Annotated in this window: 49 protein-coding genes; 18 read left to right on the plus strand and 31 right to left on the minus strand. The window is 69.7% G+C overall.

All coding sequences use genetic code 11. The features are described from left to right. From QNJ30_14695 to QNJ30_14760, 14 genes are all read right to left on the minus strand, one after another. Window positions 1-1,236 (minus strand): beta-eliminating lyase-related protein (locus QNJ30_14695; GenBank protein ID MDJ0944712.1); only part of this gene is annotated, 1,236 nt, incomplete at its 3' end. Between the two features lie 531 nt (window positions 1,237-1,767). Further along, a complete protein-coding gene (locus QNJ30_14700; protein MDJ0944713.1) occupies window positions 1,768-2,178 on the minus strand; it encodes a RidA family protein in 411 nt (136 codons plus the stop codon). A 115-nt stretch (window positions 2,179-2,293) separates the two neighbouring features. Beyond that, window positions 2,294-2,980: an ABC transporter ATP-binding protein gene (locus QNJ30_14705; GenBank protein ID MDJ0944714.1), complete on the minus strand. Its 687-nt coding sequence runs from the start codon at window positions 2,978-2,980 to the stop codon at window positions 2,294-2,296. Further along, window positions 2,974-3,726, minus strand: a complete 753-nt coding sequence (locus tag QNJ30_14710; protein ID MDJ0944715.1) for an ABC transporter ATP-binding protein — start codon at window positions 3,724-3,726, stop codon at window positions 2,974-2,976. Before QNJ30_14710 ends, QNJ30_14705 begins: the two co-directional genes overlap by 7 nt. Beyond that, window positions 3,719-4,708 carry a branched-chain amino acid ABC transporter permease gene (locus QNJ30_14715; protein MDJ0944716.1) on the minus strand — a complete coding sequence of 330 codons (990 nt, stop codon included), beginning with the start codon at window positions 4,706-4,708 and terminating at the stop codon, window positions 3,719-3,721. Before QNJ30_14715 ends, QNJ30_14710 begins: the two co-directional genes overlap by 8 nt. Further along, a complete protein-coding gene (locus QNJ30_14720; GenBank protein MDJ0944717.1) occupies window positions 4,701-5,621 on the minus strand; it encodes a branched-chain amino acid ABC transporter permease in 921 nt (306 codons plus the stop codon). The genes QNJ30_14715 and QNJ30_14720 overlap by 8 nt, the downstream gene beginning before the upstream one ends. A gap of 52 nt (window positions 5,622-5,673) precedes the next feature. After that, on the minus strand, window positions 5,674-6,819 hold the full coding sequence (locus QNJ30_14725; protein ID MDJ0944718.1) for an ABC transporter substrate-binding protein: 1,146 nt from the start codon (window positions 6,817-6,819) through the stop codon (window positions 5,674-5,676). A 188-nt stretch (window positions 6,820-7,007) separates the two neighbouring features. After that, entirely contained in the window at window positions 7,008-8,639 is a 1,632-nt protein-coding gene (locus QNJ30_14730) for an AMP-binding protein (GenBank protein ID MDJ0944719.1), read from the minus strand. Between the two features lies 1 nt (window position 8,640). Then, window positions 8,641-9,819: an acyl-CoA dehydrogenase family protein gene (locus QNJ30_14735; protein ID MDJ0944720.1), complete on the minus strand. Its 1,179-nt coding sequence runs from the start codon at window positions 9,817-9,819 to the stop codon at window positions 8,641-8,643. 164 nt (window positions 9,820-9,983) lie between these two features. Continuing rightward, window positions 9,984-10,796: an enoyl-CoA hydratase family protein gene (locus QNJ30_14740; GenBank protein ID MDJ0944721.1), complete on the minus strand. Its 813-nt coding sequence runs from the start codon at window positions 10,794-10,796 to the stop codon at window positions 9,984-9,986. A 3-nt stretch (window positions 10,797-10,799) separates the two neighbouring features. Then, a complete protein-coding gene (locus QNJ30_14745) occupies window positions 10,800-11,276 on the minus strand; it encodes a MarR family transcriptional regulator (GenBank protein MDJ0944722.1) in 477 nt (158 codons plus the stop codon). After that, window positions 11,276-12,043 carry an SDR family NAD(P)-dependent oxidoreductase gene (locus QNJ30_14750; protein ID MDJ0944723.1) on the minus strand — a complete coding sequence of 256 codons (768 nt, stop codon included), beginning with the start codon at window positions 12,041-12,043 and terminating at the stop codon, window positions 11,276-11,278. The genes QNJ30_14745 and QNJ30_14750 overlap by 1 nt, the downstream gene beginning before the upstream one ends. After that, entirely contained in the window at window positions 12,040-14,337 is a 2,298-nt protein-coding gene (locus QNJ30_14755; protein MDJ0944724.1) for a bifunctional salicylyl-CoA 5-hydroxylase/oxidoreductase, read from the minus strand. Before QNJ30_14755 ends, QNJ30_14750 begins: the two co-directional genes overlap by 4 nt. Before the next feature lie 137 nt (window positions 14,338-14,474). Continuing rightward, window positions 14,475-15,770 (minus strand): tyrosinase family protein, encoded by a 1,296-nt coding sequence (locus QNJ30_14760; GenBank protein MDJ0944725.1) that lies wholly within the window; start codon window positions 15,768-15,770, stop codon window positions 14,475-14,477. Between the two features lie 117 nt (window positions 15,771-15,887). Between QNJ30_14760 and QNJ30_14765 the strand changes: the two genes are divergently transcribed. Then, entirely contained in the window at window positions 15,888-16,235 is a 348-nt protein-coding gene (locus tag QNJ30_14765; protein MDJ0944726.1) for a hypothetical protein, read from the plus strand. Window positions 16,236-16,333: 98 nt separating this feature from the next. Here the strand turns inward: QNJ30_14765 and QNJ30_14770 are convergent, their stop codons facing one another. From QNJ30_14770 to QNJ30_14810, 9 genes are all read right to left on the minus strand, one after another. Next, the gene (locus QNJ30_14770; GenBank protein MDJ0944727.1) at window positions 16,334-17,224 is read right to left on the minus strand and encodes a zinc metalloprotease; all 891 of its coding nucleotides are present in this window, start codon (window positions 17,222-17,224) and stop codon (window positions 16,334-16,336) included. A gap of 452 nt (window positions 17,225-17,676) precedes the next feature. After that, window positions 17,677-19,857 (minus strand): 3-hydroxybutyrate oligomer hydrolase family protein, encoded by a 2,181-nt coding sequence (locus QNJ30_14775; GenBank protein ID MDJ0944728.1) that lies wholly within the window; start codon window positions 19,855-19,857, stop codon window positions 17,677-17,679. A 123-nt stretch (window positions 19,858-19,980) separates the two neighbouring features. After that, window positions 19,981-20,793: an SDR family oxidoreductase gene (locus QNJ30_14780; GenBank protein MDJ0944729.1), complete on the minus strand. Its 813-nt coding sequence runs from the start codon at window positions 20,791-20,793 to the stop codon at window positions 19,981-19,983. Between the two features lie 16 nt (window positions 20,794-20,809). Beyond that, window positions 20,810-21,436: an ATP-binding cassette domain-containing protein gene (locus tag QNJ30_14785; protein ID MDJ0944730.1), complete on the minus strand. Its 627-nt coding sequence runs from the start codon at window positions 21,434-21,436 to the stop codon at window positions 20,810-20,812. Continuing rightward, complete coding sequence (locus QNJ30_14790) at window positions 21,433-22,128, minus strand: ABC transporter ATP-binding protein (GenBank protein ID MDJ0944731.1); 696 nt, start codon at window positions 22,126-22,128, stop codon at window positions 21,433-21,435. Before QNJ30_14790 ends, QNJ30_14785 begins: the two co-directional genes overlap by 4 nt. Then, entirely contained in the window at window positions 22,128-22,871 is a 744-nt protein-coding gene (locus QNJ30_14795) for an ABC transporter ATP-binding protein (protein MDJ0944732.1), read from the minus strand. The genes QNJ30_14790 and QNJ30_14795 overlap by 1 nt, the downstream gene beginning before the upstream one ends. Continuing rightward, the gene (locus QNJ30_14800; GenBank protein ID MDJ0944733.1) at window positions 22,868-23,884 is read right to left on the minus strand and encodes a branched-chain amino acid ABC transporter permease; all 1,017 of its coding nucleotides are present in this window, start codon (window positions 23,882-23,884) and stop codon (window positions 22,868-22,870) included. Before QNJ30_14800 ends, QNJ30_14795 begins: the two co-directional genes overlap by 4 nt. A gap of 4 nt (window positions 23,885-23,888) precedes the next feature. Then, on the minus strand, window positions 23,889-24,818 hold the full coding sequence (locus QNJ30_14805; GenBank protein MDJ0944734.1) for a branched-chain amino acid ABC transporter permease: 930 nt from the start codon (window positions 24,816-24,818) through the stop codon (window positions 23,889-23,891). Between the two features lie 131 nt (window positions 24,819-24,949). Next, window positions 24,950-26,209: an ABC transporter substrate-binding protein gene (locus QNJ30_14810; protein MDJ0944735.1), complete on the minus strand. Its 1,260-nt coding sequence runs from the start codon at window positions 26,207-26,209 to the stop codon at window positions 24,950-24,952. Window positions 26,210-26,481: 272 nt separating this feature from the next. Here QNJ30_14810 and QNJ30_14815 point away from each other — a divergent pair, with 272 nt between their 5' ends. Next, window positions 26,482-27,345, plus strand: coding sequence for a MurR/RpiR family transcriptional regulator (locus tag QNJ30_14815; protein MDJ0944736.1), 864 nt, complete (start codon window positions 26,482-26,484; stop codon window positions 27,343-27,345). A 186-nt stretch (window positions 27,346-27,531) separates the two neighbouring features. Here QNJ30_14815 and QNJ30_14820 read toward each other — a convergent pair whose 3' ends face one another. Further along, window positions 27,532-28,572 (minus strand): histone deacetylase family protein, encoded by a 1,041-nt coding sequence (locus QNJ30_14820; GenBank protein ID MDJ0944737.1) that lies wholly within the window; start codon window positions 28,570-28,572, stop codon window positions 27,532-27,534. A 324-nt stretch (window positions 28,573-28,896) separates the two neighbouring features. Between QNJ30_14820 and QNJ30_14825 the strand changes: the two genes are divergently transcribed. From QNJ30_14825 to QNJ30_14835, 3 genes are all read left to right on the plus strand, one after another. Further along, window positions 28,897-29,721 (plus strand): hypothetical protein, encoded by an 825-nt coding sequence (locus QNJ30_14825; protein ID MDJ0944738.1) that lies wholly within the window; start codon window positions 28,897-28,899, stop codon window positions 29,719-29,721. 272 nt (window positions 29,722-29,993) lie between these two features. Continuing rightward, a complete protein-coding gene (locus QNJ30_14830; GenBank protein ID MDJ0944739.1) occupies window positions 29,994-30,839 on the plus strand; it encodes a PfkB family carbohydrate kinase in 846 nt (281 codons plus the stop codon). Beyond that, entirely contained in the window at window positions 30,836-31,753 is a 918-nt protein-coding gene (locus QNJ30_14835) for a pseudouridine-5'-phosphate glycosidase (protein ID MDJ0944740.1), read from the plus strand. Before QNJ30_14830 ends, QNJ30_14835 begins: the two co-directional genes overlap by 4 nt. 354 nt (window positions 31,754-32,107) lie before the next feature. Here QNJ30_14835 and QNJ30_14840 read toward each other — a convergent pair whose 3' ends face one another. Next, the gene (locus QNJ30_14840) at window positions 32,108-33,130 is read right to left on the minus strand and encodes an AraC family transcriptional regulator (GenBank protein ID MDJ0944741.1); all 1,023 of its coding nucleotides are present in this window, start codon (window positions 33,128-33,130) and stop codon (window positions 32,108-32,110) included. A gap of 222 nt (window positions 33,131-33,352) precedes the next feature. Here QNJ30_14840 and peaA point away from each other — a divergent pair, with 222 nt between their 5' ends. From peaA to QNJ30_14870, 6 genes are all read left to right on the plus strand, one after another. Then, window positions 33,353-34,948 (plus strand): quinohemoprotein amine dehydrogenase subunit alpha, encoded by a 1,596-nt coding sequence (peaA, locus tag QNJ30_14845; protein MDJ0944742.1) that lies wholly within the window; start codon window positions 33,353-33,355, stop codon window positions 34,946-34,948. Between the two features lie 11 nt (window positions 34,949-34,959). After that, the gene (peaB, locus tag QNJ30_14850) at window positions 34,960-36,393 is read left to right on the plus strand and encodes a quinohemoprotein amine dehydrogenase maturation protein (protein ID MDJ0944743.1); all 1,434 of its coding nucleotides are present in this window, start codon (window positions 34,960-34,962) and stop codon (window positions 36,391-36,393) included. Next, window positions 36,390-36,731 (plus strand): quinohemoprotein amine dehydrogenase subunit gamma, encoded by a 342-nt coding sequence (gene qhpC, locus QNJ30_14855; protein ID MDJ0944744.1) that lies wholly within the window; start codon window positions 36,390-36,392, stop codon window positions 36,729-36,731. The genes peaB and qhpC overlap by 4 nt, the downstream gene beginning before the upstream one ends. Window positions 36,732-36,752: 21 nt before the next feature. Next, entirely contained in the window at window positions 36,753-37,850 is a 1,098-nt protein-coding gene (gene peaD / locus QNJ30_14860) for a quinohemoprotein amine dehydrogenase subunit beta (protein ID MDJ0944745.1), read from the plus strand. Between the two features lie 217 nt (window positions 37,851-38,067). Continuing rightward, window positions 38,068-39,843 carry an ABC transporter ATP-binding protein gene (locus tag QNJ30_14865; GenBank protein ID MDJ0944746.1) on the plus strand — a complete coding sequence of 592 codons (1,776 nt, stop codon included), beginning with the start codon at window positions 38,068-38,070 and terminating at the stop codon, window positions 39,841-39,843. Continuing rightward, window positions 39,840-40,529, plus strand: a complete 690-nt coding sequence (locus tag QNJ30_14870) for a S8 family serine peptidase (GenBank protein MDJ0944747.1) — start codon at window positions 39,840-39,842, stop codon at window positions 40,527-40,529. Before QNJ30_14865 ends, QNJ30_14870 begins: the two co-directional genes overlap by 4 nt. 230 nt (window positions 40,530-40,759) lie before the next feature. On the opposite strand, the gene QNJ30_14875 is transcribed toward QNJ30_14870, so the two are convergent. The 3 genes from QNJ30_14875 to mdoH all read right to left on the minus strand — a co-directional run bounded on the left by QNJ30_14875 (window position 40,760) and on the right by mdoH (window position 45,532). Next, complete coding sequence (locus QNJ30_14875; GenBank protein MDJ0944748.1) at window positions 40,760-42,199, minus strand: FAD-dependent monooxygenase; 1,440 nt, start codon at window positions 42,197-42,199, stop codon at window positions 40,760-40,762. A gap of 163 nt (window positions 42,200-42,362) precedes the next feature. Continuing rightward, a complete protein-coding gene (locus QNJ30_14880) occupies window positions 42,363-43,637 on the minus strand; it encodes an OpgC domain-containing protein (GenBank protein ID MDJ0944749.1) in 1,275 nt (424 codons plus the stop codon). Continuing rightward, window positions 43,634-45,532, minus strand: a complete 1,899-nt coding sequence (gene mdoH / locus QNJ30_14885; protein MDJ0944750.1) for a glucans biosynthesis glucosyltransferase MdoH — start codon at window positions 45,530-45,532, stop codon at window positions 43,634-43,636. The genes QNJ30_14880 and mdoH overlap by 4 nt, the downstream gene beginning before the upstream one ends. A 495-nt stretch (window positions 45,533-46,027) precedes the next feature. Between mdoH and QNJ30_14890 the strand changes: the two genes are divergently transcribed. Genes QNJ30_14890 through QNJ30_14915 form a run of 6 tightly spaced genes read left to right on the plus strand, consistent with a single transcriptional unit; the run spans window position 46,028 to window position 51,528 of the window. Further along, window positions 46,028-47,428, plus strand: a complete 1,401-nt coding sequence (locus QNJ30_14890; GenBank protein ID MDJ0944751.1) for a YceI family protein — start codon at window positions 46,028-46,030, stop codon at window positions 47,426-47,428. A 60-nt stretch (window positions 47,429-47,488) separates the two neighbouring features. Beyond that, window positions 47,489-48,241 carry an FkbM family methyltransferase gene (locus tag QNJ30_14895; protein ID MDJ0944752.1) on the plus strand — a complete coding sequence of 251 codons (753 nt, stop codon included), beginning with the start codon at window positions 47,489-47,491 and terminating at the stop codon, window positions 48,239-48,241. 6 nt (window positions 48,242-48,247) lie between these two features. Next, window positions 48,248-49,237, plus strand: a complete 990-nt coding sequence (locus QNJ30_14900; GenBank protein MDJ0944753.1) for a dehydrogenase — start codon at window positions 48,248-48,250, stop codon at window positions 49,235-49,237. 3 nt (window positions 49,238-49,240) lie between these two features. Further along, a complete protein-coding gene (locus QNJ30_14905; protein MDJ0944754.1) occupies window positions 49,241-49,639 on the plus strand; it encodes a 6-carboxytetrahydropterin synthase in 399 nt (132 codons plus the stop codon). 21 nt (window positions 49,640-49,660) lie between these two features. After that, window positions 49,661-50,722, plus strand: a complete 1,062-nt coding sequence (locus tag QNJ30_14910; protein MDJ0944755.1) for a glycosyltransferase family 4 protein — start codon at window positions 49,661-49,663, stop codon at window positions 50,720-50,722. Continuing rightward, the gene (locus QNJ30_14915) at window positions 50,719-51,528 is read left to right on the plus strand and encodes a class I SAM-dependent methyltransferase (GenBank protein ID MDJ0944756.1); all 810 of its coding nucleotides are present in this window, start codon (window positions 50,719-50,721) and stop codon (window positions 51,526-51,528) included. Before QNJ30_14910 ends, QNJ30_14915 begins: the two co-directional genes overlap by 4 nt. A gap of 183 nt (window positions 51,529-51,711) precedes the next feature. Here QNJ30_14915 and QNJ30_14920 read toward each other — a convergent pair whose 3' ends face one another. Further along, complete coding sequence (locus QNJ30_14920; GenBank protein ID MDJ0944757.1) at window positions 51,712-52,644, minus strand: RibD family protein; 933 nt, start codon at window positions 52,642-52,644, stop codon at window positions 51,712-51,714. A gap of 230 nt (window positions 52,645-52,874) precedes the next feature. Here QNJ30_14920 and ribA point away from each other — a divergent pair, with 230 nt between their 5' ends. Next, a complete protein-coding gene (gene ribA / locus QNJ30_14925; GenBank protein ID MDJ0944758.1) occupies window positions 52,875-53,927 on the plus strand; it encodes a GTP cyclohydrolase II in 1,053 nt (350 codons plus the stop codon). 233 nt (window positions 53,928-54,160) lie between these two features. Here the strand turns inward: ribA and QNJ30_14930 are convergent, their stop codons facing one another. After that, complete coding sequence (locus QNJ30_14930) at window positions 54,161-54,964, minus strand: creatininase family protein (GenBank protein ID MDJ0944759.1); 804 nt, start codon at window positions 54,962-54,964, stop codon at window positions 54,161-54,163. Between the two features lie 205 nt (window positions 54,965-55,169). Further along, window positions 55,170-56,594 (minus strand): mannose-1-phosphate guanylyltransferase/mannose-6-phosphate isomerase, encoded by a 1,425-nt coding sequence (locus QNJ30_14935; protein MDJ0944760.1) that lies wholly within the window; start codon window positions 56,592-56,594, stop codon window positions 55,170-55,172. Window positions 56,595-56,624 lie beyond the last annotated feature (30 nt).

Raw genomic sequence — 56,624 nt, forward strand, 5'->3', positions numbered from 1 at the left:
CACGAAGCCGTAGTGGTGCGACTTGTGGCAGTTCCGGTCGACGATCACGATGTCGCCCGGCTTGCACAGGGCCTGGACGACGATCTTGTTCGCCGTCGAGGTGCCGTTGGTCACGAAGTAGCTGTGCTCCGACCCGAAGGCGCGCGCCGTCAACTCATGCGCCTCCTTGATGGTGCTCTTCGGCTCCAGGAGGCTGTCCAGCCCGCCGGCCGTCGTCGAGGTCTCGGCGAGGAACAGGTTGGTGCCGTAGAAGTGGCCCATGTCCCGGATCCAGTGGGACTTGAAGATCGACTTGCCGCGGGCGATCGGCAGGGCGTGGAAGGTGCCGATCGGGCGCCGGCTGAACTTCTGCAAATTCGAGAAGTGGGGCGTCTTGTAGCGCTCGCCGACCCCTTCGAGGATGCTGAGATGCAGCTCGTTCAGTTCCTCGACGTCGTAGAATATCCGGCGGATATGCGCCGCGGTCGCTTGGGCGGCCAAGGCTTCCACGCGCCGGTCCGTCATCAGGAAGATGTCCAGCTCCGGCCGGATGTTGTAGATCGAATCGGCGAGCGCGGTGCCGTAGCTCTCCGGTGCGAGCGTGTCGGGATCGTGCTCGACGAAACGATCGATTCGGTCGCGCAGCGTTTGGAAGTCGAAGCGCGACTCGAAGGGGAAGTAGTCGTAGATCACGACCGACTGGGCGTTGTGGTTCATGATCACGCCGGCGATGGCGTCCTCGAAGCTCGGCACCCAGACCATCTCGTAGATGAAGGGGTCCTCCGGCCGACGAAGCTTCTTCATTTCGTCGCGGATCCGCTGTTGCTGTTGCGGATTGATGTTGTCGTCGACCACCATGACCTCGAAATAGGGCCGCGAGAACTCACGCTGCTCGTAGTATTCCGGCAGGCCCGCCACATCGTCCTGGACGTCCTCGGTGAGGTTCCAGGCCGCCGTGCCCCGGCGGTAGCTGCCGGTCATCAGGTTGCGGGTGATGCGATCCACCGCCTGCGCGAAGGCCGCGAAGTCGCCCTCCTTGAAGAGATTGACGATGTCGGTGTAGAGGGCCGCGCCGGGGTAGGCCCAGAAGGTCTCGAAGGCCTCTCGAAGGGCCAGCAGGTCCTTGACCCTGTCCTCCAGCTCCTTGGTGTCGCGGCCGCTCGCCTTCGCATGGCTCAACCTCACGGCCGCGTTGTTCAGATCGTTCCAGCTGTCCAAGCGGTTTGTCGCGACATTGAAGAAGTCCAGAACCGACATGCCGGCTTTGCTCTTGGCAGGCGCTTTGCGAGCGACGGTTTGAGGCCTTCTCTGAGCGCTTACTTTCGTTGCCACGATTGTTCTCCCTATGGGCCTAGTGGTGAGGGGCTTGTTTCGTTCGAAGAGGACCGGCCTGTGCGGCGCCGGGATACAACGGCGGAAATGCCCGTCGGCGATCCGGGTCCTGCAGGCGTCTTCGCGATCGACGGGGTGTTCGAGGTCTGCCGACGCCGACCCTGCCATCGAAGTCCGAGCCCGCTCGGCAATCCCTTCAACTGGAGGAACGCTACGGCAGCCCGACCGCCGTTAATTGCCAACAGGTGCCAGATACGAGGCGAAGCGTGGCAAGCGTCCACGGCCGGCCTTCGCGATCGAAATGCGGCGGGCTGCGTGCCATTCGGCGACTGCGCTCTGCAGGATCATCTGGCTCTCGGCGCCGGATGCCGATCCGCCCCTGGCAGCCCGGTCGAAATCAGCGCGACGAAGCCCTGATAAGGCGGGATTCAGATATGAGGTCGATCCGACCTCGTATCATCGTGTTCCGGCGTCCTTGGGCAGGACCGCTGTGGCCTCGATCTCGACCTTCGCCTGGTCTTCGACCAGGGCGCCGACCTGGACCAGGGTCATGGCCGGGTAGTGGCGGCCCATGACCCGCCGGTAGGCGGCACCGAGCTCCTTGAGGCAGCCCAGGTACTCCCGCTTGTCGAGGACGTACCAGGTCAGGCGGACGACGTGCTCCGGCCCGGCGCCGGCCTCGGATATGATCTCGACGATGTTCCTGAGCGCCTGCTCGGCCTGGCCGACGAAGTCCTTGGCCTCGAAGACCTGGTCGCCGGTCCAGCCGACCTGGCCGCCGACGTGGATGCTCGGCCCCTCGGCCAGGATGCCGTTGGCATAGCCGCTGGCCGGCTTCCAGTGTGCGGGATGAAGCAATCGATGCATGGGCGTTCGCTCCTGGCTCAGGCGCCCGGAAGGAAGGGGCGGAGGGTTGAAAGGGCGTATGCGGGCAGGCCTCGTGCCTTGCCGCTGACGCCGTCGGTCTCGAAGGCAGCCACGTTCAGACTCCCAAATAGCGGTTCTGCAGGCCGACGTCGGCCAGCAGCGCCGCAGGAGCGCCGTGCCAGACGCTGCGGCCCTTCTCCAGAATGACACAGCGGTCGGCCAGGGGCGCCAGCTCCTTCAGGTTCTTGTCGACGATCAGGGTCGAAAGGCCCTGGGCCTTGAGGCCGGCGATGACCGCCCAAATCTCCTGGCGGATGATCGGCGCCAGGCCTTCGGTCGCCTCGTCGAGGATCAGAAGCTTCGGGTTGGTCATCAGGGCGCGGCCGATGGCGAGCATCTGCTGCTCGCCGCCGGAGAGCGTGCGGGCCGACTGCTCGGCGCGCTCCTTCAAGCGGGGAAAGAGCGCGTAGACCGTCTCCAGGTTCCAGCCGCCGCCCCGCGCCGTCGCCACCAGGTTCTCCCAGACGCTGAGGTTGGCGAAGCAGCGCCGGCCCTCGGGCACCAGGCCGATCCCCAGGCGCGCCACGCGAAAGCCGGGCAGCCCCGCCAGGCGCCGCCCTTCGAAGACGACCTCGCCCCGGCGCGGCGGGGTCAGGCCGCAGATCGAACGCAGGGTGGTGGTCTTGCCCATGCCGTTGCGGCCCAGCAGCGCCACCATCTCGCCCTCGCCAAGCGCCAGCTCGACCCCGAAGAGCGCCTGGGAGGGACCGTAGAAGGTCTCGAGTCCGCTGACCCTCAGCATGCCTCGGCCCCCAGGTAGGCCTCGCGCACGACCGGCGAGGCGCGCACCTCCTCGACCGTGCCGGAGGCGACGATCCGGCCGTAGACCAGCACCGAGATCCGGTCGGCGAGGGCGAAGACCGCATCCATGTCATGCTCGACCAGGAGGATCGCGGTTTCTTGTTTCAACTCTTGCAGGAAGCCGGCCAGGCGCTTGGAGCCCTCCGGTCCCAGCCCGGCCATGGGCTCGTCGAGAAGGAGCAGCGCCGGCCGCATGGCCAGGGCGATGGCGACCTCAAGCTGCCGGCGTTCGCCGTGGGACAGAGCCTCGGCCGCGACCTCGGCACGGTCCGCCAGCCCGACCCGGGTCAGCGCCGCCATGGCTTGCTCGACCAGGGCAGCCTCGTCGCGCACCCGGGACCAGAAGCGGAAGCTCGACCCGCTGCGCGCCTGCACGGCGAGCAGCACGTTGCGCAGGACCGAGAACTCCACCGCCAGGGAGGAGATCTGGAAGGTCCGGCCCAGGCCCAGCAACGCCCGCCGCGCCACCGAGAGGCCGGTGATGTCCTGACCGCGGAACCTGATCCGGCCGGCATCGGGGCGCAGGGTGCCGGCGATCTGGCCGATCAGGGTCGACTTGCCGGCGCCGTTCGGGCCGATCAACGCGTGGATCTGGCCGGGCGCGACGGCGAGGGAGACCTCGTCGGTCGCGCGCAGGGCGCCGAAGGCTTTCTGCAAGGCCTGGAGCTCGAGAAGCGGCTCAGTCATGGCGGGCCTTTCCGGCCGCCAGGCCGATCAGTCCGCCGCGCGCGAAGAGCACGACCGCCAGGAGGATCAATCCCAGGAAGAGCTGCCAGCGATCAGTGAAGCCGCCGATCAGGGTCTCCAACAGGATGAAGAGCGCCGCCCCGGCGACCGGGCCGAAGAGCCGGCCGACCCCGCCCAGGATGACGAAGATCATGATCTCCCCCGAACGGTGCCAGGACAGCATGGAGGGGCCGACGAAGCCGTTGAGGTCGGCGAAGAGCGCCCCGGCCAGGCCGGTGATCATGGCCGAGACCACGAAGCCGGTCAGCTTGATCGGATAGGGCGCGATGCCGACCGTGGCCAGGCGCAGTTCGTTCTGCCGGGCGCACTGCAGGGCCGCGCCGAAGCGCGAGCCGACCAGGCGGGCGCTGGCGAAGAGCGCCAGCATCAAGAGCGCGAAGCAGACCAGAAAGAGCACCAGCGGCCGGCCGCTGTCGACCACCGGCAGGACGTTGCGCACGTAGATCGGCAGGCCGTCTTCGCCGCCGTAGGTCGGCAGGGAGATCGCCAGGTAGTAGATCATCTGGGCGAAGGCCAGGGTGATCATGATGAAGTAGACGCCGGAGGTGCGCAGCGAGACGGCGCCGATCGCCGCCGCCGCCAGCCCGGCCAGCAGCATGGCCAGGGGCCAGATCACCAGCATCTGGTCCGTGCCGCCGATCTCGACGGGCCAGGTGAGGAAGGCCGAGCCGTCGAAGGCGTGTGTCGCCGCGATGCCGGCGACGTAGCCGCCGAGGCCGAAGAAGGCCGCGTGGCCGAAGCTGATCATGCCACCGTAGCCCAGAGCCAAGTTCAGGCCGACTCCGGCCAGGGCCAGGATCGCGACCCGCGTGGCCAAGGAGACGTAGAAGGGCTCGTCCAGGGCGGAGGCGATCAGCGGCGCCGCCAGCAGCAGGGCCGCGATCGCCGCGTTGACCAGGGTCTCCCGGCTCAGGTCAGGCATGGACCGGGAACAGGCCTCTGGGCCGCCAGATCAGCACCAGAGCCATCAGCAGGTAGATCGCCATGGAGGCCAGGGCGGAGCCGACCGCCGTCGCCTCGGCGCTCGGCAGAAAGAGCGCGAAGGCCTGCGGCAGGAAGACCCGGCCCAGGGTGTCGACCAGCCCGACCAAGACCGCGCCGATCAAGGCGCCCTTGATCGAGCCGATGCCGCCGACGACGATGACCACGAAGGCCAGGATCAGGACCGGCTCGCCCATGCCGACCTCGACCGATTGCAGGGCGCCGACCAGGGCCCCGGCGATGCCGGCCATGGCGGCGCCCAGGGCGAAGACCACGGTGTAGAGCGTCTTGATATCGACCCCCAGCGCCCCGATCATCTCGCGGTCGCTCTCGCCGGCGCGGATGCGCATGCCCAGCCGGGTCCGCGCGATCAGCAGGTAGAGCCCGAGCGCCAGCAGCGTGCCGACCACGATGATCGCCAGGCGATAGACCGGATAGCCAGCGCCCCCGGGCAGGGTGACCGCGCCCGACAGGGCCTCGGGAATGTCGAGGTAGAGCGGCCGGTCGCCGAAGACCCAGCGGGTCCCCTCGCTGAAGATCAGGATCAGCGCGAAGGTCGCCAGAACCTGGTCCAGGTGGTCTCGGTCGTAAAGCCGCCGGATCACGACCATTTCCACCACCGCGCCCGCCGCCGCGGCCGCGACCAGCCCGGCCCCCAGCCCGAGCCAGAAGGACCCGGTCGCCTGCACGACCCAAGCGCAGACGAAGGCGCCGGTCATGTAGAGCGCGCCGTGGGCCAGGTTGATCAGGCCCATCACGCCGAAAACCAGGGTCAGCCCGGCCGCCATGAGGAACAGCATGACGCCGAACTGCACCCCGTTGAGGATCTGCTCGATGAGAAAGGCGGCCGACACGGGCTGGCTGTCCTGAAGGTCGGGGCCGCACCGCGTTGCGGCCCTCTACGGCTTACAATTTGCAGTCTTCGACGTAGGCGTTGGAGCGGTCGGCCAGACCGAGGCCGACGATGCGGTTGGTCAAGACCTCGCCCTCTATGACCACTTCGCGGACGTAGATGTCCTGGACCGGATGCTGGTTGCTGTCGAAGCGGAACTTGCCGCGCACGGAGGCGAACTCGGCGGCCTTGAGCGCGGCCCGGAAGGCGTCCTTGTCGCCGATGCCGCCGGCCGTGTCGAGGGCGGCCAGGATCAGGTTGGCGGCGTCGTAGCCCTGGGAGGCGTAGAGCGAGGGCAGCCGGCCGTACTCCTCCTGGAAGGCCGCGACGAAGGCCTTGTTGGCGCGATTGTCCAGGTCCTTGGACCACTGCGAGGTGTTCTTGACGCCCAGCGCGGCTTCGCCGACCGCCTTGAGGATGCCCTGGTCGAAAGAGAAGGCCGGGCCGAAGACCGGCGCGTCCAGCCCGGACTGGGCGTACTGCTTCATGAAGGCGATCCCCATCCCGCCGGGCAGGAAGAAGAAGACCGAGTCCGGCTTGGCCTCGCGGATCTGGGCGATCTCGGCGGCGTAGTCCTTCTGCCCCAGCTTGGTGTAGGTCTCACCGGCGAGATCGCCGGTGTAGAAGCGCTTGAAGCCGGTCAGTGCGTCCTTCCCGGCCGGATAGTTGGGCGCCAGGATGTAGGGCTTTTTGAAACCCTGGGCCTGGACGTAGCCGCCCATCGCCTCGTGCAGGTTGTCGTTCTGCCAGGCGACGTTGAAGTAGTTCTCGTGGCAGCCCTTGCCGGCCAGGGCCGAGGGCCCGGCGTTGGGCGAGATGTAGAACACGCCTTGGCGCACCGCTCCCGGCACCACGGCCATGGCCAGGTTCGACCAGATGATGCCGGTCAGGATGTCGACCTTGTCGCGCTGGACGAACTTGTCGGCGATCTGCTTGGCCAGGTCCGGCTTGCGGGCGTCGTCCTCGACCAGGACCTCCAGGTCCTTGCGGCCGGAACGCTTGACCGCCAGCAGGAAGCCGTCCCGGACGTCGATCCCCAGGCTGGAGCCGCCGCCCGAGAGCGTCGTGATCATGCCGACCTTCACCGGTTCCGCCGCCGCGGCGCTGACCGCGCCGGCGACCGCCAGAGCAGAACAGATACCTTTCAGAATGTTGCGCATCTAAAAGCCTCCTTGCTTGTGTTTCTTTTTGTACCGGCTGGGGTTGCGGATGGACTCACCCCCACCCCAACCCTCCCCCATTAAGGGGGAGGGGGTGGCGCGCCGGCCGCACCACGGTTCCCTCCCCCCTTGTGGGGGAGGGTTAGGGTGGGGGGTGTCGCGGGCAATGACTTTGACGTTTCCTGGCACTAATCCGTTCCCGCCGCTTTCAGCTTGAATCTCTGGATCTTGCCGGTCTGGGTCTTGGGCAGGGCCTCGGTGAAGCGCACCGAGCGCGGGTACTTGTAGGGCGCGATGGTCGCCTTGACGTGCTCCTGCAGGCGCTTGACGCAGGCCTCGTCCCCCGCCGCCCCCTCGGCCAGCACCACGTGGGCCTGGACGATCTCGCCCCGCTCCGGGTCCGGCGCGCCGACCACGGCGCATTCCGCCACCTCGGGGTGGGAGAGCAGGGCCGCCTCGACCTCCGGCCCGGCGATGTTGTAGCCGGAGGAGATGATCATGTCGTCGCTGCGCGCGGCGAAGTGGAAGCGGCCCTCGACGTCCACCGAGAAGGCGTCGCCGGTCAGGTTCCAGCCGTCGCGCACGTAGTCCTTCTGGCGCGCGTCGGCCAGGTAGCGGCAGCCCGTCGGGCCGCGCACCGCCAGCTTGCCGACCTCGCCCGGCGGCAGGACGCGCAGCCGATCATCCACCACCCGCGCCTCGTAGCCCGCCACCGGCCGGCCCGTCGACCCCGGCGTAGCGTCCTCGACGCGGTTGCTGATGAAGATGTGCAGCAGCTCGGTGGCGCCGATGCCGTCCAGGATCGGCACCCCGGTCTTCTCGACCCAGGCCTCGAAGGTCGGCGCCGGCAGGGTCTCGCCGGCCGAGACCACCAGGCGCAGGCTGGAGAGATCCGCGCCCTCCTCCATGGCCGCCAGCATCGCCCGGTAGGCGGTCGGCGCGGTGAAGCAGATGGTCGCGCGGTAGGTCTCGATGATCTTGACCAGGTTGGGCGGAGTCGCGTCCTCTAGCAGGGTGGCCGTGGCGCCGAAGCGCAGCGGGAAGATCGCCAAGCCGCCGAGTCCGAAGGTAAAGGCCAGCGGCGGCGAGCCGACGAAGACGTCGGCCGGCTTCACCCCCAGCACCGACTTGGCATAGCCGTCGGCGATGATCAGCAGGTCGCGGTGGAAATGCATGGTCGCCTTGGGCGCGCCGGTGGTGCCCGAGGTGAAGCCGAGCAGCGCGACGTCGTCGCGCCCGGTGTTGACGGCCTCGAAGACGACCGGCTTGGTCAGCGCCTTCTCGTCCAGCTCGGCCTCGTGGTTGCGCGTGCCGTCGAAGTAGACGACCCGCTCCAGGAACGCGCTGTCCGCGGTGCAGGCCTCGAGCTCCTCGCCCATGCGGCTGTCGCAGAGCGCCAGGCGGACCTGTGCCTTGTCGACGATCTTGCTCAGCTCGCCGGCGCGCAGCATCGGCATGGTGTTGACCACCACCGCGCCGGCCTTGGTCGCCGCCAGCCAGGCCGCGACCATGGCGGGGTTGTTGCCGGAGCGGATCATCACCCGGTTGCCCGGGACGATGCCGTAGTCCTCGACCAGCACGTGGGCCAGGCGGTTGGACCAGTCGGTCAGCTCCTTGTAGGTACGCACCCGGCCGTTGCCGATCAGGGCGATGTGATCGCCGAAGCCCCGCTCGACCATGCGGTCGGTCAGCTCGACCGCGGCGTTGAGGTGCTCCGGGTACTGGAACTCCGGCCGCTCCAGCAGCAGGTCGGGCCAAAGCTCCGCGGGCGGCAGGGAGTCCCGCGCGAAAGTGTCGACATGTGCGCTCGGTCCCAGCATGTCACGCTCCTTTCATCGCGCCGGCACCGGCTCCAGCGAGAGCCTGGCGCGCGATGATCACCTTCTGGACCTCCGAGGCGCCCTCGTAGATCCTGAGCGCCCGGATCTCGCGATAGAGCCGCTCCACCGAATGGCCGGCGCGCACGCCGTCGCCGCCGTGGATCTGCACCGCCTTGTCGATCACGGCCTGCGCCGACTCCGTGGCGAAGAGCTTGGCCATCGCGGCCTCGCGGGTGATGCGCGCGGCACCCGAATCCTTGGCCCAAGCGGCCCGGTAGACCAGCAGCGCGGCGGCATCCACGTCCAGCGCCATCTCGGCGAGCTGGCCCTGGACCAGCTGCAGCTCGGCCAGCGGCGCGCCGAAAAGCTCGCGCTCGCGTGCCCGCGTCAGGGCCGCGTCCAGGGCCCGCCGCGCGAAGCCCAGGGCCGCCGCGCCCACGCTCGGTCGGAAGACGTCGAGCACGCTCATCGCGATCTTGAAGCCCTCGCCCGGGGCGCCGATCCGGGCCGAGGCCGGCAAACGCAGCGCGTCGAAGCGCAGCCGCGCCAGGGGATGCGGCGCGATGACCTCCAGCCGCTCGGCGATTTCCAGGCCGGGCGTCTCCGCCGGCAGGATGAAGGCCGAGAGCCCCTTGGCCCCCGGCGCCTCGCCGCTGCGGGCGAAGACCACGTAGAGGTCCGCGATGCCGCCGTTGGAGATCCAGGTCTTCTCGCCGCTCAGGACGTAGTCGTCGCCGTCGCGGACCGCCGTGGCCTCGATATTGGCCACGTCGGAGCCGGAGCGCGGCTCGCTCAGCGCGAAGGCCGCGATCGCCGTGCCCGCCCGGGTCCGCGCCAGCCAGGCCCGCTGCTCTGCCGTGCCGAAGAGGGAGATCGCGCCGCTGCCCAGGCCCTGCATGGCGAAGGCGAAGTCGGCCAGGCCGTCGTGGCGCGCCAGGGTCTCGCGGATCAGGCAGAGGGAACGCACGTCGAGGCCGGCCTCCGGCGCCTCCGGGTCGACGGCGGCGTGGCGCAGCCAGCCGTCGCGCCCCAGCCGCGCCACCAGGTCGCGGCAGGCCGCATCCGGGTCGTCGTGGTCAACCTCCGCCAGCTCCCGCGCCGCCCAGTCCTCCAGCTCGGCGGCCAGAGCCCGGTGCCGCTCGTCGAAGAAAGGCCAGTCGAGGAAGCTTCGGTCACCCATCGTCGGGGCTGCTCAGGAAATATTGATGCGTTTGGTCCGAGTGAAATCGGCCCGCTGCCGCGTCGCTCGTCGTTGAATATGCTTTGGCATGTCCTGCCTCCTCGCTCCTAACTGCAGGCCGATTTCACTCGGACCAAACGCATCAATATTTCCTGAGCAGCCCCTTAGTTGCCCTCGAAGACCGGCTTTTCCTTGGCCACGAAGGCCCGGTAGGCGCGCTCGAAATCGGCGGTCTGCATGCAGATTGCCTGGGCCTGGGCCTCCGCCTCGATGGCCTGCTCCAGGCCCATGGCCCATTCCTGGTTGAGCATGGTTTTGGTGATGCCGTGGGCGAAGTTGGGGCCCTCGGCCAGGCGCTGCGCCAGCGCGACCGCCTCGGTCTCCAACTCCGATGCCGCGACCAGCCGGTTGAAGAAGCCCCAGCGCTCGCCTTCCTCGGCGCTCATGGAGCGGCCGGTGAACAGCAGCTCGGCGGCGCGGCCCTGGCCGATAACCCGGGGCAGTAGGGCGCAGGCGCCCATGTCGCAGCCGGCCAGGCCGACCCGGGTGAAGAGGAACGCGGTCTTGGCCTCGGGCGTGCCCAGGCGCAGGTCGGCGGCCAGGGCGATCATGGCCCCGGCGCCGACGCAGACCCCGTCGACCGCCGCGATCACCGGCTGCGGGCAGGCGCGGATCGCCTTGACAAGGTCGCCGGTCATGCGTGTGAAGGCCAGCAGGCCCTTCATGTCGCGCTCGACCAGCGGGCCGATGATCTCGTGCACGTCCCCGCCCGAGCAGAAGTTGCCGCCCTTGGGGGCGAAGACCACTGCCGAGACGTCCTCGGCGTAGACCAGGGCGCGGAAGGTGTCGCGCAGCTCGGCATAGGACTCGAAGGTCAGGGGGTTCTTGCGCTCCGGCCGCGCCAGGGAGACGAGGGCGACCTCGCCGTCCATCCGCCAGTCGAAGTGCCGGGGCTTGAGGGTCTTCATCGCAGTCATGGCTCAGGCCGTCCCGTTGCCTCTGGGAAGCCGCTCCAGAAGGGAGATCAGCTTGTCGGTGTCGCCGGGGGAGACGGCGGCGAGGATCTCGTCGACCCAGCCTTCGTGGGTCTCCGCCATCTCCTCGAAGAAGGCGCGGCCCTTGGCGGTCAGGCGTACGAAGGTCGCGCGGCGGTCCTGCTCGTCGGGCACGCGCACCACGTGGCCGTCCCGGACCAGGCGGTCGACGATGCCGGTGACGTTGCCGTTGGAGACCATCAGCAGGCGCGACAGCTCGGTCATGGTCATCCCGGCCTCGAAGCGGAACAGCGCGGCCAGGACGTCGAAGCGCGGCAGGGTCACGCCGTAGCCGACCCGCAGGCGCTCGCGCAGCTCGCCCTCCATGAATCGCGTGCTGCGCAGCAGCCGAAGCCAGAGCCGCAGGCGCTGCTTGCTGGGACGGTTCTCCGCCACCCGGCGCTGGCTGCCGGCACGGGGCATCAGACCTCGCCTCCGGCGATCGCGATGGCCTGGCCGGTGACGGCGGCCGCACCGATCGAGCAGAGCCAGAGCACGGCCTCGGCGACCTCCTCGGGCCGGACGAAGCGGCCCTGGGGGTTGCTGGCCTGCAGGCGGCGCCGCGCCTCGGCCTCGCTGCGGCCCGTGGCCTCGGCGATGACCCGGATCGAGTCGTCCAGCAGCGGCGTCTCGGCGAAGCCCGGGCAGACCGCGTTCACGGTGATGCCGCTCCTGGCGGTTTCCTGGGCCAGGGCCCGGGTCAAGCCGACCACGCCGTGCTTGGCCGCGCAGTAGGGCGCGACATAGGCGTAGCCCTTGAGGCCGGCGGTCGAGGCGACGAAGACGATGCGCCCGTCGCCGCGCGCCTGCATCTCGGCCAGGGCGCCGCGGGCGCAGAGGAAGGCGCCGGTCAGGTTGACCGCCAGCATCCGCTGCCAGAGCGCCAGGTCCGTCTTGCCGAGCGGCGCGCTCTCCGCCGCGCCGGCGTTGGACACCAGGATGTCGAGCGGCCCGAAGGCGGCGCGGGCGGCCTCGAACATCGCCGCCACGCCGGCCTCGTCGGTCACGTCCGCCGGCACGGCCGCGGCCCTGGGCAGCGCGGCCGCGACCGCCTGCAGCGGCTCTTGCCGCCGCCCGACCAGGGTGACCGCGCAGCCCCGGGCCGCCAGAGCGCGGGCGATGGCGGCGCCGAGGCCGCTGCCGCCGCCGGTCACCAGGGCATGCTTGTCGCGCAGCTCGGCCAAGGTCACACCTTCATCGTCCCGGTCTCGCCGCGGGCCGCCAGGCGCTGCAGCTGGTCGCGTCCGGCCAGATAGGGTTTGGGCCAGACCGCGTCCGCCTGGCCCAGGGCCGCCGCCGCGTGCAGGGTCCAGTAGGGATCGGCCAGGTGCGGCCGGGCCAGGCAGCAGAGGTCGGCGCGCCCGGCCATGAGGATCGAGTTCACGTGGTCCGGCTCGTAGATGTTGCCGACGGCCATGGTCGCCAGCCCGGTCTCGTTGCGGATCCGGTCCGAGAAGGGCGTCTGGAACATGCGGCCGTAGACCGGCTGGGCCCGGGTCGAGGTCTGCCCGGCCGAGACGTCGATGATGTCGACCCCGGCTTCGCCCAGCCTGCGCGCGATGGCCACGGCCTCCTCCAGCGTGACGCCTTCGTCGCCGACCCAGTCGTGGGCCGAGATGCGGATCGAGATCGGCTTCTCCGCCGGCCAGACCGCGCGCACCGCCTCGAAGACCTCCAGCGGGAAGCGCAGGCGGTTGTCCAGCGAGCCGCCGTAGGCGTCGCCGCGCCGGTTGGTGAGCGGCGTGATGAAGGCCGAGAGCAGGTAGCCGTGGGCGCAGTGCAGCTCCAGCAGGTCGAATCCGCAGCGCAGCGCCATCTCGGCCGAAGCGACGAACTGGTCGCGGACCAGGTCCATGTCCGCCTTGGTCATCTCCCTCGGCACCTGGTTGGCCTCGGACCAGGGCACCGGCGAAGGCCCCATGACCTCCCAGTTGCCGGTCTCGAGCGGCGCGTCCATCTCCTCCCAGCCGAGCTGGGTCGAGCCCTTGGGTCCGGAGTGGCCAAGCTGGATCGCCACCTTTGCCGGCGTCTCGGCACGGATGAAATCGACGATCCGGGTCCAGGCGGCCTCGTGCTCGGGCGCGTAGAGGCCGGTGCAGCCGGGGCTGATCCGGCCCTCCGGCGAGACGCAGGTCATCTCGGTATAGACAAGCCCGGCGCCGCCCTTGGCCCGCTCGCCGTAGTGGATCAGGTGCCAGTCCGTCGGGTTGCCTTCGACCGCCTTGTACTGCGCCATGGGCGAGACCACGACCCGGTTGGCCAGCTCCAGACCGCGCAGGCGGAAGGGCACGAACATCGGCGGCCGGGCCCGGTTCGGCGTCTGGCCCGTCGCCTGGGTCTCGAACCAGGACTCTGCGCCCTCCAGCCAGCCGCCGTCGCGCAGGCGCAGGTTCTCGTGGCTGATCCGCTGCGAGCGGGTCAGCAGGGAGTAAGTGAACTGCACCGGGTCCAGGTGCAGGTAGCGCTCGACCTGCTCGAACCATTCGGTCGAGTTGCGCGCCGCCGATTGCAGGCGCAGCACCTCGGTTCGCCGCTCGTCTTCGTAGCGGGCGAAGGCGGCCGGCATGTCCGGCTCGGACTGCAGGTAGTCGGCCAGAGCGATGGCGCTCTCCAGGGCCAGCTTGGTGCCCGAGCCGACCGAGAAGTGCGCGGTCGCGGCGGCGTCGCCCATCAGGACGATCTTGCCGTGGGACCACTTCTCGCAGAGCACCCGTGGGAAGTTCAGCCAGGCCGAGCCGCGCAGGTGCTTGGCGTTGGACATCAGCTCGTGGCCGCCCAGGTAGCCGGCGAAGAGCTCTTCGCAGCGCGCGATGGTCTCAGCCTGGCTCATCCGGTCGAAGCCGAGGTTGCGCCAGGTGTCCTCGGCGCACTCCACGATGAAGGTCGCGGTGTCCGCGTCGAACTGATAGGCGTGGACCCAGATCCAGCCGTGTTCGGTCTCCTCGAAGATGAAGGTGAAGGCGTCGTCGAACTTCTGGTGGGTGCCGAGCCAGATGTACTTGCAGGCCCGGACGTCGACGTCGGGCTTGAAGACCGCGGCGTGCTCGCTGCGGATCTTCGAGTTCAGCCCGTCGGAGGCGACGATCAGGTCGTGGTCGTCGAAGTCCGCGGTCGAGGCGATCTCGGTCTCGAAGCGCAGCTCGATGCCCAGCTCCTGCGCCCGGTCCTGCAGGATGTTGAGCAGCTTGCGCCGCCCGATGCCGCAGAAGCCGTGCCCGGAAGAGACCGTCCGGCTGCCCCGGTAGTGGACCGCGATGTCGTCCCAGTAGGCGAAGTGCCGGCGGATGACCTCGGCGCTGACGGGGTCGTTGGCGGCGAGGTTGTCCAGGGTCTCGTCGGAGAGCACCACGCCCCAGCCGAAGGTGTCGTGAGGTCTGTTGCGCTCGACGACGACCACGTCGTGGGCGGGATCGCGCAGCTTGGCGCTGATCGCGAAGTAGAGCCCCGCCGGGCCGCCGCCGAGGCAGGCGATACGCTTGGCCATCTCTCGCGGCTCCTCAAGTGCTTCAAGCCTAAAATTTTAGATATAAAATTTCAAGCTTGAAGTTATGAGTCGCCACAGGCCCACGTTCTTGCCGAGGAAATCGTTCGTTACTCCGGCCAGGCCGCCGGGGTTGCCGCCTAGACGCCGTCGCGGGCGATGAAGGAGAGGCCGTCCATTTTCACCGAGTTGAGCGGCAGCAGGTTCTCGTCCTGGTCGACGACCACGATGGTGATCAGGGTGCGGCCGGCCTCGGCTGCGACGACGGCCGGGATCTGCATCGTCTTGGTGACGTTCATGTAGATCTTGATCGGCTTCATCTGCGGCCGGACGCGGCGATCGAACTTCTCCCGCGCCGGCGGCAGGGCGCAGTGGCCGTCTTCGCCGTAGCACATGGACTTGCCCAGCAGGATCCGAGACCCGGCGTAGTGATCGTTGCCCTCGGTCGGGGTGTCCGCGTCGGCGTCGGGCTGGTTGATGAAGACGCGCAGCTCCCGGGTGCCCTCGAGCGGATGGCCGACGTTGTGGAACTCGATGATCGCCGACTCGAAGCCGTCGGCGAGGTCGGCCACCGAGAACTGCGTCGGCGAGGCGTTGAAGGCCGCCAGGCCCGCCGCGACGTCCTTGCGGTCGAAGGACTCGAAGCACTCGTTGGCGATGTAGTCGTAGCCCAGGCTCATGCGGTGATTGACCGTCGTGCCCACGGTCATGTCGACGCCGGGCAGCGAGAAGTCGAGGCGCGGCACCACCGCGCCGTCGTGGCTCCGCTGCCAGCGCGCCCACTGGCGGTCGACGTTGGCATGGTGGATCCAGAAGATCGGGTCGTAGCCGGCGTAGTCGAAGGCGCCCATGTCGCCGCCGACCCGGACGTGAAGGCCGCCGTGCGGACCGTTGATCTCGCCCTGGAAGGGCAGGAACTCGTCCTCCTCGAAGGCGCTCTCCACTTCCTGTTTGAGTCGCGCGTAGCTCGGCGTCGTTCGGTTGCCGCGCCGGCTCATCCGGTCCACGAGGGTCCCGTCGGGTTCCCGGTAGTAGATCGGTCCGGCGAAGAGTGGGTTGTCGCTGCCGTCGGCCAAGGTCGCGTCGCGGCAGGGCGCGGGCAGGTCGTTGGAGGCGAGGGTCGCGGCCCCGCTCCAGTTCCAATAGGCCAGGGTCACGTCGGGGCTGTGGAACTGCATCGCCTTCTCGAGCCCGTAGAGGTAGGCGCGGTGCCAGGGCAGGAAGAGGCGGCCGTGATCGCAGTCCGCTTCGGGGCGGCCGTGCTTGCCGGCCCAGTACTGATAGCCGCGATTGTCATCCCGGTTTCGGATGCCGTAGACTGCGCCATAGGCGGCACGCAGCGTGTCGATCTCGCTGTCTGAGAAGTTGTTGATGTTCTTGCGATGCCGAACGTCTCCGAGCGCCGCCCGCTTTGCGTTGATGTCGAACTGCGACATGGCACAGCCTCCTCACGGCTCTTGTGTTTGCTTTGCGCCGCCGCCCTGGCGGCCGCTTGCCTCGGTGTCACCGAAGGGTCTCGCCGGGCCGAAGGCCAGGAGGCAGGGGTAGACCGCATGCCCGGCGAGAAAACGAGCTATTCGCCCCAGGACCTTATGGGTGCCTGGAAGCACGCCCACGAAGAAGATGATCCGAAGGACTCCTTGCGGCAGGTCTACCGACCGGGCAGCGGGGCCTTCAAACCCTCCCGCGGCCGCGAAGCCTTCGAACTGAAGGAGGAAAACCGCGCCACTTTCGACGAGATCGCGCCGGCCGACGGGTCGATCCCGACCGAAGCGCGCTGGCGGCTGGAGTCCGGCAACCTGCTGGTCATCGAGCAGCCGGACGGCCGGGTCCGGCGCTGGCAGGTCGAGGAGGCCGCGCCGGACCGCCTGGTCCTGCGGGAGATACTCGACTCCCCCTGAGCCGCAGATCGCGCGTCGGAACACCTGCCGACCCTCCGCGTCGAAGCGCCCTCGATCGCCGGCCTCGCCCCTGCCGAGGCCGGCGCCGGGGACCGGGCTCAGAGCTCTCGCTGGACCCGGGTGCAGGCCTTGTAGAGCCCGGGATCCGATTCCTCGTTCTGCAGGACCTCGGGCCTGAAGGTTCCGATCATGTCCTTCATGCGGGCGACCTGCTGGTCGGTGAACCTGTCCATCCAGTCGTCGTCCACGTAGTTCATGTAGTTCTGGACGGGCGCGGCGTCGCCGGGATTGCAGGCGTTGTGCCGCAGCCCGACCTCGGGCTTTCCGAAGTTCGGCCCGCTGTGCGGGACGGTGTCGCCGACATGGTCGCCGGTCGCGCTGCAGCCGCCCTGGAAGGTGTGGTAGAGGCCGAGCCAGTGGCCGACCTCGTGGGTCGCCGTCTGCCCGAGGTTGTAGGGCGGCGGCCCGATCTCCGGCAGCGAGCTGAAGAGCACGACGACGCCGTCCATCACCGGGTCTCCGGCCAGGTCCCAGGGGAAGGTGGCCCAGCCCAGAAGACCGCCGCCGTTGGTCGTGTAGAAGTTCAGCGTCGTTTCGGGGTCGGTCTGTAGGGCGGTCTTGGCCGCGCGCTCGGCGGCGGAGTCGTGCCCCATCCGGAACCAGTCGGCATTGTTCACCTCCTCGACGTCGGCCTCGCTGTGGGTGAAGACGATTCCGTGCAGCCGGTAGGCCGTGTTCAGCACGCGGACCTGGTCCTCGCGCTGCTGCGCGTTCACAACGCCCGCGGCGCCGTCGGTCAGGTGGATGAACTTGATCGGGATGTGGATGTTGCCGGTCGTGTCCCGGAAGGCGGCGTTGGCGCTGCGGAATTCCCGCAGCTTGGCGTCGACCTGGTTCCGCTTGACGTAGCTCGGCCGCGAACACCCGCAGCGCCGTCCGAAGGACTCGAAGTCGTCGTAGTCATAACCGCCGATGTTGTAGGTCTGCATGGCTTTTCTCCCAGTTCAACGTCGGGCGCTTACGTCGCCCGGATCGGAAGCTCCGCGTCGGTCGCCGGCTTTCCGGTCGGCCGGTGCCGAACCGGGCCGAGCGGCCGCTCCGCCGCCGGCCGGACCGCTGCCGAGCAAGCCCTAGGAACGGCCCCCGCGGCGCCGTCCCTCGGCTCGATTGAGTGGGTCGCTATACTGGCGCAGCCCTCCGCACGACCTGCTCAGCCGCCGATGAAGACTTGCCGTCCGATCTCGAGGGTCTTGCTTTAGGTCAAAGTTCGTAGACCTCTTGTCGGGGACGCTAGCGCGGCGGCGGCCCGGGAACTGTGGCAATTGCCACGGCCGCCGATCGCGAGGCCGGACCTCGACGTGCTATGCCGCTTTGCCGGGGCCTGGACCCGCCGCCGGCGGGTGGGCCCGCTCGCTCGGGCCGCCCGCCTCCACGGTTCCCTCTAGTCGGGGATCCTGAGGATCCCGCCGCTGAACACGATCAGGTCCCCGGCGTCGGGGCTGGGGTCGATCGCCGGAAGGTTGACCGCCTCTTTGAGCGGCGGCACCGCCTCGAGCGGTCCGCCGGTCCCGCCGCGCGGGACGGCCCGCACCACCTGGCTCGGCGGCAGCGGCGTCCCGTTCTTCAGGTGGTCGAACATGATGTCGAGCGCCTGGAAGAGGTAATGGTGCAGCGGGATCAGCTTGTCCGAGAACAGCGGCGTGTTGAAGGCCACGTCCAGGATGGTCAGGGCGTCCAGGTGATGGGCGTTCAGGACCTCGTAGTAGCGCAGCCCGGTCCCCGCGCCCTCGACCAGGCGGTTGAGCCCGACGTAGGCCCGCGATGTGTGGTTGGGGGCCAGGATGGCGTCCTGGCGCCCGGTCACGAAGACCGCCGGCTTGCCGCGCAGGTCGCCCTTGGCCCGGACCTTCGAGATCCCCCTGGCGATCCGCAAAGCATCGACCCGATCCCGGCCGCGGAGCTTCTTGCCGGTCTCGGGATCGCGGCCGGTCGCGAGAGCGCGCAGGCAGAGCGCGCCGTCGAGGTTCTGGTCGGCGCTGCCGTTCGAGGGGGAGATCGAGGTCTGGTCCCGCTTCGGGCCCAGGAGGGAATCGTTGTTGATGACGTTGACCTCCGCGGTCGGCGGGATGCCGTTCCCGGCCCCGAAGAGCGCCTGCTCGTCGGCCGGGTCAAGCTCGGCCGGGTTGTCTTCGCCGTCCGTCGCGCCGAAGCTGTAGCCGCAGAGGTTCCGGACCACGGAGAAGCGGCCGTAGGCGTTGGCATAGGTGATGCCGATCGCCTGGGGCACGAAGAGGCCGTAGTTGGAGGGCTGGGTGACGTTCTGCTCCGGCAGGATGCCGGCGGCGTTGATGATCCTCTGCGCGTCCTCGGCCCGCTCGTCGGTGTTCGCGCCGCTCACCAGGCCCTTCTCGAAGAGCGAGGTGCAGCGTGCCTCGCTGCCGCCGACATTGAAGGGCGCGCCGGCGTTGCTCGGCGCCAGGTTGGCGCAGCCCTGGTAGACGCTGAGGATCGTCGTGTAGTCGTAGAGGCTGCGGCTGTGGGCGAAGAGCACCTCGCCCTCGCCCTGCTGGATGCCGAAGGCGCCGCCCGGCTTCGGGTTGACGTTGGGCTCCGAGACCGCGATGCCGTCGATCAGGCCCTTCTTGTCCTGCTCCGCGGCGAGGACCGAAGAACCGCCGCCGTTCGACACGCTTGAAGCGATGACGATGGTGTTCTCCGGCGTGATCCCGCAGCCCTCGTCGTCGCCGTCATCGTCATCGTCCCCGCCGAAGCGCGCCAGGCTTTCGCCGTCGAAATCGTCGTCGGCGCAGAGCCCGTTGACGACCGCGAAGGCGAACTCGATCGACTCCAGGACGTTGCGGCCCCAGTCGGCCTCGGGGTTGAGCTGCGAATGGGCGTGCTTGTAGGCGAGTCGGTCCGGCGTCTTGGCGTTGAAGGCGGCCAGGGCCGCGTCGCTCAGCCGGGCCCGGAAGGCGGCGTCGCGGCCGGCGACCTTCGCATCCTCGCGCTGGCCCTGGATCAGGTTGACCGTGTCGCGCTGCAGGTTGTGGGCGCCGTTGCCGGTCCCCTTGTCGGTGTAGGCGACGGCGCAGCCGTTCCTGAGGCCCCACTCGCCGGCGGTGCCGATCGCGCCATAGACGCCGCGCGAGCCCGAGGAAGGCGCGGTCACGATGCAGGGCGCCTCGAAATCGAAGCTCTCGGGCACCTGGACCATGAGGGTCACGTTCTCCCGGCCCTTGGCCCGGCCGGCGTAGGCCAGGCATTCCAGGCCGGCGATCTTGCCCTCGGTTCCGGTGTCCTCGCCCTGGGCGTCGATGTTGGGGCCGAAGAGGGTGCCGTAGCCGCCGCCGGGGTCGATCGGCACCAGGGCCCGGTAGTTGCTGAAGATCGCCAGGCTGCGCAGCTCCGCGGTCGTCGGCGGGTCCGACAAAGTCGGCGCCGTGCCGAGGAGACCCAGGCCCGAGGCGCCGAGGCCGCCGGTCAAGAGGTCGTCGGTCGCGCCGTCGTACTGGGTGCAGATCACATCGCTTCGGATGAAGCGCGGCGGCTTCGCCTCGGCGCTCTGGAAACCAAAGGCCGCCGCCATCGCCAAGGCGGCGGCCGTCGTTATCGCAGGCTTCATAGGCTTTTCCTCCCAGGTGTTTCGCCGCACCCATAGAACACGTTTTGCACGCGCCGCGCGAGCGCCGGCCCTGTGGAAAACCCTGGCGAGGAAGGATCCGAAGGCGGGAAGCCTGGCCTGGCCCTACTGGCTGGCGGTGATTCCACCGTCGACGTAGAGGATCTGGCCGGTCACAAAGTCCGAGGCCGGCGCGCAGAAGAACAGGCCGGCGCCGGCCACGTCCTTGGGATCGCCGATCCGGCCGAGCGGAATCCGCGCGAGCAGTTCGCGCCGGAAGTCGTCGTTCTCCATCACATGGCGGATCAGCTCGGTGTAGATGAAGGTCGGCGCGATGCCGTTCACAGTGATCCCGTGGGGCGCCAGCTCCATGGCGTGCTGCTTGACCAGCATGACCAGCCCGCCCTTGGTCGCGCAGTAGGCGGAGTAGCCGCGTGCCCGCAGACCGAGCCGGGCGCGGACCGACAGCAGGTGCACCTGCCTGCCGCCCGCGCCGATCTCGATCTGCCGGGCGGCCACGCTTTGGCCCAGGAACATGGCCGACTTCAGGTTGGTCCGGTAAACCTCGTCGAAGGCCGCCTCGGTGACCTCCAGCAGCGGTTCCTCGCGCTGGATGCCGACGCAGTTGAACAGGATGTCGATGCGTTTGTGACGTGAGAACACGGCCTCGACTCCCTCGCGGATCGCCTCCACCTCCGCGCAGTCGATCGCCAGGCCGTCGGCGGCGAGGCCGGCGTCGTTCAGGTTTCGGGCGAGTTCGGCCGCCTTGTCGGCGTCGCGGCCCACGACCACGACCGTGGCGCCGGCCAGGGCCAGGGCCCAGGCGACGGCCTCACCGATGCCGCCGTAGCCGCCGGGCAGGAAGGCGACCTTGCCGTCCAGCCGGTAGAGGCCGGGCAGCGTGGCCTCGAAGTCGACGCGGGGTGTGATCGGGTCCATGCTCCGGCTCCCTGTGTCAGGCTTCGGCGAGCTTGCCGAGGTAGGCGACGGCGGCCGGGTTCTCGAGCAGCGCCTCGAAGCTCGGCGCTCGGCTCAGCCGGCCGTCCTTGACGAAGATGTACTCCTCACAGATCTCGCGCAGGATCCGGACCTGAAAGGGCTCGTTCGGGTGAACGCAGAGGAACACCAGCCGGCCGCGGGCCCGCAGCGCGCGGAAGAACTCGAGCATGAAGCCGATGTAGCCGTCCTGGGTGTTGAACTGCGGCTCGTCGAAGAGGTGGACCATGGGATAGTCGGTCGTGGCGTGCTGCAAGAGGACCGAGGGCAGGCGCTTGGCGAAGCGCCGGACCTGGTAGGACTGGTGGTAGTGGATCGCCAGGCGGTCGCGCTCGCGGTACTTCACCCTGTGCACGTCCTGGCCGCAGCAGAGGACCGCGCCGGCGCTCGGCCGGTTGGAGCCGGTGATCAGCTCGAAGAGGGTGGTCTTGCCCGAGCCGTTCGGCCCCATGACGCCGACCACCCGGGGCGTGGCGATCGTGAAGGCCGCTTCCAGACGGAAGGTCTCCTGCGGGGCGAGCCAGCCCCGGGTATAGACCTTGGCCAGGCCGCGGACGTCGAGGATCGGCGGGTCGCTCCCGGTCATGTCCCCAGCAGCTCCTTGCGCAGGCTCTCCTCGGCCAGCAGGGCCGCTGAGGCGCCTTCGTGCACGACTTGGCCCTGCCTCAGGACGTAGACCCGGTCGGTCACCTTGAGGGCCGAGGCGGCGTTCTGCTCGACCACCAGGACCGAGACCCCGTGGTCCTTCATCCGCGCGATCACCGACATGACGTCCTGCACCAGCTTGGGCGCCAGGCCCTGGGAGGGCTCGTCGAGCAGGATCAGCCCGGGCGAGCCCAGCAGCGCGCGGGAGATCGCAACCATCTGCATCTCGCCGCCCGAAAGGTTCTCGCAGTCCCGCTCCATCAGGTACTCCAGCGCCGAGAAGACCTGGAAGCAATCGTCCAGCGACCAGGCCTTGAAGCCGCTCCGCTTCCGGCCCAAGGCCAGGTTGGTCTTGACCATGAGGGCCGGGAAGATCCGCCGGTCGTCCGGCACCCAGGCGATGCCGGCGCGGGCGATTTCGTGGGTCGGTCGCCGGGTGATGTCGCGTTCGGCGAAGCGGATCTCGCCGCGCCGGGCCGGTGTCAGGCCGAGCACCGAGCGCAACACCGTGGTCTTCCCGGCGCCGCTGGCGCCAAGCAGGGCGACCGCCTCGCCCGCGCCGACTTCCAGGGAGACCCCGAAGAGCGCCTGGGTCTCGCCGTAGAAGGTGTCGATGCCCGCCACTCGCAGCATCACGGCGCCTTTCCCAGCTCGGAGGCGCGGACCCAGTTGTTGGCTCGCAGGGCCTCGGGCGTGCCCTCGGCGATCACCTGGCCCCAGTGGATCACCGAGATCCGGTCCGCCAGGCCGAAGAGGAAGCCCATGTCGTGCTCGATGACGACCAGGGTGTAGCTGCGCCGCAGCTCCCGGATCAGCTCGGTCAGACGGGCCTGGCCCTCGGCGCCCAGGCCCTGGGTCGGCTCGTCCAGGAAGACGATCCGAGGCCGCGCGGCCAGGGCCACGGCGATCTCGAGCGCCCGCCGCTCGCCGTAGGGCAGGGCCGCCGCCGGCGTGTCCGCCCGGCCCTCCAGGCCGACCTGTGCCAGCACGCCGCGGGCCTCCGCGACGACGGCGTCGTCGCCCCGGGGCTGCCAGAAGATCCGGCCGAGGCCGCGGCGGACACCGGGCAGGGCGACCAGGATGTTCTCCAGCGCGGTGAACTCGTCGAAGAGGGTCATGATCTGGAAGGAGCGGGAGACGCCGCGCCGGGTGATCTCGTCCGGGGCGAGCCCGGTGATGTCCTCGCCGTCGAAGGTCACCCGGCCCCGGTCCGGCCGGTGCAGTCCGGTCAGGACGTTGAAGCAGGTCGACTTGCCGGCGCCGTTGGGCCCCATGATCCCGCTGACCGCGCCGGCCTCGAAGGACAGCGAGACGTCCTCCAGCACGACCTGGTCGCCGAAGCGCTTGTGCAGGTGCTCCGCGGCGAAGAGGCTCATGTCGAGGCCTCCTTGCCGGCTGCCGGCGCGGCGACCTTCTGGGACTTGAGGCGCGCGACGATCCGGCCCCAGGCGCCGGCAATGCCTTCCGGCTCGAACAGCATCACCACCATGAACAGCAGGCCGTACCACAGCAGCCAGGCCTCGGTGACCGAGCCCAATAGATCCCGTGCCAGGAAGAACACGATCGCGCCGACCACCGGCCCCCAGAAGGACACGAAGCCGCCGCCGATCAGGGTCATCATGACCACAAAGCCCGAGGCGTGCAGGCTCATGACGTCGGGATAGGCGCTTTCCTGGGTCAGGCAGAACAGCCCGCCGGCCAGTCCGGCGAAGGCGCCCGAGAGGGTGAAGACCGTCCACTTGATCAGCCAGACCCGGTAGCCGACGAAGCGCGCCCGGGTCTCGTTCATGCGGATGGCCTGGATGGCCGCGCCGAAGGGCGAGTGCAGAACACGCCAGAGCACGACGACGATCACTGCCAGCAGGGCGGCGGCGAAGTAGTAGAGCGTCGCGTTCGACTTCAGGCTGACCGAGGCGACGCCGAGGCCGAGCTCGGGCCGGAGCACGTTCAAGAGGCCGTCCTCGCCGCCGGTCAGGCCGTGCCACTTGATCGCGACGAACCAGAAAATCTGCCCGAAGGCGATGGTCATCAGCGCGAAGTAGATCCCCCGGCGGTGCGACAGGAAGCAGGCGACCACCCCGGCCGCGACGGTCGCCGCGCAGACCGCCAGCACAAGGCCGCCCCAGACGCTGTCGAAAAGGTTGAGCTGGCTGAGGCCGTAGGCGTAGGCGCCGATGCCCAGGAAGGCGCCGTGCCCAAAGGAAGGCAGGCCGGTGTAGCCCAGCAGTAGGTTGTAGCCCAATGCGTAGATGATCCAGATCGCGATCTCGACCCCGATGTAGTCGTAGAGCCCGACCGCCGGCGCCCAAAGCGGATAGCTGAACAGCAGCGCGAAGAAGACCAGCATCTGCGGCGTGATCGGCGGGACCTTTCTCCGGGCGGTCAGCATCGCATTACGTTTCCAGCACGGTCTTCTTGCCGAAGAGGCCCCGGGCCCGGACCGAGAGCACCAGGATCAGCAGCAAGTACATGGACAGGATCGACCAGTCGGTGGCGTAGGCGCCGGTGATGCCGACCGCGAGCCCGACCAGCAGCCCGCCGACAACCGCGCCCCAGAAGCTGCCGATCCCGCCGAGCACGATGATCAGGAAGGCGGGGATTACGGCGTCGACCCCGACGTGCGGGCGCAGCCCCCAGATCGGCGCCAGGATGATGCCGGCGATTCCGGCCAGCGCGGCACCGAAGCCGAAGACCAGCAGTTGAAGGCGCGACAGGTTGATCCCCAGGGCGCGGACCATCTCGCTGTCGTGCGCCCCGGCCTTGATGATCGCGCCGTAGGGCGTCTTGTCGAGGAAGAGCCAGACCAGGCCGATCGCGCAGAGTCCAAAGACCGCGGCGAACACCCGGTACTTGGAATAGATCATGTCGCCGGCGAGGAAGGCGCCGGTCACCGCCTCGGGCGTCGGCAGCACCTGCTCGGCCGGCCCCCAGGTCAGGCGGATCGCCTCCTCGATGACCAGCGCCGCGCCGAAGGTCAGCAGCAGGCCGTACTCCTTCTTCTTGCCGTAGGTCCGGCGCAGGCAGACCTCGAGGCCGAAGCCGACGACGGCCACGGCGAGCGGCGCGACGACCAGCGCGACGGCATAGCGCGCGCCCAGCGGCAGCGCGGCGTAGGCCTCGCCGAGCGGGCCCAGGGCCGAGAGGTCTGGGCTGATCACCAGCAGCGCGATGTAGGCGCCCAGAGCGAAGAGCGAGCCGTGCGCCAGGTTGATCACCTCCATCACGCTGACGATCAGGGTGAAGCCGAGGGCGATCAGGGCGAAAAGCAGGCCCAGCGCCAAGCCGTTGAGCACGTGGGGCAGCAGTCCGTTGAGGAAATCCATGACCGCTCCGCGCTGCTGTTCTCAGACGACCCTGCAGCCTGGCGGACGCGGATGCGGCCGGCGCGACCCGTCACGCGAGCGGGCCGGCGGCCGCATCCGGGCCGTCCCCCCGATACGGCCCCCGAAACGGCTCAGGGCTCGTAGACCGGCGTGTCCGCGAAGGACTCCAGCTTGCAGGCTTCCTCGGCGCCGCGGTCTGCGATCGCCTCCGGCGCCGATCGGCTCACGATCTTGAAGAGATCGTTCGGATCGTCGCTTCCGAGGTTGGCGGTGGCCAGGTAGATCGTCTGCTGCATCTGGTGGGTCTCGGCGTTCATATAGGCGTCGTGATGCTGCATGCGGACCTCGGCCGGGATGCGCAGCTGCTCGAGCCGCTTGATGACGGCGTGGTTGTTGGTGGTGCCGGCCTTCTCGACGGCCTCCAGCAGCGAACGCGTCGCCCAGTAGCCGTTGTAGAAGACGTTGCCCGGGACCCGCATCTTGGTGTCCGGGTACATGGCCTGGTAGCGCTTGACGAAGTCCTCCACCCCCGGCAGGTCGAGCTTGTAGTACCAGGTGGTCCCGAAGACGCCGAAGAGGTTCTCCTTCGGCAGGCCGTAGACGTCCGGCCAGTCCTGCTGGTTGTTGATCCAAGCGTACTTGGCGCCCATGCCGAGGTCGGCGACCTGGGTGCGCATGGCCTTCTGATCGTCGCCGCCGACCGCCGCCGCGATCACCTTGGGATTGATCTGCTGGGTTTTCAGCAGGATCGACGAGAAGTCGCGGGTGCCCTGCGGGACCAGGATCTCGTCCATGATGGTCGCGCCGTTGGCCTCGGCCAGCTTGCGGGTCGCCGCCGAGGTGTTGTGGCCCCAGACGTAGTCGTTGGTCAGCAACAGCCAGTCCTTGCCGTAGGTGGTGATCGCAGCCTTGACCGCGGACTGGGCGAAGTTGGTGCCGTTGCCGTCCCAGACGAACTTGACCCGGTGGCAGTTCTTGCCCGACTCGGTCGGCGAGGAGGAGTTGGTGTTGAGGTAGATCACGCCGTGCTTCTGGGCGACCTGGGAGATGGCGTTGGCCACGCCGGAGGAGACCGCGCCGATCAGGAAGCCCACCTTCTCCTGGGAGATCATGCGCTCGGCGACCCGCGAGCCGGTCGCCGGGGTGGTCTCGGTGTCGATGTGGACGGTCTCGATCCGGCGGCCGAGGACGCCGCCCCTGGCGTTGAACTCCTCGATCGCCATCAGCATGCCGCGGCGGTCCGAGGCGCCGGAGTTGGCGTACTGCCCGCTGGCGTCGGAGGTGAGACCGATCAGCAGCGGCTTGTTCTCCGCGCCGGCCTGCGCGGCCAGACCGCCGGCCAGTGCCAGCGGCGCTGCGGCCAGCAGCAGCCGAGTGAGACGTCGTTTCATCCTTGCCTCCCTTTCGCTTCTTTTGGCGCTTCCTCTGCAAGGAGCGGCAGGCCCGCAACAGCCCGTAGCTCTGCGCCTGCCGCGCAGTCCTGGTGCCAGTCGCGCCGTGCCACGCCCGAAGCCGTGTGTTGAATTAATTTTCTGAAATTGTTATATTTGAAAATTCTTTTCATATCAAGATAGAAATTTCTTTCAATGCTGCAGGGGGAATTGACGTTCGATCCCGGGGGCCCGAGGTTGGCGGCACCGGAGCAGGCAGCAGGACGCCCAGCATGACCGACAGCATTCCCGACGCCGGAGACACCCTGTCCTTCGACCAGCTGCGCGACGCCATCGACGAGCGCTTCGACAGCCTCAGCCCGCACCTGCAGCGCCTGGCCCGCTACGCCCTGCACAACCCCAACGGCTTCGCCCTCTCGACCGTGGTCAAGGTCGCCGAGGACAACGACGTCCAGCCCTCCAGCGTGGTCCGCTTCGCCCAGACCTTCGGCTTCCGGGGCTTCTCCGACCTCCAGAAGGTCTTCCGCCACCGCCTGATCGAGGGCACGCCGGAGCTGCGCAGCGAGATCTATGCGGCGCAGGAGTCGCTGGAGCAGCTCGCCGAGGACGACCCCTTGCGCCTGCTGCAGGATTTCTCCCAGGCCTCGATCGATGCCCTCAACGGCCTGCGCCGCTCGATCGGCAACGACGACCTGAAGCGGGCGCTCGGCATGATGGAGCGCGCCGCCACCTGTTACGTGATCGGGCAGCGCCGTGCCTTCCCGGTCGCCGCCTACATCGCCTACGGCCTGGCGCGGCTCGAGCTCAAGGCGATGTTCCTCGACTTCGTCGGCGGCATGGTGCCGCAGCAGGTCGCGGCCATGACCGAGCGGGACCTTCTGATCGCGGTCAGCTTCGCGCCCTACGCCCCCGACGTGGTCAAGACCGTCAAGGACGCGCACATCCGCGGCATCCCGGTGCTCGCGATCACCGACACCGAGCGCAGCCCGCTCGCGACCCACGCCGCCCTGGCCTTCAAGATCCACGACGACGCCGTGCGCCGCTTCCGGCCGCTGGCGCCCTCCATCGTCCTCGCCCAGTGCCTGATCCTCGGCCTCAGCTACCTCAAGGACCGCGACACGGCAGCCCGGCGCTGATCCCTACGGATAGTACCGAGCATCGCGAGCACTTGCCGGAGGTCATGCTTCGACAGGCTCAGCATGAGGAGAAACTCTTCATGATGCTCACCCTCACCCGCGCGTACGCGCCGCGCTTCGCGCCCTGTCGAAGGGCGAGGGTGGCCGCTTGCGTGCTCTATCAGCCTGCGTTGGATAGCAACGACGTCACGTGGCGGCACCGAGGAAGCCATGGAGCGCGGACTTGAGGTTGGCGCCCAGCGCCGCGCTGACGTAGCCGCCTTCCTGGACGATCACGCTGGGCAGCTTGAGGGCGGCGATCCGCTCGGTGATTTTCCGAAAGCCTTCGGTCGTGATCGCGAGCCCCTGGAAGGGATCGCTCTCGTGGGCGTCGAGGCCGAGCGCGACGACCAGGGCGCCCGGCGCGAAGTCGGCGATCCGCGCGAGCGCGCTCTCCAGGGCCGCCAGGTAGGCCTCGTCCGCGGTGCCGCGCGGCAGCGGCAGGTTCAGATTGCAGCCCTCGCCTGCGCCGGTGCCGGTCTCCGCGGCGTAGCCCCAGAAGAAGGGATAGAAGCGCACCGGGTCGGCGTGGAGCGAGATCGTCAGCACGTCGCCGCGGCCGTAGAAGATCTGCTGGGTGCCGTTGCCGTGGTGCACGTCGACGTCGAGCACCGCGACCCGCGCGTGCCGCGTCCGCAGCCGCTCGGCGGCGATGGCGGCGTTGTTCAGGAAGCAGAAGCCGCCGGCCATGTCGGCGGTGGCGTGGTGGCCCGGCGGCCGGCAGAGCGCATAGGCCAGGGCCTCGCCGCCGAGCACAAGGTCGGCGGCGCGGACCGCGCTCTGGGCGCCGGCGTAGGCGCTGGTCCAGGTCTCGGCGTTGATCGGCGCCGCCCCGTCCATGACGTGGTAGCCGACCTGCCCGACCGCCGAAGCCGGATAGCCGCCCGCCGCCTCGCCCCGGCGCGCGACCGGGTGGACGTTGGGCACGACCTCGTCCGGCGCGCCCGCGATCCGGCACCAGCGCGGATAGATGCCCTGCAGGAAGGTCAGGTAGCGCTCTTCGTGCACCGCGGCGACGGCGGCCAGCCCGGAATCCGGCGGCGCCTCGACGGCCAGGCCCAGCTCTTCCACGGCGCGCAGAAGGATCGCCGCGCGCTCGGGCGTCTCCGGGCTTTGCTGCCAGGCGCCGCTGACCAGGAAGCGCTTAGGCGCGTGCGCCTTTTGCGCGGGGTCGAAGACCGCCTTCATGGAGGAGACTCCTCTGTCGAGGTCAATCTCCGACTCTGTGCAGAAGGCCTTCCCGGGTCAACGCGTCGGCGCAGTCCGCCAGGATCCGGCGCGCGCAGACGATCGGGCCGTGCCGTATGGCGAGGCGGGCGACCCGCGGGGACATGTCGCGGCTGAGGTCGTCGAGCGCGCGCCGCGCCAGTCGGCCCAAAGGAATTTCGGCCCGCTTCCCGTGATTGCACTGGCCGAAAGTGACCGATAGGCACGCGGTTTATCGAGCCCAAGGTTCAAAACACTCCGCGCTTGATATAGCCTCCCTGGCCTATTTTCGATCGGGAGGATTCAATGGCGAAGGCGTTTTCCGTCTTGTCCTGGAACGTCGAACACTTCGGCGCCACCGACAAGAAAAAGAAGAAGTTCCTCAAGAATCCGAAGCCGATCATCGAAAAGATCGCCGAACAGAATGCGGACGTCGTCGCCATCTTTGAAGTGAGAAGCGACGTTGTTTTCCGGCCCTTGGTCCAGGAGATGTCCAACTATCATTTTTTCATCTCGGAAGGCCCTCAGATGCAGGAAATACTGGTGGGTGTGCGGAAGTCCATCGCCACCTTCACCACGCAGAAGACGGAGTTCAAGGCGGGGCAAAGCACCCTGAGGCCGGGCATGGTCGTGACGCCCTACGTCGACGAAAAGTTCTATCCGATCCTCTTCCTCCACGTGAAGAGCATGCGCGACCCCAAGGGCTTCGGGCTTCGTTACGACATGATGAAGAGGGCTTTCGATTTTCGAAAGGTGCTGAAGAAGGCGGCGAAGGGCGGCGAGCCCAATTACCTCATCGTCGGCGATCTGAACACCATGGGAATGGACTACTACGGCTCCGACAAGGACGTCTCCGGCAAGCGGGAGGTCTCGGAGCTTGGCAAGGCGGCGCAGCGGCGCGGCATGAGCCTGCTCGGAAAGACTCAAGCAAACACCTATTGGCATCCGAAGTACGGCGAAAGCGATCTCGATCAGGTGGTCGCGATGGAGCACCTCGAGTTCAGGTCCTTCGGCGGTAAGCCGGTCCGCGTCACGGGCTGGCCGGACGAGCCGACGGACGACGATAAGGCCGCCTGGGTGGAGACCTTCTCGGATCACGCCCTGCTCTACTTCGAGGTTCAGAAGGTCTAGAGCGGGATGATTTGAAGTCGATTGGACTTCAAATCTGAATCCCGCTCTATTCTACCAGGTTAGAGCACGATTCAGATATGAGGTTGGTTCAACCTCATATCATCGTGCTCTAGGGGCGCGGAGGTCTTCCCGCGGGTTTCACCTTCGGCCGCCGTCGAGGGCCCGGCTGAGCCTCCGGTCCCCGCGGACGCCTTGCCTGCCCGCCCCGCTTGCCGCACACTTTCCACGGCAGGGCCCGCCGTGCCGTCCGGACCACGACAGCCGTTCAGGGAATGCATGAAGAGCCAGATGTCGTCTGCTTCGGGGCGGCCCACTGGGACGTGATCGCCCGCGCGCAAGCCGAGGCACCCGGTCCCGACACCCCCGGCCGGGTCGAGCGGCGCCCCGGCGGCGTCGCGCTCAACGTCGCCCGGGCGCTGGCCGCGGCGGGCTGCCGGGCGACCTTGGTCGCGCCGCTCGGGGACGACGAGGATGGGCGGCGCTTGCGCTCGGTCCTGGCGGCGGAGGACATCGAAGCCGAAGCCTCGCTCGGCGAAGGACAGGCGCCGACCGGCTGCTACGTCGCGGTCGAGCGGGCGGACGGAGAGCTCCTGACCGCGGTCGCCGACGCCGCCGCCCTCGACGCGCTGACGCCCGCGGACCTGCCCCTCGACCGATTGTCGGGCGCGCAGGCCTGGTTTTTCGAGACCAATCTGCCCAGGCCGGTGATCGAGGCGTTGGCCGGCCGGGCCGGGCGCCCCGCCCTGATCGCCGATGCCGTGTCGCCGGCCAAGGCGCCGAAGCTGGGCCCGGTCCTGGGCCGCCTGGCGACGCTCTACTGCAACCGCGCCGAGGCCGAAGCGATCTGCGCGAAGGATCTCGCGACGGCCGAGGCGGCGGCGCGCGCGCTGCTCGAGCTCGGCGTCGGGCGCGCGGTGGTGACCGACGGCCCGGGTGCGGCCGCCGACGCGGGACGCCACGGCGTGACCGTCCTGCACCCGGAGGGCGACGGCCTCCGCTCGGTGACCGGTGCCGGGGACGCGCTCATCGCCGCGCACCTGGCCACGACCTTGAAGGGCGGTGACCCCGAAGCGGCGCTGGCCGCCGGCCTCGCCGCCGCCCGCCGGCTGGCCGCATGAGCGTGGTCGTCAAGAGCCCCGAGGTGGCCGCCGCCCAGGCCGAAGGCCGGCCGGTGGTCGCGCTGGAGAGCACCATCGTGACCCACGGCCTGCCCTGGCCGCGCAACCTCGAGACCGCCCGCGCGGTGGAGGCGGCGGTGCGGACCGAGGGCGCCGTCCCCGCCACCGTCGCCGTGCGGGGCGGGCGGCTGCGGGTCGGGTTGGACGCGAAGGAGCTGGAGTCCCTGGCCCGCGCGACTGGGGTCGCCAAGCTCTCCCGTGCCGACCTGGCGGCTCGGATGGCCCTGGGCGGCGAGGGCTCGACCACCGTCGCGGCGACCATGATCGCCGCCCGCCTCGCCGGGATCGAGTGCTTCGCCACCGGCGGGGTCGGCGGCGTGCACCGCGGCGCCGAGGGCAGCTTCGACGTCTCCGCCGACCTCGACGAGCTGGCGAAGACCGCCGTGACCGTGGTCTGCGCCGGGGCCAAGGCCATCCTCGACCTGCCCAAGACCCTGGAAGCCCTGGAGACCCGCGGCGTGCCGGTGATCGGCTGGCGGACCGAGGCCTTCCCCGCCTTCTGGTCGCGCGACAGCGGCCTGGCCTGTCCGCTCACCATGGACCGCGAGGACCAGGTCGCGCGGGCCCACCGCCTGCGCGCGGCCCTCGGCATCGCCGGCGGCCAGCTGGTCGCGAACCCCATCCCCGAAGCCTCGGAAATTCCCTACGCCGAGATCGCGCCGCTGATCGACGCCGCGGTGGCGCAGGCCGAGGCTGCGGGAGTCTCTGGCAAGGAGGTCACGCCCTTCCTGCTGGCCCGGGTGCTCGACGCGACCCAGGGCCGCAGCCTCGAGGCCAACGTCGCCCTGGTCGAGAACAACGCCCGCCTCGCCGCCCGCATCGCCCTGGCACTGACGCGCGAGCCGCGGACCTAGAGCACGATGATATGAGGTTGAAGCAACCTCATATCTGAATCGTGCTCTAAACTGTTAAAGTAGAGCGGGATTCAGACATGAAGCCGGATTGGCTTAATGTCATCCCGCTCTAGGGCCGGGTGTTGTGATCTTCGATTTCACCCCCACCCCAACCCTCCCCCATCGAGGGGGAGGGGGAAGAGTCGCCGCCGCAATCAAGGTCAGCCCTCCCCCTCGATGGGGGAGGGTTGGGGTGGGGGTGGCTCTCCGAATTACGCAGATCAGCGCACTCAGGCGGCGGCACGGGTGCCTCCCGCCGGCCCTGCCCTTCGAGAGACGCTCGGCGATCGCGCCTGGCCTCAGTGCTCCGCCCGCTCAGGCCTTCGACGCGCGGTGCCGCTGCCGGTACTCCCCCGGGCTCAGGCCGGCCTGGCGCTTGAAGGCGCGGGCGAAGGCGCTCTGGTCCGAGTAGCCGAGCTCCAGGGCGATCTGGCTGAGGGCTTCGTCGCTATGGACCAGGCGGTGCTGGGCCAGGCGCTGGCGGCAGTCCTGCAGGATGCGGGCGAAGCCGGTGCCCTCGGCCTCCAGCTTGCGGTGCAGGGAGCGGCGGGACAGGCCCAGGCCGCCGGCGATGCCTTCCTGGTCGACCGGCCCCTCGCCAAGGCCGGCAAGCACGGCGCTGGCCACGCGGTCGGCGACCGCACGGGCGCGGTTGCGATGGCGCATCGCCCGGTGCAGCGCCCGCGAGCGCTGCGACCAGGCCCGATCGTCGCGCGCCGGCATGGGCTGGTCCAGAGTCGCCAGCGGCAGGAGGACCGCGTTCTCGGCCTGGCAGAACCGGCAGCGCGGCCCCACCTCCCGCTGCCAAGCTTGTTCCGGGCGCGTCGCGGCGTGCTCGAAGCCGATCGCCTTGGGTCGCCAGTCGCGTCCGAGGCAGGCGCGGATCAGGCTGACGAAGATCGACAGCGAGAACTCGGCGTCCTGCTGGCGCGGCCAGATGTCGGGATCGAGGATCCGGTAGCTCAGCCGGGCCTCGTGGCCCTCGACTTCGAAGCGCAGCTCCGAGGTGCTCTGCACCAGGCGCAAGTAGCCGGCGAAGGTCGAAAGCGCGCTGCCCAGGTCGGGCGCCGCCAGGACCGTCTCGCCCAGGGCGCCCAGCGCCGCCAGGTCGAAGTCGCGTCCGGCGTCCCAGCCGAAGGCCTGGTCGCCGCTGGCGCTGGCGCCGCGCTGCAGCAGGCGGACGAAGGCGGCGAGGGGCAGCTCGAGGAGATCGTCGTGCCAAGCCCGTGGAGGGATCTCGCAGGCGCGGGCCAAAGCGTAGGGATCCAGCCCGCGCGCGGCCAGTCGATCATCGAAACCCGATAGGACGCTGGAGGATATCGTGGCCCCGCTGGTCACGACGCGTCTCCCACGCTGCCTCCCGAAGACCGGTCTACCGCCGGTTGTCGTCGAAAGTATGCGGCAGGCGCTTCCGCGCTGTCAAAAACGGCGCCGCCGGGCGGCGCGAACTGGCCGAAAATGTCAAGACGAAGCGCCGGCCCCGGTCCTTTCATGGTGCAGGGACGCGCGAGGCGTGGTTTCTCGCCTGCGCGGATAAGGAAGAGCAAAAGGGGAGAGACGATGCGCGCCATCGCGAGACCTGCATCCTTTTTCGCTGTTCTGGCCTGCGGGCTTCTGCCGCTCGCGCCCCTGGGCGCCGCGGCGCAGAGCGACCGGGAGCTGCTGAACGCCCGCTGCGTCGCCTGCCACGCGGCGCGCGACGACGGCACCTTGGAACGCGTCCACGACGCCCGCAAGACGCCCGAGGCCTGGGACATGACCCTGGTCCGGATGGTCAACCTGCACGGCGTCGAGCTCGCCGCCGGCGAACGGCGCCGCCTGGTCAAGCACCTCTCCGACACGCTGGGCCTGGCGCCGGCCGAGACCGCCGGCTACCGCTACGTGCTGGAGAAGACGCCGGGTGTGACCGATACCGGGCCGAACGACGACCTGACCCAGATCTGCGGCCGCTGCCACACCTTCGCCCGGGTCGCCCTGCAGCGCAGGGATGAGGCCGAGTGGCTGAAGCTCGTGCATTTCCACCTCGGCCAGTTCCCGACCACCGAGTACCAGGCCCTGGGCCGCGACCGCGACTGGTGGGGCATCGCCAGCGGCCAGATGCCCAAGGCCCTGGCCGAGCTCTATCCGCTCAAGACCGAGGCCTGGGAGGCCTGGAAGGCCCGCCCTGCACCCGACCTCTCGGGCAGCTGGCGCCTGGTCGGCCGCCAGCCGGGCAAGGGCGCCTACGACGGCACCCTGACCATCGCCGCCGAGGGCGACGATAGCTACGGTGTCGAGAGCGTCCTGACCTACGCGGACGGCGAGACGGTCACGCGCAAGGGCAAGGCGATCCTCTACAGCGGCCATGAATGGCGCGCCGGCACCAAGGGCCCCGACGGCCGGATCCGGCAGGTCGCCACACTCTCGGAGGACGGCGGCAGCCTGACCGGCCGCTGGTTCCTCGCCGACAACGACGTGGTCGGCGGCCGCTTTACAGCCCTGCGCGTCGAGGGCGCGGCACCCAAGATCCTCTCGGTGGCGCCGGGTCACCTGAAGCGCGGTGCCTCCGCCGAGGTCGTGGTCAGCGGTGTCGGCCTATCTGGCGTCCTCGACTTCGGGCCGGGCGTCAACGTCAAGGTCCTCGGCTCCGCGCCGGAACGGGTGGTCGCCGAGCTTTCCGCCCTGGACGGCGCGGCGACCGGCGCACGTGACGCCAGGATCGGCGATGCCAGCCTGGCCGGGGCCCTGGTCGTCTACGACAGGGTCGACCGCATCGCGGTGGTGCCCGAGCAGACCTACGCCCGGGTCGGCGGCAACGGCGGCCCCATCGCCCCGGTGCCGGCGCAGTTCGAGGCGGTCGCCTACATGGCCGGTGCCGACGGCGAGGCGGGCAGCGAGGACGACGTGCGCATCGGCGTCCTGCCGGCGTCCTGGTCGGTCGACAACTTCGACGAGGCCGCCGCGGCGCTGGAGGACGCCAAGTTCGCCGGTACGATCGGCCCCGACGGGCTCTTCTCGCCGGCCGGCGCCGGGCCCAACCCGGCGCGCAAGATGGGCACCAACAACGCCGGCAACCTGACGGTGATCGGCGTGGTCGATGATGGCGGCCGCAAGGTCGAGGGACGGGCGCAGCTCTTCGTCACCGTGCAGCGCTTCGTCGATCCGCCGATCCGCTGAGGGAGCCGGCCATGACCGCCTTGAGCCTGGTTGCCCACAACGTTCACGACGTCTCGGTCCTGGGCCGGCGCCTGCTGTTCCACGTCCCGACCACCAGCCTCTTCGAGATGGACGAGGTCAGCGCCGCGGTGCTCGACGTCTTCCGAGGCCGGCCCGAGGTGACGGCCGAGGACATGCAGACCGCCTTCGACGCGCGCTTCGCGCCCGAGGCCCTGGCCGAGACCGTCGAGGGCTTCCGCCGGCTGGACATCCTGCGCGACAGCCGCCACCCCGAGGCCGGCCCCGCGCCGGTCAAGGTCGAGAACTTCCCGCTCAGCACCATCGTCCTCAACGTCAACACCGGCTGCAACCTCTCCTGCAGCTACTGCTACAAGGAGGACCTGACCTCGCCGGACAAGGGCGAGCGCATGGCCTTCGAGACCGCGGTGAAGTCCTTCGAGCTGCTGCTCGAGCAGGCCCGCGACCGCGACCGGGTGAACCTGGTCTTCTTCGGCGGCGAGCCCCTGACCAACCTGCCGCTGATCCGCCGGATGGTCGCCTACGCCGAGGCGCGGGGCCGGGAGGTCGGCAAGGCCGTCGACTTCAGCCTGACCACCAACGCGACGCTCCTGAGCGAGGCGATCATCGACTGGCTCGACGCCCATCGCTTCGGCATCACGGTCTCCATGGACGGCCCCAAGGCCCTGCACGACCGGAACCGCAAGACGGTCGGCGGCAAGGGCACCTACGACGTGGTCGCGGCCAAGACCCGGATGCTGATCGAGCGCTACCGCTCGCGGCCGGTCGGCGCCCGGGTCACCCTGACCGCCGGGGTGACCGATATCCTGGCGATCCACGCGCACCTGCGCGACGAGATCGGTTTCTTCGAGGTCGGTTTCTCGCCGGCGACCTCCGGCGACATGGCCGCCTTCAACCTCAACGAAGCCGAGCTCGCCGGGGTCTTCCGCGACATGAAGACCCTGGGCCGGCGCTATGTCGAAGCCGCGCTTGAAGACCGGAACATCGGCTTCGCCAACATGCACCAGCTGATGACCGACCTGGCGGAGGGCACCAAGAAGGCCGTGCCCTGCGGCGCCGGCATCGGCATGCTGGCGGTCGACAAGGACGGCGCGCTCAACCTTTGCCACCGCTTCACCGGCTCCAAGCTGCCGACCTTCGGCAACGTGGAGACCGGCATCGACGAGGAGAGCCTCGGCCACTTCATCGAGCAGGCCCAGGACAAGTCGGCCCGTGCCTGTGGCAGCTGCCGGATCCGCAACCTCTGCGCCGGCGGCTGCTACCACGAGTCCTACGCCCGCTACGAGGACCCGCACTCGCCGGTCTGGCACTACTGCGAGCTGATGCGGGACTGGGTCGACTTCGGCATCGAGGCCTACACGACCATCCTACAGCACAACCCCGGCTTCTTCAGACGCCACGTCGAACCACGGAGGGCGACGCCATGAAGCACCAGAAACCCCTAGGTCACTTGAAGCCAATGAACGCCAAGGCGCAGCAGCTGACCGAAGCGGTCGAGGACGGCCGCGAGGAGGAGGTCCGGCTGATGCAGACCATGGTCGGCTGCACGGCGACCCTGGATCCGGGCTGGGAGGTCGACGCCTTCGGCGGCGTCGCCGCGCTCTGCCAGCCCATGGAGGCCGACCTCTACGGCTGTTCCGATCCCTGCTGGTGGCCGGCGCAGGTCGCCGACACCCTGAACAGCTATCCGAACTGGAACGCCGAGGCCCCGGCGGCGCAGCGCGACTGGCGCAAGCTGCAGTCGGTGTTTCCGGAAGACACCTGATCGGCTCGGGGAGGACGCGCGATGAAGACGCTCTCGACGGCTGCCGCCCTGACCCTGGCCGCAGGCTTCGCCCTCGGCGGCAACCAGGACGCGCTGGCCAAGGACTACCTGCTGACCGGCGTGAAGCCCGACAAGCTGGTCGTGGTCGACACCGCGGCCCGCCAGGTCCACAAGGTCCACACCATCCCGCGGGCGGCGCCCGGCCCGGTGACCATCACGCCCTCGCCGGACGGCAAGACCGCCTACGTCATCGTCAACCGCTGGGAAAGCGTCTCGGGCATCGACCTGGACAGCGGGGAGGAGGTCTTCCGCGCCGACCTCTCCAGCGAGCGGGAGCGGGCCAAGATCATCTTCGGCATGGACCTCTCGCCCGACGGCAAGACGCTCGCGGTCTACGAGTCGCCGGTCAAGCTGCACCTTGGCGAGTACGAGGTCCAGCCGACCCGGATCTCCTTCTTCGACACCGCGGCCGGCAAGGGCGCCCAGCGCCTGCGCTCGATCCCGGCGCCGCGCCAGATTACGGTCATGATGTATTCCAAGGACGGCTCCAAGCTCTACGGCCTGGGCCGGGCGCTCCACGTCATCGATCCCGCGACCGGCGCCACCCTTGGCGAGCACAAGACCCAGGGCTGGGACCGGCCCGAGTTCTACCCGCCGGACATCCTCTCGGTCTGGAGCCAGTGGGAGCAGGCCGGCGTCTTTTCGACGCCCTATTACACGGCGCGCTCGGACATGAGCCTCGAGGACCCGGCGGCCTATTGGACCGGGCTCCTGACCCTCGACCTAGACAGCGGCGACTTCAGGATCAAGGAGGTCGAGAACACCGACATCTTCTATTTCTCGACCGTGGTCAGCCCGACCAACCCGGACTTGCTCTACGGCGTCTACAACAACCTCAGCAAGCTGGACGCCGCCCAGGGCAAGGCGCTCGGCCGGGTCGAGCTCGACCACAGCTACTACGCGGTCAACATCTCCAGCGACGGCAAGGAGGTCTACATCGGCGGCACCATGTCGGACATCGCCGTCTACGACGCCGAGACCCTGAAGAAGCTGGGCAGCATCGAAATGCCGGGCGGCGCCAACCAGGCCCTGGCGACGCTCCGCATCGTCCGCCGCTGAAGCGTGGTGGCGACGAGGCTCCGCGAGGACAGCACTCGCTATGGACCCTGTCGATCGCGCGACAGCCAAGAAGCACCTAACTCCCTCCCCCCTTGTGGGGGAGGGAAGGGTGGGGGGTGCTGTATGCCAAAGCCTCGATGGCACTGAACCGTCTTGCGGCCTCACGGCCGCCACCCCCTCCTCAATCCTCCCCCATCAAGGGGGAGGAGGCGTTTAGATGGCACGCTCGGCGCCAGGCCCGACAGGGAACTCGGCCAAGCCGTCCGTGCCGCAGCGGGACAGGAGATTGGCGCAGGCCGCCGCCGGCGCAGACCGGCGCCACTGGCTCTTCGGCTTCGTCCGGCCGCAGCTCCGGCGCCTTGCGCTGGTCTTCCTGCTGTCCCTGGGCGCGAGCGGCCTGGCGCTGGCGCAGCCCTATCTGACCAAGCTGCTGATCGACGACGGGCTCCTGGCCGGAGACTACGGCACCCTGGTCCTGGTCGCGGCGGCCATGCTGGCGGCGGCGCTCCTGGGCGCCGGGCTGACGGCGCTCAACCGCTGGCACTACGTCACCGCCTCCGGGCGCGTCCTCTTCGCCCTGCGCGAGAGCGTCTACCGCCACCTACAGCGCCTCTCGCCCGCCTTCTACGCCCGGGTCCGGGCCGGCGACGTCATGGCCCGGCTGGACGGCGACGTCGCCGAGGTCCAGCGCTTCGCCGTCGATTCGGCCCTGGCCCTGCTCAACGGGGTCCTGGTGCTCTGCGGCGCGCTGGCCCTGATGCTGAGCCTGAGCTGGGAACTCTCGCTCATCGCCTTCGCGCTGTTGCCGCTGCAGGTGCTGCTGCTGCGGGTCCTGCGGCCGCGCATCGAGGCCATGACCCGCGAGCAGCGCGCCCAGGCCGGCGGCATCTCGGCCTTCCTCTACGACCGGCTTTCGGCGATGAAGCTGGTCCAGTCCGCCGGCGCCGAGGCGCGCGAGGCCCGAGGCCTCGCCGGTCTGCAGGCGGCCTACTTTACCGGGCTTCGGCGCCTGCAGATGTTCAACCTCGCGGCCACGACCGCGCCCTCGCTGCTGACCCTGCTGGGCACGGTGCTGGTCTTCCTGGCCGGCGGCGCCATGGTCATCGAGGGGACGCTCACCCTCGGCACCCTGGTCGCCTTTACCGCCTACCTTGCCCGGGCAACGGGCCCGGTGCAGACCCTGCTCGGCCTCTGGGTCGCTCTGGCGCGGGCCAGGGTGAGCCTGGAGCGGGTCTGCGAGATCACCGCCGAAGAGCCGGCAGTGTCGTCGCCGGAGGATCCGCAGCCCCTGCCGCCGGAGGCCCGGGGGGAGGTCGTCCTCGAGGCGGTGACCTTCGGCTACCCGGATCGCGAAGAGCCCGTGCTGGAGGACGCCGCCGCCCGGCTTCCGGCCGGCGCCAAGATCGCCATCTTCGGCGCCTCCGGAGCCGGCAAGACCACCCTGATCGACCTGCTGCAGCGCCACTTCGATCCCGCCGAGGGACGGATCGCCCTGGACAGCGTCGACCTGCGCCGGCTCGACTTGGAGGACCTGCGCCGCCGGGTCGCGGTGGTCGCCCAGGACAGCCTGCTCCTCCCCGGCAGCATCGCCGACAACATCCGCTACGCCCGGCCCGACGCCGAGGACGCCGCGGTCGCCGAGGCGGCGCGCCGGGCCGGCGCGGCCGAGTTTATCGCCGCCCTGCCGCAGGGCTTCGAGACCGAGGTCGGCGCGCGCGGGCTCAAGCTCTCCGGCGGCCAGCGCCAGCGCATCGCCCTGGCCCGCGCGCTGCTTCAGGATCCCCTGGTCCTGATCCTCGACGAGGCGACCTCCGGGGTCGACAGCGCGGCGGAACGCGAGATCGGGGCCGCCATCGATCGGCTCTTCGCCGGGCGGACCCGGATCGTCATCGGCCATCGCTCGACGCTGGCCGAGGACGCCGAGGTCACCTTCGAGCTGGCCGGCCGCCGGCTCCGCGTCCGCGATCCGGAGACCGGGCTCGCCGCGCAATGACCGGCGCCCTGCGCATCGGCGTGCTCGACAGCGGAGTCACCGGCGCCGCGCAACCGGGACTTCGAGGCCGGCGCTTCCTGGCCGACGGGGAGGGCGGCGTCGGGCTGCGCGAGGGCGTCGACGATCGCCTGGGCCACGGCAGCGCGGTCACCCGCCTAATCCTGGCCGCGGCCCCCGAGGCCGAGCTGATCCACGCTCAGGTCTTCGACGAGCGCTTCACGACCAGCCCGGCGCTGGTCGCCGCCGGACTCGACTGGCTGCGAGAGGAGGGGGTCGCGCTGGTCAACATGAGCTTCGGGCTGCGCGCCGACCGCGCGGTCCTCAGGATGGCCTGCCGGGCCGCGGCCGAGCACGGCATCCTGCTGGTCGCGGCGGCGCCGGCCCAGGGGCCGCCCTGCTTTCCCGCCGCCTATGCCGAGGTGCTCGCGGTCACCGGCGATGCGCGCTGCGCCCCGGGCGAGGTCTCCGACCTGCAGGGCCGCCAGGCCGACTTCGGGACCTGGTGCGCCTCGCCCGAGCGGGGCGGCGGCGCGATCGCCGGGGCCAGCGCGGCCGCGGCCCACTTCACCGGCCTGGCGGCTCGCCTCCTCCTGGCGCAGCCCGGCCTGGCACCGGCCGCGGTCTCGGACCACTTCCGCGCCCAGGCGATCCGTCGTGGGCCCGAGCGCCGGGCGCCGATGGCCTGAAACGCCGGGGACGCCTGGCCCCGCGGCTTGCAAGGGCGACCCGGGCCCATAGGCCGGAGGATCGTTCGTACAGGTTCCGACGAACCCGCTGTTCTGGGGGACCGGCCAGGCGTCCACCAGGATCGAAGACTCCCCCCGCGACGTGGCGCAGGACGGAGCACCCGCCGTGGCTGAGGTCGCTGGCTTCCGCTACCTCTTCGCGGCGGCCTTCGCTCTTTTCGCGGGCGGAGTCAGGACGGCGGCGCCTCGACCTGACGGAGCGCCGCGGTCTGCAGCCGCACCTCTGTGCCGGTCGCCAGCAGACGCCGCGCCCGCAGCCAGTCCAGCGCCGTCGCCAGCTGGCGCTCCGTGACCGACAGGCGCCCGGCCAGTTCGCCGGCGCAGTCGGCGAGGCGCAGGCCCTGGCGGTCGCGCAGGAGGTCCAGCAGCTCGGCCAGCGGCGTTTCGTCGACCCGCCAGATGCCGCGCGGCTGGTCCGGGGTGACGACGACCCGGCGCTCGACGATCAGGCCGGTCTCGACGACCGGGCGCGGCTCGACGACCAAGTCGCCCTCGCCGGCCGGGCGGTGCGCCGCTTCCGGGTCCGGCCAGGCCGCGCGGGCCTGCCAGAAGGGCCGTTCCGGCCAGCGGCGTTCCAGGGCGTAGAAGTCGCGGCCGATCCGGCAGGCGCGCAGGAAGCCGGACCTGGCCCGCTCCTCGTGGAAGCGCCGGGCCAGGGCGCGGCGCTCGGGCCGGGCGATAAGGGTGTTGACCACCGCCGCGGCGGCCAGGGCCGAGCCCAGGGCCTCGAAGACGCCGTGGCCGGACAGCGGATCGACCGCCAGGGCCGCGTCGCCGATCCGCAGGCTGGCGTGGGTCGTCAGGTCCCGGCTCAGGTAGGGCGTTGCGTTGCGGGTCGTCACCGCGCCGGCCGTCCGTCCGGCGCCGATCACGCCGGCGATCAGCGTCAGCTGCGCCGCCGCGCGCTCGAAGACGGCCGGCAGCGCCGCCCGCTTGGGCAGGCCGTCGCGGCTGTCGAGGAAGATCTGCAGGAAGGCATCCGCCCCGTCGGCGACGTACCAGGCCCAGCCGTCCGGGAAGCTCTCCAGCGCCGTGCCGGCGCGCGCGTCGCCCCCGGCGATCCGACGCGTGATCGCGGTGGTCTCCGGGCCGCGGATCTGGCGAGCCTTGGGGCCGGGCGCGGCGCGGCCCCGGGCCTCGACGAAGATCTCCGGCCGGATCCGATGGCGCTCGCCGTCCGGCCCGGTGATGTCGAGACCGGCGCCCGCCGCATCTTCTTCCAGGGTCAGCCGGCGCACCTCCTGAACGTGGACTCCCGCAACTTCGGCGTCCTGGCGCAGGGCCGCGTCGAAGGCCTCCCGGGGCGTGACGTGCTCGAGGTTGCGGGCCCCGGCCTCGCCGTTCCAGAGCACCTCGCGGCGCACCGACGGCCCGACCGCGGCCGCGGCGCGGTCCAGGCCCTGGCGCTTCAGGACCTCGACCACCCGCTGCGACAGGCCCTCGATCCGCGGCCGCCGTCGGCCGCCGGCCAGAAGCAGCACCTCCCGGCCCAGGCGGGTGAGGAGGATCGCGGTCAGGACCCCGGCCGGGCCGGCGCCGGCGACGACGACCTCCGGCTGCAGGCCGGCCAATCGGCGGCGCCGTCCCGTCGGGCTCTGCGGCTCGGGCATCCTGGCTCCTGGAGCATGATCGTGTCACACCGACGTGGTGTGACACGTAAATCATGCTCTAACTTGTTAAAATAGATCAAGATTCACGGCCAATACCAGGGGGCGCTGCGGGAGCTCAGGTTAGCGCCCAGCTCGCGAGGACTGAACGTTTTCGGGCTGCGCTTCAGCGGCGCTGGTGCTGGCGTCGTCGGGCGGCGGGGACCAGGGGTGCTGTCTGCGGCGCGAGCGGTTTGGCCGTGGGCTCCGGCTTGGCTGCATCGGCGACCGGCTCGCCGGCCTGGATCGGCGCCGGCGCGACCTGAAGGCGCGGCGGCTGCGGCCGGGCGCGGTGCCAGGGCGCCGACTTGAAGAAGCCGACGGTGTAGGCCACCGCGATCAGCAGGGCGAAGCCGACCAGGTGGACGACCAGGAAGTCCAGCGGGTCCCGGCCCATCGCGTCCAGGACCATGCCGGCGACCTGCGCCGCCACCATGGAGGTGACGAAGACCGCCAGGGCCTGCTGGCCGACCTTGACGATCGGCTTGAAGACGGCGGCCCTGAGCAGCCGCTCCCGGCCGGAGAGCAGGCAGAGCACCAGGTAGGCCAGGGCAAGGAAGTGGACCCAGCGGAGCATGCCGAAGTCGGTCTTCTGGAAGCCCCAGAGCAGGTTGTAGCTGATGGTGTTGATGACCTCGACGTTCTTCCAGATCGGCCCGTATTTCATCGGGATCATGGACAGCACGAAGACCAGCGCCAGGCCGATCAGCCACTTGTTGGGCGCCGGCGGCTTGATCCAGCCGGAGGCGAAGGCGAAGCCGGTGAAGAAGATCAGCTGCCAGCCGAAGGGATTGAAGAACCAGGGCCGGTCCGACCACCACTCCGCCGGCAGGCCGAAGCTGAAGGTCATGTTCACCGCCCAGAGCGCCAGGGAGAAGCCGATCGCCAGGCCGACATGAACCCGGCTCAGCGCCATCATGATCGGGATCATCATCAGCACGCCGAAATACATCGGCAGGATGTCGAAGTAGTTCGGCACGTAGGTCAGGGTCAGCAGGTGGACGATGCCGCTGGCCGGATCGTCGAAGAAGGGATGCAGGTTGAGCCGGCCGACGTAGTCCTTGATCCCGATGAACTCGGTGCCCAGGACGACGACGCTCGCGGTCATCAGGAAGAGGCAGATGTGCGCCCAGTAGATCTGCCAGGCGCGGTAGACGATGCGCGCCGCGCCCAGGAAGAAACCCTTCTTGATGAAGATGCTGCCGAAGGCCAGGGCCGAGGCGAAGCCGGAGCAGAAGACGAAGATCTCGGTCGCGTCGGAGGGGCCGAACTTGGCCGGGATGTAGCGGCCCCAGGGATTGGCCGGGATGTGGGCGATGAAGATGATGAACATCGCCAAGCCGCGGAAGAAGTCCAGGCGGACGTCCCGCTCGCTCCTCTCGCGGCTTGGCGGGTTGCTCATAACCAGCGTCCGTCCGCGCTGCGCTCCTGCGCCCGCGCCAGGGCGGCGGCCTGCGCCTGCCGGTTCGGCTCGGCGACGATCGGCACCGCTTCGGCGGCCGGGCCCGCCAGGGTCGGCCGGGCCTGGCCGAAGACGATCCGCTTGCTCTGCATCAGCTCCTCGGGCATGGGGCAGAGCTGCACGCGGGCGAGCAGCCGGCCGAAATCCATGCGAGAAGTGATCAGGGCAAATGGTATCGCGAAGGTCAAGGGGATCAGAATCGGCGAGGCGAAGGGCAGCACGCTGGGCGCCGACAGGGCCAGCCCGGCGGTCCAGCCCAGGCCGCCCAGAGTCTGGGGCCAGAAGGCCGTAGCGGCCTCGCGCAGGCCGATCTGGTGGCCGACCCGGTCCTGGGCCTCCCAGGTGACGCAGCGCCCGAACACCAGTCCGATGATGAAGATGCTGTGGACCACCGCCATGATCGGGGCGATCAGCACCGAGAAGACGAACTCCACCAGGGCGCTGATCAGCAGGCGACCACTGCCGCCGTAGCTGCGGCGTTTGGCACGTTGGGCCGCGATCTCGACGATGCCCAGCAGCTTGGGCATGAAGGTCATGCCCATCATCACGACGAAGAAGGCCAGGCCCGCCCCGGCATCGATGCTGCCCCAGTACGTTCCGACCAGGGGCGCGATCTCGCCCGGGTCGGCGCCCAGGCCGAAGACGATCGCCTGGCCCAGGCTCAGGGTCAAAAAGCCCAGCCAGAACAGCGAGGAGGCGTACATCAGGATCGCCAGGACCAGCTGCAAGCGGCCCATCGGCAGCAGGCCCGGCATCTTCAGCAGCTTGAAGTACTGCATGTTGCCCTGGCACCAGCGCAGGTCGCGCTTGATGAAGTCCAGGATCGTCGGCGGGTTCTCCTCGTAGCTGCCCAGCTCGGCGGGCAGGACCCGGACCTCGTAGCCGCCGCGGCGGATCATCGCCGCCTCAACCTGGTCGTGGCTCAGGATCCGGCCGCCCAACGGCGCGCGCCCGGGCAGGATCGGCAGCTCGCAGTGGGCGATGAAGGGGGCCACGCGGATGATCGCGTTGTGCCCCCAGTAGGGGCCGTCCTCGCCCAGCCACCAGGCGCTGCCCATGGTGTAGGTCCGCATGCCCTGGCGCATCCCGAACTGGAAGATCCGGGCGAAGGCGCTGCGCGCCGGCAGGCCGGCGATCAGGGTCTGCAGGATGCCGAGCCGGGCATTGGCCTGCATGACCCGGACCATGTGCAGGATGGTTCCGCCGGTCATGATGCTGTCGGCGTCGAGCACCACCATGAAGTCGAAGTCCGCGCCCCAGCGCTCGCAGAAGTCCCGGACGTTGCCGGCCTTCTGGCCGAGGTTGTCGCGGCGCCGTCGGTAGTGTAGGCGTCCCGGACGCGGGTCGCGGGCGGAGAGCTCGGCAAAGCGCCGCTCCTCTTCGGCGGCGATCTCCGGCTTGTTGGTGTCGCTCAGCAGGAAGAAGTCGAAGTGGCGGGCTTCGCCGGTGTCGTCCAGCGAGCCGAGGATCCGCTCGATGTGGTCGAAGACCCGGGCCGGGTCTTCGTTGTAGACCGGCATGATCAGGGCGGTCCGAGTCCGGATCGGCGCCCGGTCGTCGACCCGCGCCATGAAGGGGCTGGTCTTCTCGACGCCCCGGCCGCCCAGGGCCAGGGTCACGCCGATGACCGAGTTCCAGAAGCCGATCGCGATCCAGGGGATGGTCATGACGAAGCAGGCCAGAATCCCGGCTTCGAAGAGGTTGAGGCCATCGCCCAGGAGGATCCGGGCCATGACGAAGACCGCCGCGCCGACGGTCAGGCCGACCAGCAGGGCGAAGAGGAGGCGGCGCCGTCGGACGGTCAGGGACCAGGCACGATCGAGCGCGTCAGGCAAGGGAGCAATCATGGCACGCAATGCAGTTCAACCAGTATCAGTTAGGAGATCCGTAGCGTCCAAACGCACGACGCAACCAACATCATGCATTTGCACGACGGAAAAACTGGCCGTTGTGCAGCGCAACGAGAAGAAACAGTTTTGTGGCAATATTTAGCGAAGTCTTCACGGCAGGCATCCTCCCACGGCATATCACTAATCCGTCTCCCCCGACGGGCCGAACCTGGCGACGCCGCAGGAAAAGTTCTGCGGCCCGTGATACGAGCCTTTCGCCCGGCCTCATCCCCGCCTTGTCTCGGCGGCCCCGGCTGGCCGGGCCCGAGCCCGTATCTCGCCAATCGACATAGAGCCTTTCGGGGCCCTACGCCAGGGGTGGCCACGGTTTCGTGACCATTGTTGTTCACGCCCCGAAGCGGGTCCGGGCGGCACGGAATAGACCGGGACCGCCCGGCGTTACATAAGCTACCGCCCTGACTAACACCTCAGGGGACAGAAATGATCCCGAGACCAAGAAGGTCCAGCCTGCCGAGCGCCCCCGCCCCCAGCGTCCTCTTGAGCTTGCTCGGCGCCACCACCCTGCTGACCGGGCTCACCGCCGGCATCGCCGCGGGCATGGACCTGGGGCTGCCCTACTACCTGACCTCGCTCTGCCTGGGGGGCCTGGTCGTGCTCGGGGTCCTGGTCGCGGCCAGCCGCTTCCTGCCCGGCGATCGCTTCGGCTGCGCCAACGGGGTCACCCTGGCGCGGGCGATGCTGATCTGTCCCCTGGCCGGGGCCTTGGTCCTGGCGGCGCTTGACGCGCGCCTGGCCTGGATCTTCTTCGTGCTCGCCCTGGTCGCCTTCCTGCTCGACGGGGTCGACGGCTGGGTCGCCCGCAGGCGCCGGGAATGCTCCCACTTCGGCGCCCGCTTCGACATGGAAACCGACGCCCTCTTCGTCCTGGTCCTGTCGCTGCTGGTCCTGAACGCCGGCAAGGCGGGCCCCTGGATCCTGCTCTCCGGACTGCTGCGCTACCTCTTCGTCCTCGCCGGCCTGGCCTGGGCGCCGCTGCGCGCGCCCCTGGCGCCCAGCTTGCGCCGCAAGGCAATCTGCGCTCTACAAGTCGGCGCTCTGGTCATATGCTTGGCACCCATCGTGCCGGCGACTTGGAGTGCCTGGCTTGCGGCAATCGCCCTGAGCGCGCTCATCGCGTCATTCGTCCGCGATGTCTCCGGGCTGGTCCGCCGGGCTTGGGAGAGGAGGCAAGAGACCTTGACGAGAGAGTCCAGATGGCTGGCCTTCGGCCAGCGCGCGACCTGGCTGATGCCCTGGCTGGCGGTCGTCGCCGTGCTCGGCGGCGGCCTGACTCCGGCCCCGCCGGCGCAGGCGGCGGCGGCCCGCTACGAGATCGATCCGGCCCATTTCAGCGTCGGCTTCCTGGTCCATCACATCGGCTATGCCGATACCCTGGGCATGTTCCTCGAGGGCAGCGGCAGCTTCACTTTCGACGAGACGGCGCCCGCGGTCTCCGACATCGAGGTGACGATCCAGGCCGACAGCGTCTTCACCAACCACGACCGCCGCGACAAGCACGTCAAGGGCGGCGATTTCCTCGACGTCGACGACCATCCCGAGATCCGCTTCGTCGGCCGCGAGGCCCGTCAGACCGGGGAGAACACGGGCGAGGTGACCGGCGACCTGACCATCCTGGGCGTCACCCGGCCGGTCACCCTGCAGGTCACCAAGAACAAGATCGGCGACTACCCTTTCGGCGCCGGGCCGCCCTACGTCGTCGGGGTCTCGGTGCGCGGCACGGTGAAGCGCAGCGAGTTCGGCATGACCTACGCCGTGGAGAACGGCTGGGTCGGCGACGAGGTCGAGCTGATCATCGAGTTCGAGGCGATCCGGCAGGACTGAGCATGGTTCCGCGCCGCCGCTCCGGCCGGGGGCGCCAAGACTGGGAGGATACGACAGGTCATGATCGCCCTCAGCGAGCTCCGCGGGCTCGCCCGTTCAGTCTCGATTTACTATGGGAACCCGCTGCGCAGCCGCGCGCACCGGAGCTTCTACCGGCAGTTCATCGAGCCCGGCGACCTTTGCTTCGACGTCGGGGCGCACGTCGGCAACCACGTCCGGACCATGCTCAAGCTCGGCGCCCGGGTGGTCGCGGTCGAGCCGCAGCCGCGCTTCCAGTGGCTGCTGCGCCGGCTCTACGGCGACAACCCCGAGGTCACTCTGGTCGACAAGGCTCTGGGCGCCGCGTTCGGCGAGGCCGAGCTCTACGTCAGCAGCCGCTATCCGACGGTGACCACCCTGTCGCGCGACTGGATCAAGTCGGTCGGGCGCGCCGCGTCCTTCAGCGAGGTTGCCTGGGACGGCCGGGTCACCGTCGAGGTCACCACCCTCGACAGCCTGATCGCCCGGCACGGCAGGCCCGCCTACTGCAAGATCGACGTCGAGGGCTTCGAGCCCCAGGTCCTGGAGGGCCTCTCCACCGCCTTGCCGAGCCTGTCCTTCGAGTTCATCCCGGCCGCGCTCGACGGCGCCCACGCCTGCATCGAGCGGCTGCTGGCGCTGGGCGACTACGAGTTCAACGTCTCCATGGGCGAGCAGATGCGCTTCGAGCTGCCGCAGTGGAGCGACGCCGGCGCCCTGGGCGCCTGGCTCGACAACTTGGCCATCGACGACCTCTCGGGCGACGTCTACTGCCGTCTCAAGACCCGGGACTGAGCCGCCGTGACGCCAAGTGCGCCAGGGCCCGCCGAGGCCTTCTGGATCACCGGCGCGCTAACCGGCGAGATCCGCGCGGCCGGGCTGCCGCCGCCCGGCGACGGCGAGGTCCTGGTCCGGACGCTCTACAGCGGGATCAGCCGCGGCACCGAATGCCTGGTCTTCGGCGGCGGCGTCCCGGCCAGCCAGTATCGGGCCATGCGCGCGCCCTTCCAGGAGGGCGACTTCCCCTGGCCGGTCAAGTACGGCTACGCCAGTGTCGGCCTGGTCGAGCAGGGCCCCGACGCGTTGCAGGGCCGGGAGGTCTTCTGCCTCTACCCGCACCAGACCCGCTATCTCGTCCCGGAAGCGGCCGTGCTGCCGCTGCCGCGGGGCCTGCCGGCCGGCCGGGCCGTGCTCGGCGCCAACATGGAGACCGCGCTCAACGGCCTCTGGGACGCGGCGCCGCGGCCTGGCGACCGGATCGCGGTGATCGGCGCCGGGGTCGTCGGCTGCCTGGTCGCGCGCTTGGCGGCGCAGGTGCCGGGCTGCCGGGTCCAGCTCCTCGACATCGACCCGGACAAGGCGGCGATCGCCGAGGCGCTCGGCCTGCCCTTCGCCCTGCCCGAGGCGGCGGAAGCCGACTGCGACCTGGTGATCCACGCCAGCGGCGCGCCCGAGGGCCTGGTCACGGCGCTGGGCCTCGCCGGCTTCGAAGCGACGGTCGTCGAACTGTCCTGGTTCGGCGACCGCGGAGTCACCCTGCCCCTCGGCGAGGCCTTCCACGCCAGGCGCCTGACCCTCAAGTCGTCCCAGGTCGGCCAGGTAGCGTCGGCCCGGCGGGCGCGCTGGGATCACTGCCGGCGCCTGGCCAAGGCCCTGGAGCTGCTGGCCGAGCCGCGGCTCGACGCCCTGATCAGCGGCGACTCCGCGTTTCGGGCATTGCCAGAGACCCTGCGCTCGCTATACCAAGCCCCGGCCGGCGTGCTTTGTCACCGGATCACCTATGAGGACTGAGGAATGTACAGCGTCTGCGTCAGAGACCATTTCATGATCGCGCACAGCTTCCGGGGCGAGGTCTTCGGACCGGCCCAGAAGCTCCACGGGGCCACCTACGTGGTCGACGTCGAGTTCCGCCGCAAGGAGCTGGACGCGGACGGCATCGTGGTCGACATCGGCCTGGCCGGCCAGGAGCTGAACAAGACGCTCGGCGCGCTCAACTTCCAGAACCTCGACGAGGTGGCGGAGTTCGAAGGCCAGAACACCACGACCGAGTTCATGGCCCGGGTGATCTTCGACCGCTTCGCCGCCGCCATCGCCCGCGGCGACCTGGGCCCCAACGCCTCCGGGCTCACCGCGCTCAAGGTCACCCTGCACGAGTCCCACGTGGCCTGGGCGGCCTACGAGGGCGCGCTCTAGGCCGGCGGGCCGCGGCGCAAGGTGGCGAGGCTCCATTTCGTCCTGCCCGGCGATCCGGCGACCCGGACCGGCGGCTTCATCTACGACGCCCGGATCATCGAGGGCCTGCGGGCGCGCGGGATCGAGGTCGCCGTGCACAGCCTGCCCGACGGCTTCCCCGCGCCCTCGCCGGCGGTCCGGGCGCAGGCGGCGGCGCTCTTCGCCGCCTTGCCCGACGGCGCCCGGGTCGTGGTCGACGGCTTGGCCCTCGGCGTCCTGCCCGGAGAACTGGCGCCCGAGGCCGGCAGGCTCGAGCTGATCGGCCTGGTCCACCATCCCCTGGCCGCCGAGAGCGGCCTGTCGCCGGAGCGGCGGCAGGCGCTCTTCGACTCCGAGACGGCGGCGCTGGCGCTGGTCTCGCAGGTCGTCACCACCAGCCGCCACACCGCCGAGGCCCTGGCGCCCTACGGCGTGCCTGCGGAGCGGATCACCCCGGTGCCGCCCGGGGTCGAGCCGGCGCCCCTGGCCGCCGGCTCGGCCGACGGGACGCTGGCCCTGCTCTGCGTCGCCAACCTGGTGCCCCGCAAGGGCCACGACCTCCTCCTCGGCGCACTGGCCAGGCTTGAGCACCTGGACTGGCGCCTGACCTGCGGCGGCAGCCCGGCGCGCGATCCGGACTGGAGCGAGCGCCTGCGCCGCCTCTGCGCCGAGAACGGCCTCGACGACCGTGTGGCCTTTGTGGGCGAAATCGACGACTCCCGGCTGGAAGACCTCTATCATGGGGCCGATCTTTTCGTGCTGGCCTCCCACTACGAGGGCTACGGCATGGTCTTTCCCGAGGCGGTCGCCCACGGCATTCCGGTGCTCGCGACCCGGACCGGCGGGATCCCCGAGGCGGCGCCCGCCGAGGCCTCGATCCTGGTGCCGCCTGGCGATCTCGACGCCCTGACCGCGGCCCTGCGGCGCCTGCTCGCCGAGCCGGCCGCCTACGCCGAGCTGCGCGCCGCGGCGCGCGGCGCGCGCGCGGGCCTGCGGCGCTGGTCGGACAGCGCCGCGCTCTTCGCCGCTGCGCTCGGCTACGGCGCGGAGGGGGCGGGGCGGTGAGCGGCTTCTCCGCCGACTGGCTGGCGCTGCGCGAGCCGGCCGACGCCCGCGCCCGGGCCCCCGATCTGACCAAGCGAATGGCCGCTTTCTGCGCCGGCCGGGAGCGGCTCAAGGTCCTCGACCTGGGCAGCGGGACCGGATCCAACCTCCGCTTCCTGGCGCCCCGGTTGAAGCTGGTGCAGAGCTGGACCCTGGTCGATCACGACGAGGACCTGCTGGAGCTCGCCGCCGAGGCCGGCAAGTCGCTGTCCGGAGTCGACGTGGAGTGCCGCCGGCTCGATCTGGCCAAGGACCTGGGCCGCCTGGACCTCTCCGATGTCGATCTGGTGACCGCTTCGGCGCTGATGGACCTGGTCTCGGCGGCCTGGTTCGACCGCCTGGCCGCGGCCTGCCGGGCGGCCGGCTGCGCGGTCTTCTTTGTCCTGACCTACGACGGGGTCATGGAGTGGCGGCCCTCGGACCGTCTGGACCCCCTGATCCGCGAGCTCTTCAACCTGCATCAAGGCGAGGACAAGGGCTTCGGCCCGGCGCTCGGTCCCGAGGCCCCCAAGCACATGGCCCGGGCCCTGATCTCCAAGGGCTACCGGGTCGAGACCGGGCCCAGCGATTGGATCATCGAGGGCGGCGAGCGGGAGCTGCACCTGGCCCTGCTCGAGGGCTTCCTGGCCGCCGCCGAGGAGATCGGCCCGGCCCGCGCCGAGGAGCTCCGCGACTGGGCGGCCCGTCGCCGCCGCCTCGCGGCCCGGCCCGAGGCCCGCCTCCGGGTCGGCCACGAGGACCTCTTCGCCTTCCCGGCCGAGAGCTGAAAAGAGATATGCCCCTCACCCTCCCACAGCGAGAGGGATGTGAAGGCTTGGCGAGGCGGTCAGCCGAGCCCTAGAGCACGATGATATGAGGTTGAAGCAACCTCATATCTGAATCGTGCTCTAAACTGTTGAAGTAGAGCGGGATTCAGACATGAAGCCGGATTGGCTTAATGTCATCCCGCTCTAGCCGGAGCTGGGTGAGGGGACCTCTCCCCGCAGGTCGAAGTCGAAGAGCACGTCCTCGCCCATCTCGAAGCGGCGGCAGGGCGGGCGCCGCGCCTCGGCCAGTCTGCCGACCGGCGGCAGGGTGAAGGCCGGGCGCCCGGAGCCGATGATCAGCGGCGCGACCGCGACCTGCAGCCGGTCCAGCACCCCGGCGGCGAGGAAGCGCGAGACCGTGACCCCGCCGCCTTCCACGAAGAGGCTGTGCAGGCCCTCGGCGCGCAGCGCGGCGACGATCGCGGCCGGCGGGATCTGCATGTCCTCGGCCTCGATCTCCAGGCTCCGGACGGGCGCGGGCAACGGCGTCGTTCCGGCGCCGGCACGGCTGACCAGGAGAGTCGGCGCCGCGCCGTCGGTGAAGACCTTGTAGCGCGCCTCTAGGCGACGCTCGGTGTCGATCACCACGCGCACCGGGTTCTCTCCCGGTGCCCGGCGCGTGGTCAGCTGCGGATCGTCGTGCTTGACCGTCCCCGCGCCGACGATCACCGCATCGCTCAGCGCCCGCAGGCGGTGCAGGTGGAGGATGTTTGCCGCGCCGGTGACGTAATAGGAATCACCGCCCTCGGTCGCGATGCGGCCGTCCAGGCTCTGGCCCAGGTGGGCCAGGGTCAGGGGTCGGCTCTCCGAGCCCAGCGCCACCGGCAAGTAAAGGTCGAAGAGTTGTCCAACCTCCTGAGAAAGCTCGACGAAGCAGCGCCAGCCGCCATCGCGGTTGACCGCGAGCAGCGCGTCTGCTTCGGTTGCGGCCACGAAGCCGGGCGACCCGCTCGGGTCGCTGCGCAAGCCGAGGCCGTCGAAAGGAAAGCCGTCACTGCGAACCCTTTGCCGGACCGCGAGGATCAGCTGCCACGCCTCCTCGGGAACAATTTCCTTGTTTTGTTGTTCATGAGGCAAGGCAGGACTCCAAGATCTCAGGCCAAAAAAGCCACAGGTCTGTAAGACTTTTGTCCCTTGTTCAAGATCTGAAGCAAACTAACATCAGAGCCGTGCGAGCAAACAAAGAGTCTTTCCTACCCAGCATTCAATCGACCCAAAAGCAGTCTGAAGCGGACTTTACGTCGATCATCGGAGATACCGAGACGGTCTTCGTCGATCGGACGCTGGCGGAACTGCGATGCGGACGAGTGGTGCGACTGAGCGGCGGACAGCGATCCTGGCTGATCGTGGCCCTGGAGTGCTGTCCCGCCCGGACCCTGGAGGAGCTTCAACGCCTCTCCGCGGGGCAGCTCGAGCTGATCCTCAGCGCCGAGCGGGCCGAGGCCCTGGGGCTGGACCCTGGCACGGACGGCGCCGTGGCCCTGCGCCTACCGCCGGGCTGGAGTCGCGAGTGGCTGCATCAGCTGGTCGCGACGCCCGTGGATCCGGACCGGCAGCCGGCCGAGGCCCGGGGGCTGGACACCCTGGCCGCCTCGAGCGGCGCCCGGACCGCCTTGACCATGGTCAAGCTGGCCCACCTCGTGCCCGCGGTGCTGGTCTGGGAGCTGCGCGGCGCCGCGGCGACCGAGGTCAGCAAGCAGGTCGCCCTGGGCGAAATCCTCATGGTCACACTGCCCCAGGTCCAGGCCTACGTCGAGGCGACGGCGACCAAGCTGCTCCGCGTCGGCGAGGCCAAGGTGCCGCTGAGCGACAGCGAGGACACCCGCTTCGTCATCTTCCGGGCCGCGAGCAGCGGCATCGATCACGTCGCGATCGTCATCGGCCAGATCGACACCGGGACCCCGGTGCTGGTCCGGCTCCATTCGGCCTGCCTGACCGGCGACCTTTTCGGCAGCCTGCGCTGCGACTGCGGCGAGCAGCTGCGGACCTCGGTCCAGGCCATCGCCGAGGCCGGCGGCGGGATCATCCTCTACCTGGCCCAGGAAGGCCGCGGCATCGGCCTGACCAACAAGCTGCGCGCCTACTGGCTCCAGGACCGGGGCTTCGACACCCTGGACGCCAACAACCAGCTCGGCTTTAAGGACGACGAGCGCCGCTACGAGGTCGCCGCCGAGATCCTCAAGCTGCTCGACATCGAGCGGGTCACGCTGATGACCAACAACCCGGCCAAGATCAACGCCCTGGAAAGCGCGGGCATCGCGATCGAAAGCCGCAAGGGCGTCCCGGCGACGATCAACCCGCACAACGAGCGCTACATGACGGTGCGCGCGGAAAAGATCGGCCACATCCTGGACGAGTAGCTGCGTGGCGGGAGCCGCTTTCCCGACATCGGAGATCCATGCTCACACGTCCCCGCCGAGGGAAAGGGTGAGCGCGGTCGCCGATCACCCGCGTGAAGCGCGCTTCGCTGGCGCGCTCATGCTTCGAGAAGCTCAGCATGAGGGTGCCCTTTAACTCGCCCTGAGCTTGCCTAAAGGGGAGGTCGGCTCCGCTTGAAGTGCGGCGCTCGAATTCATGTGTTCGCTGGTTAGGGTCAGTCCCGCTCCTTGAGCAGGGACAGCGGCGCGCGCCTGAGGTCGCGCAGGACCGCGACCAGGCGCTCGGCGGCGTGGTCGAGGAGCTGCCGGCCCTTTTCCGGGTCGGCCTGGGAGGCGTCGCCGGCGGCGCCCGAGGGGTGCAGGTCCTGGCTCGCCCAGGCGAAGCCGGCAGGGCCTTCGGGCCGCAGGATCTCGTAGTCGCCTTCCATGTCGAGGGAGAGCGGCCGGAAGTCCGCCGCCCGCTCCTTGCGGACCAGCTCGGGGTGTAGTGCCAGCATCATCGAGGTCTCGACCGCCCCGCCGTGGATCCCGTGGGCCAGCTCCTCGGCTCCGAAGATCCCCTCCGGCGTGCCGAAGTGGAAGTAGGTCGCGCGCACCACCAGCATGCCGAAGTCCATGCGCAGGCGCTGGGCGACGATGTCGACGACCTGGGTCTGGCCGCCGTGGCTGTTGAAGATCACCAGCTTGCGCAGCCCGGCGCGGGCGACCGAGGCGCCGATCTCGGTCCAGAGCCCGATCAGCAGCTCGGCCGGCAGCGACAGGGTGCCGGGAAAGTCGCCGTGCTCCTCGCTGTCGCCGACCGGCAGGGTCGGCAGGACCAGAAGCGTCAAGTCCTCCGGGACCCGCGCCAGGGCCCGGTCGACGATGCCGCGGTTGATCGCGGTGTCGGTCGCAAGCGGCAGGTGCGGGCCGTGCTGCTCGGTCGCGCCGACCGGCAGCACAGCGATCACCGCCTCCGGATCGACCGTCTCCAGATCGGTCGTGGCGAGGTCTTCCCAATAGCCGCTATTCAGGCCCATCGCGCCGTTCCGTTCTTCCGCTCCCTGGCGGGAGCATAGGCCAAATCCGCCCCGGGGGAAGGGCCTTCGGGTGAGGCCCCTCACCCGCTCGCCGCGCTCGCCGCCCTCTCCCTTGGGGAGAGGGCTGTGGAGGCTTGGCGAGGCGCCAGCCGAGCCCTAGCCGGAGCTGGGTGAGGGGATCTCTCCCAGTGCCAGCGGCCGCCCGCTAACTTCGCCCGTAGTCGTCCGCGATGCGTTCGATGTCGTCTTCCTCCAGGTAGCTGCCGCACTGCACCTCGATGACGTGCAGCGGCGCCGCACCCGGGTTGCGCAGGCGGTGCAGGCTGCCCTGGGGGATGAAGGTCGACTGGCCGGCCGCCAGGGCGAAGACCTCCTCGCCGCGGGTGACCTCGGCGCGGCCGCGAACCACCACCCAGTGCTCGCTGCGGTGGCGGTGGCGCTGCAGCGAGATTCTGGCCCCGGGCTTCAGCATCAGGTGCTTGGACTGGAAGCCTTCGCCCTTCTGCAGGCTGGTGAAGCTGCCCCAGGGCCGCTGCACCGTGTTCGCCCGGCCGTGTTCGGAGCGGCCCTCGGCGGCCAGGCGTTCGGCGATGCCACGGACCTCCTGGGCGCGGTCGCGCGGGCAGACCAGGACCGCGTCCTCCTGGACCACGACCACCAGGTCGCGCAGCCCGACGGCCACCAGCAGCGCCGCGTCGCTGCGCAGGTAGGAACCATGGCTGTCCTCAACCAGAACCTCGCCGAGCAGGACGTTGCCGTCGGCGTCCTGCGCCGAGGCCCGCCAGAGCGACTCCCAGGAGCCGACGTCGCTCCAGCCCATGTCGACCGGGACCACCCCGGCGCGCTCGGTTTTCTCCATCAGGGCGTAGTCGATCGAGATCCGGGGTGCGGTCGCAAAGGCGGCCGCCTCGAGGCGGGTGAAGTCGAGGTCCGGGGTCGCGCCCTCGACCGCGGCGCGGGCCGCTTGCAGCACCTCCGGCGCCCGGGCTTCCAGTTCGGCGAGCAGGCCGGCCCGAGAGAAAAGGAAGATGCCGCTGTTCCATAAGTGCCGGCCGCCGGCGAGATAGGCCTCGGCGGTTGCCCGGTCCGGCTTCTCGACGAAGCGGGCGATCCGCCGGCAGCCGGCCAGGTCGGGCAGGGCCTCGCCCCGCTCGATGTAGCCGTAGCCGGTCTCCGGATGGTCCGGCGTCACGCCGAAGGTCATCAGCCAGCCGGCCGCGGCCGCCGGGGCGGCGGCGTCGACCGCCGCCAGGAAGCGCTCGGGCTTTTCGATCACGTGGTCGGAGGGCAGGACCAGCAGCAGCTCGCCCGGATCCGCCACGGCGGCCAGGGCCGCGGCGGCGATGGCCGGAGCGGTGTTGCGCCCGGCCGGCTCCAGGATCAGCGCCGCGGCCGGGCGACCGGCGGCGCGCAGCTGCTCGGCGGCCAGGAAGCGCTGGGCCTCGTTGCAGACCACGATCGGCGGGGCGAAGCGCGCCGGGTCGCCGACCCGCTCCAGGGTCTTGCGGAACAGGCTGGTCCCGCCCAGCAGATCGGCGAAGGGCTTGCCGGCCGTGGCGCGCGAGACCGGCCAGAGGCGGCTGCCGATTCCGCCACAGAGGATGACTGGCTGAATGGGGGCTTGGGTCACGCTGTCCGGAGGCTCTGGGATGGCTCCGCG

This window comes from Kiloniellales bacterium (assembly GCA_030066685.1).
In the GTDB taxonomy this organism is placed as follows: Bacteria; Pseudomonadota; Alphaproteobacteria; order Kiloniellales; family JAKSBE01; genus JAKSBE01.

What these genes read in the sequence shown, in the direction of transcription:
- QNJ30_14700 (MDJ0944713.1), bottom strand. Translation starts at nt 2,178, where the DNA reads ATGCATCGATTGCTTCATCCCGCACACTGGAAGCCGGCCAGCGGCTAT.
- QNJ30_14890 (MDJ0944751.1), top strand. Translation starts at nt 46,028, where the DNA reads ATGATCCCGAGACCAAGAAGGTCCAGCCTGCCGAGCGCCCCCGCCCCC.
- QNJ30_14780 (MDJ0944729.1), bottom strand. Translation starts at nt 20,793, where the DNA reads ATGGACCCGATCACACCCCGCGTCGACTTCGAGGCCACGCTGCCCGGC.
- QNJ30_14895 (MDJ0944752.1), top strand. Translation starts at nt 47,489, where the DNA reads ATGATCGCCCTCAGCGAGCTCCGCGGGCTCGCCCGTTCAGTCTCGATT.
- QNJ30_14765 (MDJ0944726.1), top strand. Translation starts at nt 15,888, where the DNA reads ATGCCCGGCGAGAAAACGAGCTATTCGCCCCAGGACCTTATGGGTGCC.
- QNJ30_14880 (MDJ0944749.1), bottom strand. Translation starts at nt 43,637, where the DNA reads ATGAGCAACCCGCCAAGCCGCGAGAGGAGCGAGCGGGACGTCCGCCTG.
- QNJ30_14715 (MDJ0944716.1), bottom strand. Translation starts at nt 4,708, where the DNA reads ATGCCTGACCTGAGCCGGGAGACCCTGGTCAACGCGGCGATCGCGGCC.
- QNJ30_14835 (MDJ0944740.1), top strand. Translation starts at nt 30,836, where the DNA reads ATGAGCGTGGTCGTCAAGAGCCCCGAGGTGGCCGCCGCCCAGGCCGAA.
- QNJ30_14725 (MDJ0944718.1), bottom strand. Translation starts at nt 6,819, where the DNA reads ATGCGCAACATTCTGAAAGGTATCTGTTCTGCTCTGGCGGTCGCCGGC.
- QNJ30_14820 (MDJ0944737.1), bottom strand. Translation starts at nt 28,572, where the DNA reads ATGAAGGCGGTCTTCGACCCCGCGCAAAAGGCGCACGCGCCTAAGCGC.
- QNJ30_14770 (MDJ0944727.1), bottom strand. Translation starts at nt 17,224, where the DNA reads ATGCAGACCTACAACATCGGCGGTTATGACTACGACGACTTCGAGTCC.
- QNJ30_14735 (MDJ0944720.1), bottom strand. Translation starts at nt 9,819, where the DNA reads ATGGGTGACCGAAGCTTCCTCGACTGGCCTTTCTTCGACGAGCGGCAC.
- peaB (MDJ0944743.1), top strand. Translation starts at nt 34,960, where the DNA reads ATGACCGCCTTGAGCCTGGTTGCCCACAACGTTCACGACGTCTCGGTC.
- QNJ30_14805 (MDJ0944734.1), bottom strand. Translation starts at nt 24,818, where the DNA reads ATGGATTTCCTCAACGGACTGCTGCCCCACGTGCTCAACGGCTTGGCG.
- QNJ30_14870 (MDJ0944747.1), top strand. Translation starts at nt 39,840, where the DNA reads ATGACCGGCGCCCTGCGCATCGGCGTGCTCGACAGCGGAGTCACCGGC.
- QNJ30_14710 (MDJ0944715.1), bottom strand. Translation starts at nt 3,726, where the DNA reads ATGACTGAGCCGCTTCTCGAGCTCCAGGCCTTGCAGAAAGCCTTCGGC.
- QNJ30_14785 (MDJ0944730.1), bottom strand. Translation starts at nt 21,436, where the DNA reads ATGACCGGGAGCGACCCGCCGATCCTCGACGTCCGCGGCCTGGCCAAG.
- QNJ30_14800 (MDJ0944733.1), bottom strand. Translation starts at nt 23,884, where the DNA reads ATGCTGACCGCCCGGAGAAAGGTCCCGCCGATCACGCCGCAGATGCTG.
- QNJ30_14730 (MDJ0944719.1), bottom strand. Translation starts at nt 8,639, where the DNA reads ATGCTGGGACCGAGCGCACATGTCGACACTTTCGCGCGGGACTCCCTG.
- QNJ30_14745 (MDJ0944722.1), bottom strand. Translation starts at nt 11,276, where the DNA reads ATGCCCCGTGCCGGCAGCCAGCGCCGGGTGGCGGAGAACCGTCCCAGC.
- QNJ30_14930 (MDJ0944759.1), bottom strand. Translation starts at nt 54,964, where the DNA reads ATGGGCCTGAATAGCGGCTATTGGGAAGACCTCGCCACGACCGATCTG.
- QNJ30_14825 (MDJ0944738.1), top strand. Translation starts at nt 28,897, where the DNA reads ATGGCGAAGGCGTTTTCCGTCTTGTCCTGGAACGTCGAACACTTCGGC.
- QNJ30_14790 (MDJ0944731.1), bottom strand. Translation starts at nt 22,128, where the DNA reads ATGCTGCGAGTGGCGGGCATCGACACCTTCTACGGCGAGACCCAGGCG.
- QNJ30_14760 (MDJ0944725.1), bottom strand. Translation starts at nt 15,770, where the DNA reads ATGTCGCAGTTCGACATCAACGCAAAGCGGGCGGCGCTCGGAGACGTT.
- QNJ30_14905 (MDJ0944754.1), top strand. Translation starts at nt 49,241, where the DNA reads ATGTACAGCGTCTGCGTCAGAGACCATTTCATGATCGCGCACAGCTTC.
- QNJ30_14865 (MDJ0944746.1), top strand. Translation starts at nt 38,068, where the DNA reads ATGGCACGCTCGGCGCCAGGCCCGACAGGGAACTCGGCCAAGCCGTCC.
- QNJ30_14705 (MDJ0944714.1), bottom strand. Translation starts at nt 2,980, where the DNA reads ATGCTGAGGGTCAGCGGACTCGAGACCTTCTACGGTCCCTCCCAGGCG.
- peaA (MDJ0944742.1), top strand. Translation starts at nt 33,353, where the DNA reads ATGCGCGCCATCGCGAGACCTGCATCCTTTTTCGCTGTTCTGGCCTGC.
- peaD (MDJ0944745.1), top strand. Translation starts at nt 36,753, where the DNA reads ATGAAGACGCTCTCGACGGCTGCCGCCCTGACCCTGGCCGCAGGCTTC.
- QNJ30_14875 (MDJ0944748.1), bottom strand. Translation starts at nt 42,199, where the DNA reads ATGCCCGAGCCGCAGAGCCCGACGGGACGGCGCCGCCGATTGGCCGGC.
- QNJ30_14775 (MDJ0944728.1), bottom strand. Translation starts at nt 19,857, where the DNA reads ATGAAGCCTGCGATAACGACGGCCGCCGCCTTGGCGATGGCGGCGGCC.
- qhpC (MDJ0944744.1), top strand. Translation starts at nt 36,390, where the DNA reads ATGAAGCACCAGAAACCCCTAGGTCACTTGAAGCCAATGAACGCCAAG.
- QNJ30_14830 (MDJ0944739.1), top strand. Translation starts at nt 29,994, where the DNA reads ATGCATGAAGAGCCAGATGTCGTCTGCTTCGGGGCGGCCCACTGGGAC.
- QNJ30_14810 (MDJ0944735.1), bottom strand. Translation starts at nt 26,209, where the DNA reads ATGAAACGACGTCTCACTCGGCTGCTGCTGGCCGCAGCGCCGCTGGCA.
- QNJ30_14815 (MDJ0944736.1), top strand. Translation starts at nt 26,482, where the DNA reads ATGACCGACAGCATTCCCGACGCCGGAGACACCCTGTCCTTCGACCAG.
- QNJ30_14755 (MDJ0944724.1), bottom strand. Translation starts at nt 14,337, where the DNA reads ATGGCCAAGCGTATCGCCTGCCTCGGCGGCGGCCCGGCGGGGCTCTAC.
- QNJ30_14740 (MDJ0944721.1), bottom strand. Translation starts at nt 10,796, where the DNA reads ATGACTGCGATGAAGACCCTCAAGCCCCGGCACTTCGACTGGCGGATG.
- QNJ30_14795 (MDJ0944732.1), bottom strand. Translation starts at nt 22,871, where the DNA reads ATGAGCCTCTTCGCCGCGGAGCACCTGCACAAGCGCTTCGGCGACCAG.